This window comes from Pseudomonas marvdashtae (assembly GCF_014268655.2).
Classification (GTDB): domain Bacteria; phylum Pseudomonadota; class Gammaproteobacteria; order Pseudomonadales; family Pseudomonadaceae; genus Aquipseudomonas; species Aquipseudomonas marvdashtae.
In genome coordinates this window covers 226940-283581 of the sequence record NZ_JABWQX020000002.1, presented here as the reverse complement: position 1 = coordinate 283581, position 56642 = coordinate 226940, and the positions used below count along the sequence as shown (strand labels likewise).

Genomic DNA, 56642 nt, shown 5'->3' with positions numbered 1-56642 from the left:
CATCGGCCAAATCATCAACGCTGCGCACGGTCTTGCTCTGTTGCACGATTGCACTGAGCAAGGCCCGCAGGCTCAAGCCCGGGTCGAAACCGATTTCCATGGCGGCATCGTGGCTGCGCCGAATCTCTTGTCTCGCCCACTCATAAACACTCATGACGGTACTCCTGGAAATTTTCCAGAGCATGCCGGGGCCCCGCTGGGCCGGCCTTGACGTGAATCAAGGCTTGTCGTCGTCATTCCAGGGAGCCGACAGGTAGCGCGTGCGGTTGAAGGTCTCCAGCCATTCGGGACTGAATACCACCAGTGCGCTGATCACCATGCCGTTGATGAACGCCTCGGGAAAAATAATCAGCCAGAGGTAGCCAATGAAATCCTCCAGCCAGTAAGGCATCGCGAACAGGCCGTCGTGCCACAACAGGCCGAGCCCCACCAGCAGGCATATCAAGGCCGAAAGCGCAGCTGCGAGGAACCCCGAACAAAAGATGTACACGAACAGATTGCGCGGTTGGGCACGCTCCACCAGGATCGCGCAGCATTCGGTGATCAACACCGGCAGCAAGACCAGCAACGCGCCATTGATCCCCACCGCCGCCAAGTCCTGACGCCCCAGCAGTACCAGCGCGAGCTGGGCCAGGAGCCCGCCGAGGATCGCCAGCGGCCAGTCCAGCAGCAGGGTCACGGCGGTCATGCCGATGAAGTGATACGAAACGCCGGTGTCGAAGTCGCGGCGTACCAGCCACAACATGAACAACGCGAACACCGTGCCGAACAGCAAATGCTGGCGACGGCTGTCGGTAAACAACTCGACCCACGGCGCCCGCAGCACGGCCCAGACCAAAACCGGCAGATAAATCAGCCAGCCGGCCGCCAGGGTTTGGGACGAGAGCAATTGGGCACCGATCATCGAGCGACTCCTGTGACTTGCCCTTGCATCAAAAGACCCCGTGATAAGCCTGAGATTCAAGCCGGCAGTCTACACCCCACCCGACCGCCATTTATCGACGCAACGCTTTGGGCTTGTCGTAATTGAACGCTAAGCTAGGGCCCATGGATGATTCCGATTATTTACGCTTGCTGACCATCGCGGCTGAGCAAGCCAACGCCTTTCTCTCCAATGCCCGCAAATGGGAGCGTGAGCGTTGGGTCTGCCAGCGCCTGTTGCAAGGGCTGAACGTGCCTTATCGCGCCGATGAGTTCGCGCCCGCCGGGGAGCCACCAGACGTGTTGTTTCGCGATGCCAATTTCGAGGTGTTTTTTGTGCTCGATGAAGGCCGGCGCCTCAACGATGAATGGCGCGACGAGTTGCAACGTCGCCGCAGCGCCTTTTCCCTGAGCCAACTGGTGCGCCGTGAAGCCAAGCCCCGGCGCATCCCGGCCAACGAATTCCTGCTGAGACTGGCGCCGACCCTGCGCAAGAAAGCCCATAACTACACCGAGCGCGGCATGGACCTGGGGGAACTGGACATCATCGCCTTCGCCAGCCTCAAGCGCGAAGTGCTGGACCTCAACAGCCACTTTCCACCGCCCACCGAATATCTGCGCCAGGGCTGGCGTTCGCTGTCTTTGGTAGGGCCGACGTTTGCCCGGGTGTTGTTCGCCCATCCCGACGCGCCGGATTTCCTGCGGGGCAATCTGGGTCGCAGCATCGTCTTCGACGTCGGGATCAGCCTGTGAGCCCGCTGCAGGAGCTGATCGCCGCCGTGCCGCAACAGGGCCGCGTGCGCTGGATCGGCGTGCGCCCTGAGGGGCATGCGCCGATGATCGTCCTCGACGCTGTGGAAGCCCGCCTGGAGGCTGGGCTGACCGGCGATCATGCCCGGCCCGGCGTGCGCAATGCGCGGCAAGTGACGTTGATCCAATGGGAACACCTGGCGGTGATCAGCTCGCTGATGGGCCGCTCCGAGGAACAACCGGTGCTGCCCCATGAGCTGCGACGCAACATTGTGGTCAGTGGCATCAATCTGTTCAGCCTCAAGGGCCGGCGCTTTCGCATCGGCCAGGCCATCTTCGAAACCACCGGTTGGTGCCAGCCCTGCGCGCGCCTGGAGCGGAACCTGGGCGAAGGCACCTTCCAGGCCGTACGCGGCCATGGCGGAATCACTGCCCGGGTGATAAAAAGTGGAATCATTCGCCTGGCTGACAACCTTCTCGTCGAGCCCGTCCCAGCGAGCGGCTATGCTGCTTTCAATGCCGGATAGCCGGACGCTGTAACGTCTTCACATTTCGCAACGTCTACCTGACGAGGCCTTTATGACCAGCCGCCTGAACCCAGATGACCAGAAGCATGTCGAAGAGTACCTGCAACTGTCCCAGCACCGAGTCGAGCGCCGGCCTTTCCGGCCGTGGATGCTCCTGGTGGTGGTACTGGCCATCACGATTGGCCTGGGCCTGTTGAGCCGATTGATCAGTTACCTGACGCTATGAGTTGCTTGGCACTCGCGCAGGTAACGGCACTGAATTCCTTTAGCCTTGCGAGATATCCCCATGACTCATCGTATTGTCATCGTTGGCGGCGGCGCCGGCGGTCTGGAGTTGGCTACCCGTCTGGGTAAGACTCTGGGCAAGCGCGGTACGGCCAGCGTAATGCTGGTCGACGCGAACCTGACCCACATCTGGAAACCCCTGCTGCATGAGGTGGCCGCCGGGTCCCTGAACTCTTCCGAAGACGAACTCAACTACGTTGCCCAGGCAAAATGGAACCACTTCGAGTTCCAACTGGGGCGCATGAGCGGCCTGGATCGCGAGCGCAAGAGAATCCAGCTGGCCGCCACCTATGACGAGGCAGGCCTGGAGCTGCTGCCGGCCCGGGAGTTGGGCTACGACACACTGGTGATCGCGGTCGGCAGTACCACCAACGATTTCGGCACCGAAGGCGCGGCGCAACACTGCCTGTTCCTCGACACCCGCAAGCAGGCCGAGCGCTTCCATCAGCAATTGCTCCACCACTATCTGCGTGCCCACGCCGGGCAGACCGATATCGTCGAGCGCATCAGCGTTGCGATTGTCGGCGCGGGCGCTACTGGCGTCGAGCTGGCGGCGGAACTGCACAACGCCGCCCATGAATTGCACGCTTACGGCCTGGACCGGATCAAACCGGAAAACATGCAAATCACCCTGATCGAGGCTGGGCCACGGGTCCTGCCGGCACTGCCGGAGCGGATCGGCGGGCCGGTGCACAAGACCCTGGAAAAACTCGGGGTGAATGTCATGACCAACGCCGCCGTCAGCCAGGTGACCGCCGACAGCCTGATCACTGCGGATGGCCAGGTGATCGATGCGAGCCTGAAAGTCTGGGCCGCCGGGATCCGCGCGCCGGACTTCCTCAAGGACATCGACGGGCTGGAAACCAACCGGATCAATCAACTGCAAGTGCTGCCGACGCTCCAGACCACCCGCGACGAAAGCATCTTCGCCTTCGGCGATTGCGCCGCCTGCCCGCAACCCGACAGTGACCGCAACGTCCCGCCCCGCGCCCAGGCCGCGCATCAGCAAGCCTCGCTGCTAGCCAAATCCCTGAAGCTGCGGATCGAGGGCAAGGCCCTGCCTCACTACAAGTACACCGACTACGGCTCGCTGATCTCGCTGTCGCGGTTCTCGGCGGTCGGCAACCTGATGGGCAACCTCACTGGCAGCGTGATGCTCGAAGGCTGGCTGGCGCGGATGTTCTACGTGTCGCTGTACCGCATGCACCAGATGGCGCTATACGGCATGTTCCGCACGGCGATGCTGATGCTCGGCAGCAAGATCGGGCGCGGGACCGAGCCTCGGTTGAAGTTGCACTAAGGCCTTACTGAAGATCGTTCCCACGCTCTGCGTGGGAGCGATCATCGCGTTGCGTGGGAACACAGCCCGATCAAACCTGAAACCGTTGCACCATCGTGCGCAGCGAGTTGGCCAGTTGCGACAACTCATGGCTGGCCGCACTGGTCTGGTCCGCACCGGTGGCTGAGCGCACTGACAAATCACGAATATTGACTAGGTTGCGATCCACCTCGCGGGCCACTTGCGCCTGCTCTTCGGCGGCGCTGGCGATCACCAGGTTGCGCTCGTGGATTTCATTGACCGACGACGTGATCGTCTGCAGCGCTTCCCCCGCCCGCTCCGCCATCGCCAAGGTGCTGGCAGCGCGCGTCGAGCTCGCCTGCATGGAATCCAGCGCCTGGGTCGCGCCGCTGCGCATGCCTTGGACCATCTGCTCGATTTCCTGGGTCGATTGTTGCGTACGATAAGCCAGCGCACGAACTTCGTCAGCCACCACCGCAAACCCGCGCCCGCTCTCACCGGCACGGGCGGCTTCGATGGCCGCGTTGAGGGCCAGCAGGTTGGTTTGCTCGGCGATGGCGCGGATCACGTCCAGTACCTTGCCGATATCCTGCGACTGGTTGGCCAAAGACTGCACCAAGCCGCCGGTCACCTGCACATCGTTGGCCAAGGCGCCGATGGCATCGACCGTATCGCTGACCCGTTGTTGCCCAAGGGAAGCCGACTCGCTGGACTGACGCGTGGCATCGGAGGTGGATACCGCATTGCGCGCGACCTCTTCCACGGCAGTGGTCATCTGCGTAACCGCCGTGGCGGCCTGTTCGATTTCGTTATTCTGCTGTTGCAAGCTGTGGGTGCTGTCGACGGTCACCGCGTTGAGTTCATCGGCGGCGGTGGCCAATTGCGTCGCCGAGCCGCTGATGCCCTGCAACGTATCACGCAGGTTGCGCTGCATTGTCGCCAGCGCCTTGAGCAAGCGGCTTACTTCGTCGTTGCCCTGGGTCTCGATCGGCCGGGTCAGGTCACCTCGGGCGACGCTCTCCGCTGCACTCAACGCTTCGCTCAGGGGCTTGACGATACTGCGCGTCAGCAGCATCGCCAAGGCAACCGTGGCGAGGGCGGCCAGCACGACAAACAGGCTGACAATCAGCCGCGATTCGGCATAGTGCTCCTGGGATTTCTGGCTCTCGATGGAAACCTGCTTGGAGAAAAGCTCGGCTAGATCATTGAGTTGCTTGCCGGACCCGTCCACGACGGTCTTCATGTCCACCAGCAGCAGCTTGATCAGATCGTCCCGGCGCCCCTGCTCTGCCAGGGTGAAGGATTGCGCGATACCTGCACGGTAAGCGGCAAAAGTCTGCTTGAACTGGTCATAGAGGGCTTTGCCTTCAGGCGTCACGACGAGCTTTTCGTAGGCAGCGATTTTTTCACCCAGCTCCTTGTCGCGCGTGTCCATCTGCCCGCGATACACCGGAATGTTCTTGGGGTCCTGGTCGAGGGCCATGCGCAGGGAAATGGTACGAATGCGCAACATCCACTCGCGAATCTCGTCACCGCCGCGAATGCTCGGCAGCCATTGGGTTTCCACCGCGACCTCGCTGTCACGAATACTCGACATCTGCCCTAGCGCGAACACCCCGAGCAACGCCACCAGTACGGCGATCAAGGCAAAACCCAACGCGGCACGGGGGGCGATATTCAACTGACGAAGAACCATAGGGAGTGCCTTTTTTATTGTTGGCCTGAAGTGGGGCCATGCCCCTGTCGGTGGGTTATCGGCGGGTTGTACGACGACTTAAGTCAATCCGTTTTTTCGCAGGCAAAAAAAATCCCCGTATCTTTCGATACGAGGATTTTTAATATGGTCGGGGTAAGGGGATTCGAACTCCTGACATCCTGCTCCCAAAGCAGGCGCGCTACCGGACTGCGCTATACCCCGGTAAAAAAAAGGCGACCTTCGCAAGTCGCCTTCTTCGATCAGCGCTTTTGGCCTCTGATCTTAAGATTCGATTCCAGCGAAGCTGGTTTCAAAAATGGTGGGTCGTGTGGGATTCGAACCTACGACCAATTGGTTAAAAGCCAACTGCTCTACCAACTGAGCTAACGACCCAAATATGGTCGGGGTAAGGGGATTCGAACTCCTGACATCCTGCTCCCAAAGCAGGCGCGCTACCGGACTGCGCTATACCCCGATTGAAATGGCTCCGTGACCAGGACTCGAACCTGGGACCCAATGATTAACAGTCATTTGCTCTACCGACTGAGCTATCACGGAACTGATATTTCAAGTTACTGCATTGAAGCTAGCTTCAACCTCTTCGACCCGTCTGCATCGCTGCGTTCGTGTGTCTGAGGCGCGCTATTCTACAATCTTCAAAACCTCTGTCAACCCCTTAAATTGCTTTCAAGACAATGATTTGCAACTTATTTTGGGTTTCCTCTCAACGAGAAGTCGCCCTTGGGGGTGACGTACTGCGGGGCGCACTTTACAAGCCTTTTCCTTTGAGTTCAACGGCCTGATGAAAAAAATGGCCTCGCAAAACGAGGCCATTCCAATCACAGGCTATTGTGGCTTTCAGTTGAAAACGATTTCGTCGTTTTCCACGGTGCCGGTCACGGTTTCGCCCGGCATGAAGCGACCGGACAGGATCAACTGCGCCAGCGGGTTTTCGATCCAGCGCTGGATCGCCCGCTTCAGCGGCCGTGCGCCGTAGACCGGGTCGTAACCCACCGCAATCAGCTTGTCCAATGCCTCATCACTCAGTTGCAGCTTCAGCTCGCGCTCGGTGAGGCGGCTGCGCAGGCGACCCAACTGGATCTCGGTGATGCCGGCGATCTGATCCCGAGCCAGCGGTTCAAAGATCACCACTTCGTCGACCCGGTTGATGAACTCCGGCCGGAAGTGCGTGGAAATCGCATCCATCACCGCAGCACGTTGCGCCTCGCGATCACCGACCAGTTCCTGGATCTGCGCCGAGCCCAGGTTGGAGGTCATCACGATCACGGTGTTGCGAAAGTCCACCGTCCGCCCGTGGCTGTCCGTCAAGCGACCGTCCTCAAGCACCTGCAACAGAATGTTGAACACGTCCGGGTGAGCCTTCTCGACCTCGTCGAGCAGGATCACCGAATACGGTTTGCGCCGCACAGCCTCGGTCAGGTAGCCACCCTCTTCATAGCCGACATATCCCGGCGGAGCACCGATCAGCCGGGCCACGGAGTGTTTCTCCATGAATTCGGACATATCGATGCGCACCATGGCCTCCTCGGTATCGAAGAGGAATTCGGCCAGGGCCTTGCACAGCTCGGTCTTACCCACACCGGTCGGACCGAGGAACATGAACGAGCCGCTCGGGCGGTTAGGGTCAGACAAACCGGCGCGGGACCGGCGGACGGCGTTGGACACCGCCACCACCGCTTCCTCCTGACCAATCACGCGCTGGTGCAGCAGGCTTTCCATTTTCAGCAGCTTGTCGCGCTCGCCTTCGAGCATCTTCGAGACCGGAATGCCGGTCCACTTGGAGACCACTTCGGCGATTTCTTCCTCGGTAACCTTGCTGCGCAGCAACTGGTTTTCGCTCTTACCGTGCTGGTCGACCATTTGCAGGCTGCGCTCCAGGTCCGGGATCACCCCGTACTGCAGCTCGGCCATGCGGTTGAGATCGCCTTTGCGGCGGGCCGCTTCCAGCTCCTGGCGAGACTGCTCGATCTTCTGCTGGATCTGCGCCGAGCCCTGGACTTCGGCCTTTTCCGAATTCCAGATTTCTTCGAGATCGGAATATTCACGCTCGTGCCGAACGATTTCTTCCTGGAGTTTTTCCAGGCGCTTTTTCGCCGCTTCGTCGCTTTCTTTCTTCAGGGCCTGGGACTCGACCTTGAGTTGGATCAGGCGTCGCTCCAGGCGGTCCAGCACCTCGGGCTTGGAGTCGATCTCCATGCGGATGCGGCTGGCGGCCTCGTCGATCAAGTCGATGGCCTTGTCCGGCAATTGCCGGTCGGTGATATAGCGGTGGCTGAGCTTGGCCGCCGCGATGATCGCGCCATCGGTAATTGCCACCTTGTGGTGAACCTCGTAGCGCTCTTTAAGGCCGCGCAAGATGGCGATGGTGTCTTCTTCACTTGGCTCTTCCACCAGCACTTTCTGGAAGCGCCGCTCCAAAGCAGCGTCTTTCTCGATGTACTGGCGGTACTCGTTGAGCGTGGTCGCGCCGACGCAATGCAGCTCGCCGCGAGCCAGTGCAGGCTTGAGCATGTTGCCCGCGTCCATCGAACCTTCGCCCTTGCCGGCACCGACCATGGTGTGCAACTCGTCGATGAACAGGATGATCTGCCCTTCCTGCTTCGACAGTTCATTGAGCAGGGATTTGAGCCGTTCCTCGAATTCGCCACGGTACTTGGCACCGGCGATCAAGGCGCCCATGTCCAGGGACAACAAGCGCTTGCCCTTGAGGCCGTCCGGCACTTCGCCGTTGATGATGCGCTGGGCCAGGCCCTCGGCGATGGCGGTCTTGCCCACGCCAGGCTCGCCGATCAGCACCGGGTTGTTCTTGGTACGGCGTTGCAGGACCTGAATGGTGCGGCGAATTTCATCGTCACGGCCAATCACCGGGTCGAGCTTGCCCTCTTCGGCGCGCTTGGTCAGGTCGACGGTGTATTTGTCCAGCGCCTGGCGTGCCTCCTCGTGGTTGGGGTCATTGACCGCTCCACCGCCACGCAGGTTGTTGATGGCGTTTTCCAGGGCTTTCTTGCTGACGCCCTGGCCGAGCAACAACTTGCCGAGCTTGCTGTTCTCGTCCATCGCGGCAAGCAACACCAACTCGCTGGAGATGAACTGGTCGCCTTTCTGCTGGGCCAAGCGGTCGGCCTGGTTGAGCAGCCGCGCCAGATCCTGGGACATGTTCACGTCACCGGTCGGATTCTGGATTTTTGGCAACTGGTCGAGTTCTTTGGCCAGCTCCTTGCGCAGGCTGCTGACGTCAAAGCCCACCTGCATCAACAGGGGCTTGATGGAACCGCCTTGCTGCTCGAGCATCGCTTGCATCAAGTGCGCCGGTTCGATACCGGGATGGTCCAGGCCGACGGCCAGGGACTGGGCGTCGGAGAGGGCCAACTGTAATTTGCTGGTTAAACGATCAATACGCATGGGTCACCTTCCTTTTGAGCAGGCCGGACCTTCGAAACGTCCTGAATGAAGAAACCTGCCAGATACCGCTATAGATGTGGTCGATTCTGGAAGATTCAAGCAGCGCGCTGTTGATACAGATCAGGGAAGTCTAGCGTTCGAGCCAGATCAGGGAAGCGAAACGACCGGTACGGGCGTTACGGCGGTAGGAAAAGAAGTGTGGATCGGTCACGGTGCACAAGCCGCCACCGTACACGGCCGTTATGCCACGTACCGCCAGGCGCAGTCGTGCCAGCGCGTAGATATCCGCCAGGAACTTGCCGACGTTGTGACTGGGCGTGAAGGCTTGCTCTGCCTTGGGCAGGTGCGCGATAAAAGCTTCACGCACCTCCGGTCCGACTTCGAAGGCTTGCGGACCGATGGCCGGGCCGAGCCAGGCGAGGATTTCATCGGCGGGTACTTCAAGGCAATCAAGGGTGGCTTCCAGCACACCATTCGCCAACCCGCGCCAACCGGCATGGGCCGCCGCGACACGGGTGCCGGCGCGATTGCAGAACAATACGGGCAGGCAGTCGGCCGTCATCGAGGTGCACGCGATGCCCGGCGCGGCGGTCCAACTGGCATCGGCGGTGACGACCTGGGCCGGATCAGCCTCGACCACGTCGATGCCGTGGACTTGCTGCAACCAGGCCGGACGCATGGCGAAGCGATCAGTGAGACGGCGACGGTTTTCGGCGACAGCGGTGGGGTCGTCGCCCACGTGATCGCCCAGGTTGAGGCTGTCGAACGGCGCCAGGCTGACGCCGCCCTCGCGGGTGGTGACGCAGGCCTTGACCCAGGCCGGCGCGGGCCAGTCGGGTGTCAGCCAGTCATTCATCCGATGAACGCCTCGCGGTCCTGCTTGAGCAACGTCAGCAACCAGACGAAGTCATCCGGCAACGGCGACTCCCAGCTCATGCGCTTGCCGGTCGTCGGGTGATCCAGCTCCAGGAAACGCGCGTGCAGCGCTTGGCGCGGGAAATTCTTCAGCGATTCGACCATGGTCTGGTTGGCGGCCGGCGGAATGCGGAAACGACCGCCATAAGCCGGGTCGCCCACCAACGGGAAGTTGATGTGGGCCATGTGCACGCGGATCTGATGGGTACGACCGGTTTCCAGCTTGACCCGCACATGGGTGTGGGAACGGAAACGCTCTAGCACGCGGTAATGACTGACCGCCTGCTTGCCGCCTTCCATCACCGCCATGCGTTGGCGCTGCTGGCCGTGACGACCGATCGGGGCGTTGATCTTGCCACCCGCGGTGACGACCCCGATGACGATGCATTCATAGATGCGGCTGACACTGCGGCTCTGCAACTGTGTGACCAGCTGTGTCTGCGCCTGGATGGTCTTGGCCACCACCATCAGGCCGGTGGTGTCCTTGTCGAGGCGATGCACAATACCGGCGCGTGGCACATTGATGATGTCCGGCACGTGGTGCAGCAAGGCGTTGAGCAGGGTGCCATCGGCATGACCGGCCGCCGGATGGACCACCAGGCCGGCAGGCTTGTTGATCACCAGGATGTCATCATCTTCATAGACGATGTCCAGGGCGATGTCCTGGGCGACCCATTCTCCCTGGGCCTCCTGCTCGGCGGTGAGTTCGAGGATGGCACCGCCATGGACAATGTCTCGCGGGCGGATCACCGCGCCGTCCACCGTCAGGCGACCGTCCTTGATCCAGGCGGAAAGGCGCGAGCGCGAGTGCTCTGCGAAGAGTTGGGCGGCGACTTGATCGAGGCGTTGGCCGCCCAATTCGGACGGCACCTCTGCGCGAAGTTCTATTTTATCGGACATGCTCGGACTGGGCGTCGGCACAGCCTTTGGTTTCGGCTGCGCGCTTGTGGTTAAATACGGCGTCTTTTGCCCCGAGGCTTTCAACGGGGCGCTCATCATAACAGGACGGCCCCGCCCAAGACAGCGGCCGTCATAGGGACGCAAGCCGCCATGCAAGTGAAACACCTGCTGCTGATCGCCATCCTCGCATTGACTGCTGCTTGCTCGTCGAAGGAAGTCGTAGACGAAAACCTGAGCGAAGTCGAACTGTACCAACAGGCGCAGAACGACCTGGATAACAACAGCTATACCAGCGCCACCGCCAAGCTGAAGGCGCTGGAGTCGCGGTATCCGTTCGGTCGCTATGCCGACCAGGCCCAGCTGGAGTTGATCTACGCCAACTACAAGAACGCCGAGCCGGAAGCCGCGAAGTCCGCCGCCGAGCGCTTCATTCGTCTGCACCCGCAGCACCCCAACGTCGATTACGCTTACTACCTCAAGGGCCTGACCTCCTTCGACCAGGACGTCGGCCTGCTGGCGCGCTTCCTGCCGCTGGACATGACCAAGCGTGACCCGGGCGCCGCGCGCGACTCCTACAACGAGTTTGCCCAGCTGACCAGCCGCTTCCCCAACAGCCGTTATTCGCCAGATGCCAAGCAGCGCATGATCTACCTGCGCAACCTGCTGGCGTCCTACGAAATCCACGTGGCGGACTACTACCTGACCCGCCAGGCCTACGTCGCCGCCGCCAACCGCGGCCGCTACGTAGTGGAAAACTTCCAGGAAACCCCATCGGTGGGCGACGGCCTGGCAATCATGACCGAGGCGTACCAGCGTTTGCACCTGGATGACCTCGCGGCCACCAGCCTGGAAACCCTGAAGCTGAACTACCCGGACCACCCTTCCCTCGCCGACGGCCAGTTCACCCCGCGCGTCGACGAAGCCGACAACCGTTCGTGGCTGAGCAAGGCCACCCTGGGCCTGATCGAATCCCGTCCTCCGCTGCCGCCGGGCGAAACCCGCGCCAACCAGGACGTCCAGCGCCAGTTCCAGGATGCCAAGGAAGCCATTCCGAACGAGCTCAAGCCCAAGGACGAAAATGGCGACGTGATCGAAGAAGAAGAGCCTGAGAGCGAATCCAGCGACCGCTCCTGGTTCAGCTACATGACCTTCGGCATGTTTGACTGAGACAAGGCCTGACGAAAAAGGAGACCTGCGAGTCTCCTTTTTTGTGCCTGGGTTTTATTGCGCTGTGCGCCGTTCCAGTCCTTGGCTAAACTGCCTGATCTCTAGCCGAAAAGCCGCCTATCATGCTTCGTTTACTGTTCTGGATTGTCCTGATTGCCGCCGCGATATGGTTGTGGCGCAAATTCAAGGGGGCCACCTCCGCACCGAACTCGCACCGGGAACAGGACGCACCGCCCATGGTTCGTTGCGCTCATTGCGGCGTCCATCTGCCGCGGGACCGGGCGCTGACGCTCCAGCAACAGTGGTATTGCAGCCAGGCTCACCTTGAGCAAGGCCCGGGCACTCGTGATCGCTGAGGCTTCACGCCCTCGCGTCAAACAGGCGCAGCGCCTGCTGCGTCTTTATCACCTGTACCGCCTGAGCATCGGCATCACCCTGGTGCTGTTGATCTCCAGCAACATGGACAACCGCTTGTTGGAGTTCGCCAACGACGATCTGCTGCGCAGCGGCAGTTGGTTGTATCTGGTGCTGAATATCCTGCTGGTGGTGTTTCTTGAGAACACTCGCCGCCCGGCCCGGCTGTTCGGCCTGGCACTGACCGACGTCCTGCTGCTGTCGTGGCTGTTCTTTGTCGCAGGCGGTGCTCCCAGCGCCATCGGCAACCTGATCATTGTCTCAGTGGCAATTGGCAATACCTTGTTGCGCGGTCGGATCGGCCTGTTGCTCGCCGCCGTCGCCACGATTGGCATCGTCGGTTCAAGCTTGTTCCTCGGCCTCAGCGACTCGAGCCGCCCCAGCAGTTATTTGCAGGCCGGCACCTTGGGCGCCTTGTGCTTTGCCGCCGCGTTGCTGGTACAAGGCCTGACCCGACGCCTGGAAGTCAGCGAAAGCCTGGCCGAGCAACGAGCCAGCGAAGTACTCAGCCTCGAAGCGCTCAACGCGCTGATCCTGCAACGCATGCGCACCGGCATCCTCGTGCTGGATCGCCAGCGCAAGGTGCAACTGGCCAACGAAAGCGCCCTGAACCTGCTGGGCATGCACGACTTGATTGGCCAGCGGATCGACGACTATTCCAACGCCCTGGTCGAACGGCTGCAAGGATGGCTGAACAATCCCAGCCTGCGGCCACAAAGCCTGACCATCAGCGGCACGGGCCTGACCCTGCAACCCAGCTTCATCGTCCTGGGGCCGCAGGACCAGCAACAGATCCTGGTTTTTCTCGAAGACCTGGCCCAGATAGCCCAGCACGCCCAGCAACTGAAGCTCGCCTCCCTCGGGCGCCTCACTGCCGGTATCGCCCATGAAATCCGCAATCCCTTGGGGGCGATCAGCCACGCCGCGCAATTGCTGCGCGAATCCGAGGAACTGAACGACGCGGACCGGCGTCTGACGCAGATTATTCAAGATCACTCCCAACGAATGAATCGCGTCATTGAAAACGTCCTGCAACTGTCACGCCGCCAGCAAACCGCGCCCCAACGCCTGGATTTGCGCACATGGCTGGAGCAGTACGTCCAACAGGCTCGCGAAAGCGTGACCGAACACCAGCATCTGCACCTGAGCATCGACCCGGGCGACTACGTCACGCTGATGGACCCCGACCAACTGACCCAAGTGCTCGACAACCTGCTGCGCAATGCCTGGCGCCACAGCGCCATGGTTCACGGGCAGGCCGAGGCCTGGCTGAAACTGTTCGTCGACCCGCACAGCCAACTGGCCACGCTGGACATCATCGACAACGGCCCCGGTGTAACACCCGATCAGCAGGTGCACTTGTTCGAGCCTTTCTTCACCACCAGCAGCCAGGGCACCGGCCTTGGGCTTTATCTGTCCCGTGAGCTGTGCGAAAGCAACCAGGCCCGCCTAGACTTCAAACCACGCCAAGGCGGCGGCTGCTTTCGCATCACTTTTGCTCACGGACGGAAACAGATTTGAATACACGCTCACGGCAACGAATCCTGATCGTCGACGACGAGCCGGACATCCGCGAACTCCTGGAAATCACCCTGGGACGGATGAAACTCGACACCCGCAGCGCCAAGAACCTTGCCGAGGCCCGGTCGCTGCTGGAGGGCGAAGCCTTCGACCTGTGCCTGACCGACATGCGCCTGCCCGACGGCACCGGGCTGGAACTGGTGCAACACATCCAGCAACGCCAGCCCCAACTGCCGGTGGCGATGATCACCGCCTATGGCAGCCTGGAAGTCGCCATCGACGCCCTCAAGGCTGGTGCCTTCGACTTCCTGACCAAGCCCGTCGACCTGGCCCGCCTGCGGGAGTTGGTCGGTAGTGCCTTGCGCATGCCGCCCGTCGCTTCACCAGGAGCGACCGTCGAGCGCTGCCTGCTGGGCGACTCCCCGCCCATGCGCAATGTGCGCAAACAGATCGAAAAACTCGCCCGCAGCCAAGCGCCGGTGTACATCAGTGGCGAGTCGGGTTGCGGCAAGGAACTGGTCGCCCGTCTGATCCACCAGCAAGGCCCCCGAGCCAGCCAGCGCTTTGTGCCCGTCAACTGTGGGGCGATTCCGACAGAGCTGATGGAAAGCGAATTTTTCGGTCATAGAAAAGGCAGCTTCAGCGGCGCCATCGAGGACAAGCCCGGATTGTTCCAGGCTGCCCATGGCGGGACTCTATTTCTCGACGAAGTGGCCGACTTGCCATTGGCGATGCAGGTCAAGCTGTTGCGCGCCATCCAGGAAAAAGCCGTGCGCGCCGTGGGAGGCCAGCAGGAAGAGGTGGTGGATGTGCGCATCCTGTGCGCCACCCATAAAGACCTGGACGCGGAAGTCGCTGCCGGGCGTTTTCGCCAGGATCTGTATTACCGGCTGAACGTCATCGAACTTCGTGTCCCGCCATTACGTGAACGCCGAGAAGACATCGAACCGCTGGCGACCCACGTACTCCAGCGCCTGGCCGCCAGCACCGGCAGCCCTGCGGCCAAGCTGCACCCACGCGCGCTGGACGCCCTGCGCAATTACCGCTTCCCAGGCAACGTGCGGGAGCTGGAAAACATGCTCGAACGGGCCTATACCCTCTGCGAACACCAACAGATCGAGGCCGAAGATCTGCGGCTGGCCGAGGGCGGTAGCGCTGGCGACTCGGGCAGTCCCGATTTGATGCAGGTCGACAATCTGGACGGCTATCTCGAAGAGGTCGAGCGCAAGGTGATTCTCCAGGCACTGGAGGAAACCCGCTGGAACCGCACGGCGGCGGCGCAGCGGTTGAAGTTGTCGTTTCGGTCGATGCGGTATCGGTTGAAGAAGTTGGGGTTGGATTGAGCCACGGTTTGACGCTCGTGCCCCCGGTAGCAGCTAATACCTGTGGTGAGGGAGCTTGCCCCACCACAGGGATTGGGTTTGCTGCAGCGCCTTTACCTATCTCCCGGTCACCGGCACCTGCTCATTCAATACACGATTGGCCAGCAGTTCACTCAGTTCAATCAGTTGTTGTATCCCCAATGCGATCTGCCGTCGTGAGCCTTTCAGGTCGAAGGCCAGGTCGCTGATGGTGGCGTTGGCTGAGGCTAGGGTTTCGCTGAGGTTGGTCAGCAGGCATTCGACGTCGATGCCGTCCACGACGGTGAACAGCTGGTTCGGTGCTGGTTTCTTTTTGGTTTCAGGTTTTGGGTCGAGGTAAGAATCGATGACGCGTTTGGCGGCTTCATCGAGCCCGTTCGGGTTAGGCTCTGAAGGTGATGGAGGTTTTTCACTCATTGCGGTACTCCAAAGGAAAAAATGGATTACCAAGTTAGCGGGCCGCGACGCCCGGACGCTGAATTTGCAGCGACGGGGAAAGGTTAACGAGAGATCTTCCCACCCGGCAACCGCCAGAACTCGTCGGAAAAGTCGGCTTGGTTTAGATTGTTGTCCGAACATTCCCACAAATCTTGGTTGGGGGGTGAGGTCGACATTGTGGGGGGTGTAGATCCGTTTCTTCGGTAACGGCTGCTTAGGGTTCCGCCCTTACGGCGTCTCACTTTTGAGAAGCGCAAAAGTAAGCAAATGTATGGTCAGGGTATGACTCACCCACATGGGTTACAAATCAGTTCAAGCACATAGGTAACAGTTATTAACTGGCATGGTCGATTTCGCGAGGATCTGACCATGCCCTGGAAAGAGCTGAAACCTATGGACCTCAAAGTGATGTTCATCGCGGCGTATCTGTCTGAAGAACACAGCTTTAGCCAGCTGTGTCAGGACTATCAGATCAGCCGAAAGACTGGCTATAAGTGGGTCGAACGCTATCAGTTAGAGGGGCCCAGTGGGCTCGATGAGCGTAGTCGGCGCCGGCACAACCAGACCTATGTGGTGCCGCTGGTTGTGAGGCAGGCAATCATTGAGTTTCGCTCTACTGGCGAAACGGTTCCGGGTCCTAAAAAGATTCAGAACGATCTGATGAAACGCTTTCCTGGGCAGGATCCGCCTTCGAAAACGACCATCTACAACATCCTTAAGGCAGCGGACCTGATCACGTCTCGACCGTTGCGCCAGCGTGTCGCTGTCTATCCCAAGCCTTTGCGTAAGGCAGAATCGCCTAATCAACTCTTCAGCGCAGATTACAAAGGCCAATTTCTCACCGGAGCGGGTGTCTGGTGTTATCCGCTGACGATCATGGACCATGCCAGTCGCTTCTTGCTTGCCTGCGAGAGCATGGCTAACACCAATCTCAAGGAGACCCAGCAAACCTTCGAGCACGTCTTTCGGGAGTATGGGATGCCTGAGCGCATCCGAACCGATAATGGCGTGCCGTTTGCGAGCACAGGGCGTGCGGGGTTGTCGCAGTTATCCATCTGGTGGCTACGCCTTGGGATTATTCCTGAGCGAATTGAGCCCGGTCGACCAGATCAAAATGGACGTCATGAGCGTATGCACCGGACATTGAAGAGTACGTTTCCCAAACCGCCGGCCATTGCCTGGGAGGCTCAGCAAAAACACTTTGATCGATTTATGCAGCACTACAATCATGAACGGGGACACGAAGCACTCGGCCAGAAAACCCCGGCGTCCTGCTATACCCCCTCAACCCGAGTTTACCCGGAGAAACTACCGGAAATGGGGTATGCGAGCCATGTTGAGTGTTACCTGGCCGATGGTAGCGGAATCATTAATCGAGATGGTCTGCGGATATATGTGGGGAACCTGCTCAGGCATCAAACCATTGGAATGGAGATGATCAAAGACGGGGTATGGAATGTTATCTTCGGTCCGGTGATCCTAGGTCACGTCAATGCCCGGGACGCAAAAAACGGCTATGTTTCAATCAAAGTGTCACCTATGTGAATGCACTTTTTTGTAACCCATGTGGTTGTTCCGTACATCAGCCTACCTTTTGCTACTCAGTCACGATGAACGGTAAATCAGGCTTGCGCTAATGTATCCGGGCTCCATGTGAGCGCGGGTACGCGCTCGGCCCTTGATGAGTATTCGCTCCTGCCTGTCCTTAAAAGCGCTTCAGCTTCGAAAGCTTCTTTGCTTATCAGGTTCTCAGCCAGGATATTTGCCGTTTATCGCCATCACTTACTGACGTCGCAAAAGCCGGTGGTAAAACTGGATCACGCAGTGAAATGCCCGTTGTAGGTGCCACCTTTGGTCAACAGCGCCCAGACGATCCTGGCCATTTTATTAGCCAGAGCACAGGCAACTTTGTTGATTGGTTTTCGGGCCAAAAGGTTTCTAGCCCAGACGCCGAGCGCATCGTTTCGTTTATCGATTCGGTAAAGCAGGGTTTGGGCGCCCTGCATCAACAAGGTTCGCAAATACCGATCCCCACGCTTGCTAATACCCAGTAACGTGGTTTGCCCCCCAGTCGAGTATTGCCGCGGCACTAACCCCAGGGAGGCCGAAAAGTCTCGGGACGATTTGTACATCGAAGCATCCCCGACATCGGCCACCAACGCGCTAGCGATGAGGGGGCCGATGCCGGGGACGCTCTGTAATCTTTTGCCGGCGTCACTCCTGTTTACCTGCTGCTTGATCTCGGTATCCAGCGCTTTGATTTCGCTGGTCAATTGACGAATGTCATCAAGCATCCGATTAATAGCCTGCCTCAGGCGCAGAGGTAGATTGTGTTCTTCCATCAATGTAGGAACCCGATCCAGCGCGGCATAGCCGGCGGGAAAGATAACGCCAAACTCCAATAAGAACCCGTGCACCTGGTTGATCACGCCGGTGCGTCGACTTACCAGTGATTTACGCAATTTATGCACCGTCGACAATACCTGCTGGTCGACCGACTTGACCTGCACAGAGCGCGTTCTGGGGCGTGATGCGGCTTCGCAGATAGCTTCGGCATCAATGAAATCGTTCTTGTTGCCCGTGACGTAAGCTTTTACATGCTGTGGCGCAATCAGTTGGACCTGATGGCCGAGCTTGGTGATTTCTCTCGCCAGAAACTGTGACCCGCCACAGGATTCCATGGCGACTTTGCAGGGTGGTATTTGTGCTAGCCACGGTAGCAACTGGCTGCGATTAAGCTTCTTGCGCAGAACCATGTGGCCTTGTGCATCTTGGCCATGCAAGTGGAAGCTGTTTTTGCCAATGTCGATGCCTAGAAGCGTCACGCTGTTCATGAGAAAGCCTCCTCAGGAAAAGGGAGAACCTCAGAAGTTTAGACCTGAGGTTCTCGCCGGGCTGACCATCTCATTAACGCTTTTGCCCCACCACTCGGCACCTCGCTTAGGCTCGGTGTGCCCGCCCTCCGGCATTGCTCCGTGGGCCCGCCGCGAAGGGCCATCCATGGCCCAGCGCGGCTATCCCGGCATCCATGCCGGGATACCCACTCCACAATGCCTGCGTGCGGCCATCGTGGTTAACGGGGCGCCGAGATCAACGTCCGCCGCGAGGCGGCCTGATAGCCGACCTGGTTTTGGTTGGGATCGCGTTTCTTCTGTGAATGCGGGCTTGCTTGCGATGACGGTGGGCCAGCAGGCGTGGGGGACGAAAGTACCGTGGCGAGGGAGCTTGCTCCCGCTCGGCTGCGAAGCAGTCGTAGAAAATCACCCTGCGATTATCCAGATACACCTTGCTGAATGGTCCTGGGTCTGCTGCGCAGCCCAGCGGGAGCAAGCTCCCTCGCCACGGGGGTATCGTTTTTCTTGAGTGCCGCTGCGAGCAGGCTCGCACAGGAGAAACGCAATCCCAACCAAAACCAGGTCGGCTATCAGGCCGCCTCGCGGCGGACGTTGATCTCGGCGCCCCGTTAACCACGCTGGCTGAACTAAGGTGTTGCGCAGTGGGCAACCCGGCATGGATGCCGGGTTAGCCGCGCTGGGCCATGGATGGCCCTTCGCGGCGGGCCCACGGAGCAATGCCTTAGTTCAGGCACACCGAGCCTAGGCGAGGTGCCAAGTGGTGGGCATGTACGGAACAACCACATGGGTTACAAAAAAGTGCATTCACATAGGTGACACTTTGATTGAAACATAGCCGTTTTTTGCGTCCCGGGCATTGACGTGACCTAGGATCACCGGACCGAAGATAACATTCCATACCCCGTCTTTGATCATCTCCATTCCAATGGTTTGATGCCTGAGCAGGTTCCCCACATATATCCGCAGACCATCTCGATTAATGATTCCGCTACCATCGGCCAGGTAACACTCAACATGGCTCGCATACCCCATTTCCGGTAGTTTCTCCGGGTAAACTCGGGTTGAGGGGGTATAGCAGGACGCCGGGGTTTTCTGGCCGAGTGCTTCGTGTCCCCGTTCATGATTGTAGTGCTGCATAAATCGATCAAAGTGTTTTTGCTGAGCCTCCCAGGCAATGGCCGGCGGTTTGGGAAACGTACTCTTCAATGTCCGGTGCATACGCTCATGACGTCCATTTTGATCTGGTCGACCGGGCTCAATTCGCTCAGGAATAATCCCAAGGCGTAGCCACCAGATGGATAACTGCGACAACCCCGCACGCCCTGTGCTCGCAAACGGCACGCCATTATCGGTTCGGATGCGCTCAGGCATCCCATACTCCCGAAAGACGTGCTCGAAGGTTTGCTGGGTCTCCTTGAGATTGGTGTTAGCCATGCTCTCGCAGGCAAGCAAGAAGCGACTGGCATGGTCCATGATCGTCAGCGGATAACACCAGACACCCGCTCCGGTGAGAAATTGGCCTTTGTAATCTGCGCTGAAGAGTTGATTAGGCGATTCTGCCTTACGCAAAGGCTTGGGATAGACAGCGACACGCTGGCGCAACGGTCGAGACGTGATCAGGTCCGCTGCCTTAAGGATGTTGTAGATGGTCGTTTTCGAAGGCGGATCCTGCCCAGGAAAGCGTTTCATCAGATCGTTCTGAATCTTTTTAGGACCCGGAACCGTTTCGCCAGTAGAGCGAAACTCAATGATTGCCTGCCTCACAACCAGCGGCACCACATAGGTCTGGTTGTGCCGGCGCCGACTACGCTCATCGAGCCCACTGGGCCCCTCTAACTGATAGCGTTCGACCCACTTATAGCCAGTCTTTCGGCTGATCTGATAGTCCTGACACAGCTGGCTAAAGCTGTGTTCTTCAGACAGATACGCCGCGATGAACATCACTTTGAGGTCCATAGGTTTCAGCTCTTTCCAGGGCATGGTCAGATCCTCGCGAAATCGACCATGCCAGTTAATAACTGTTACCTATGTGCTTGAACTGATTTGTAACCCATGTGGGTGAGTCATACCGGCAAAAGCGTTTTGCTTACTTTTGCGCTTCTCAAAAGTGAGACGCCGTAAGGGCGGAACCATAAGCAGCCGTTACCGCAGCAACGGATATGTACGCGATAACAAGCTCGATACAGAGCCAAACCTTACAACCGCCCAGCAGGCGCATAAGGTCGCGGATCAATCACCGCCTCACGCCCCAACATCAGATCGACAAACAACCGACACGAAGCCGGCGCCAGCACCAGCCCATTGCGATAATGCCCGCAGTTCAACCACAAACCCTCGAACCCAGGCACCTCGCCGATAAAGGGAATACCTTCCGGCGACCCCGGCCGCAACCCGGCCCAATGCCCCACCACCTCGGCATCGGCCAGCGCCGGAACCAGCGCCACCGCCGAAGCCTTGAGACTCTCCAGCGCCGCATCGGTCGGCGTTTTGTCGAAGCCTTCACGCTCCAGCGTACTGCCAATCAGAATGTGCCCGTCACGACGGGGAATTGCGTAACGCCCCCTGGCCAGGACCATGCTCGACAGAAAATCCTCAGCGCACTTGTACAGAATCATCTGGCCCTTCACCGGCTCAACCGGCAACTTCAGCCCCAATGTCCCAAGCAACTCGCCGCTCCAGGCGCCGGCGGCCAGTACCACTTGATCACCGCGAACCTCCCCCGCTGAACTCTCAACGCCGACGACACGCCCACCGTCACGGATAAAACCGCTGACTTCGCAATGCTCGTGAAGCGTGACGTTTGGCATCGCCAGCAAGGCAGCCTTGAGGGACTTGACCAGCCGAGGATTGCGCACGTTAGCCACATCGGCCATATAGATGGCCCGGGAAAACCCCGAACCGAGCACCGGTACAGCGTCATGCACCGCGCTGATATCCACAGCCCGCAGCGGACGCCCTTCCCGCTCGGCCCAGGCCAGTGCTTCGTCTTGATCATCCAGGTCCAGCCAATACAGGCCGGTGACGTGCACTTGCGGGTCGATCCCGGTCGCGGCGAACAAACGCTCGCCCAGCTGTGGATAAAAATCCTGCGACCAATGGGCCAACGCGGTGACCGCCGGGCTATAGCGCCACGGATACAACGGCGAAACGATACCGCCACCGGCCCAGGACGACTCCTGCCCGACGCCGGAGCGATCCAGCAGCACGACGCGCTGCCCTTCCGAGGCGAGATTGAATGCGGTCAGCAGGCCGATGACTCCGCCGCCGACAATCACCACTTGCTGTTGCCTGGTCATGTTCTGTTTCGACTCTCAAGACAGAGACGCAAGACTGCGCCCCGAAAAAGAAAACTCAGCGCCCCCAGCAATCCTTGGGGGTCACGCCGGCAGCGGAGTTGGGATTGCCCCGCTTGCCCGTGTTATCAATCGTGAAATCACCACACTTGTCGGTCGCCATGGACGAGCCACTCTTGCGCACGGCCGTCAGGGTAAAGCGCTGGTCCTCCAGCGCCCTATCGATGTTATAGAAGTCGTTGCCGCCGCTCAGGCCAGTTGCATTGGTGTAGACGTTGGCCTTCGAGTAGTGACGCTCGAGGATCTGCGCCTGCTCCGACAAGAGCCCGGCAATCTCGGTACGCCGGCCTTTCTTCATGTATTCGCTCAGGCTCGGATAGCCGATGGTGATCACGATACCGACGATCGCGATCACGATCATGATTTCGATCAAGGTGAAACCCCGGTTGGATCTACGCATGCCTAACCTCTCACTGTATTTGCCGCCACATGATACGGCGACTGCCGCCCACGGATTTGCCCAACAGGTCGGTGATACCGCCGCCGGAGTCGTTCACGATCATGTTAGTGGCCCCGTTGGCATTGACGACGGCGCTCAGGGTTGGGATACCGCCCGTGAACACCACGCCGGCGGAGACCGTGTCGAGACTGTTGAGCGCGCCATCGTTGTTGGTATCGAGTACCGCATAGTTGAGCATCTTACCGTTGAACGCATCCACTTCGATGAGTTTGCCCGTACCGAAGCTGGCGCAAGGGTCGGTGGTGTCCACGGCGGCGGTGGTGAAGACAACGCGCCCGAGCACCAGGTTGGCTGGATTGATCACCCTCTCGCCGGTCAGCGCATTATTGTAGATCAGCGGCAAATACCAGCCCTTCTTCGCGGGATAAGCCACGTCGTTCTGGCTGGTGGTCACGAATTGCCCCGTGGCGCCTGAAAAAATGCCGGTGATCGATTGCGCCTGCAGGCTCGACACGGTGATTTGTCCGGCGCCGCCCGTGGCGTCCCAGATTGAATAGAACCCCTGCAAGTCCTTGTTGAGCTTGTCCACCGATTCGTTGAACTTGCCAGTGCCGAAAAACACCTGGATGCCGCCTTGGGGATTTTCCGCCAGCAGGGGCTGGGCGGTGATCGGCTGGGTTGCTCCGCCTGGGGCGGTGAACAATGGCTGACCGGCAAACGCCAGCCCCCAAGTGTTGGGAGACGCGCCGCTGAGGTCGAATTTCCACATCCGCCCTTTCAGGTCCCCGCCATAGGCCGCTTGCACCACGTTCTGCGAGTTGACCCGCAGCTTGACCGACGAGAGGCCGTTATCGGTCTCGCTGCTGTTGATGACGATCTTGCGAATCAGCGAGCCGTCGCGAATGTCCACCACGTACAACGCCGCCACGCCGGTGTTGCTGCCGTAGCCATTGGAAATGAACGCCGCCCAGCGACCGTCCGACAGCCGCGCGACTTCGGGGCGCGCGTAGGCGTAGCCGAGATCATTGAAGGCATGGGCTGTGTTGGCGACCGTCGGCGCGCTGATTTCCCACAGCGCGCGGATCGCGTTACCGGCCGATGCGTCGAACAATTGCACCGCATAAAACGCCCGGCCACCCGCCCCGGTGCCACCCAAGGCAAGGGTTTTCCAGGCGCTGCCCATTTGCGCGTCAAATACGCCGACCTGCCCGTCCACCAAGAACTTGTGGCTCACTCCGTTGATGTAGTTGGGATCGGCGATGAGCTGCAACGAGGGCAGCACGCTCGATGGCATATAGGCGTAGCGCCGGGTGCCATTCGTGCTGTTGATAACGCTGAAAAAACCGTCATTGCCATTCACCAAAAGGCTGCTGCTCATGTTCGCCGCCTTGGTGGTCAGGTACGTGCTGTAGCTGGTGTCGTTCAACAGGTCCGAGGCAGTCTGGTCGTTGGGCGAAGCCAGGGCCAGCGGCGAGTTGATGATGTCCCCGAGCAAGACGCTGCGCACCTTCAGCCCGGTCTTGTTGACGCCCTTGCTCCACTGCACCAGATCGATGCCAGTAATCCCCGTGGGCAAACCCTGGCTCAGGCTGGTTTGCTGGGCCGGTGAAAAGTTGCCGTAGGCCAGGGTCACCGGCACGTTGGTCGCGGTGTTCCAGGACTGATAGATCGGCGCCGTGGCGCCGGGCACGATGGCGGTATCGGTAGTCCATTGCAACGCCGCCGTGTTGACCGTTCCGGTCGAGGTGAAACCGAACGCCTTGATGGTGCCGCGCCAGTCCTTGGGATCGTACGTCGTCTGGTAGTAACTGGAGGTGCTGGACAGCGTGGCGCCATTGCTGGTGCCGCCGCCCCCGGAGCCGGCCTTGGAGGTGATGTCGCTGAGGGCCGATGACAGGGCTGAGTTCAGGCCTTCGCTGTCGGTCGCCGGATAATACCTGCCTGCACCGTAGCGGGCAGCGTCGGAAAGCATCTGGTTGGTGACGGCAAAACCTACGGTGTAGGTATTGAGGTACTGTCGGCGAAACTCAGCGCCGTCCCAGCTTTTCCCCGTGACGTCAGTGCCGGTGGTGCGCATGTCGATGTCGAAGGCGAACTTGGCGATGTCGTCCAGGTAAAGCGTGTCGCCCTCCGCATCGCCAACGGGACTGGCACCATCGTTGGTACTGATGCCATCCCAATTAGGCAGACGGTTTCCCCCCAGCGGGTCATTGGTGGGGAAGGTTCGGTCGAAGGTGGGCAGGCCATCGGTGATTACCACGCCGAAATTTTTCTGGCACCGGTATTGGATCGGGCTGGTGTAGGTGCTGGGTGTGCCGTTGTAGTACGGCGCCATGCCGCGAAAATAGCGGGTGACTTCGTAGTAGCTCTCGGCCAACGGCGTGTTGGCGACGGCGCCCAAGCCGTTGATGGCGTTGATCAGGGCGCTGTAGTTGGTATTGGCTTGGGTCTGGGTGACGTTGCCGCTGACCGGTGACAGGTCAGTGATGGCCCGAGCGATGTAACCACCTGGGCCGGAGTTACTGCTGTTGGGCGGGTTGAACGTGGCGAGGCCGATGCGCAGGGCGCGGTTATTGGCTACCAGGTCAGCCGAAACATCCCGAGCCACGTTGATTCGGTAATCGGTGGGGATTGAGCCGGTGGTGAAATCGCGGCTTGAGCCGTTGGCCTGGGTCATGAGATAGGATAAATATTTTGCGGTGTACCGGGTGTTCTCTCCCCCGACCGGATCGGGTAACCGCAGGCATACCTGGCCAAAGCCAGATCGGTAGAAGCCGTACCAGCCATTTGAACAGCCGCCACGGAACAGGCTCGCAAGCAAGACGTTCCCGTCGTTTGCCGCAAGCAATACCCTATTGCTGCTGCTACAGCTTCTATCGTCAGTGCATACGTAGACAGGTGGTTGCGCCGCCGCCGGATCAAACCCCGCCGCCCAGATAATGTTGTTCATACTCCCCGAATCATCAATCAGCAGCATCACGTTGGGCGTCACCGCCGCCGCGCTCAGCAACGGCGACTCCGAAGGCGTGAAGCCGTAGACCGGGGCCGCCAGGTACAGGCTGAGCAACGCCCCGCAAAACGCCTGTCGCCAACCCCGCAGTCCATTAATACTTCGCATAGATGCTCTCCACCACGCTGCGCTGGTTATTGCCCACCACCGCCACCGCGGTGATCCGGTACAGCGTCGCCGAGGTATTGACGGGTACATTGACCGCCGCCAGCGTGGTGCCAATGTTCTGCACACCATAAAACCCACCGGCGGCGGCCACCCAGAGCACTCCTGAGGATGAATTGCGCCCGGCCGCCGTCACCGTCGCCGACTCGGCCGGTGGCGCGCATTGGGCCGTGGTGTTGCACACCGGCAACGAGTAGCTCTCGGCCTGCACCGCGCTTTCACCAACCCTCAGCGCAGCCTCGGCCATCTGGAACGACTGGTTGCGCTGCATGACGCTGCTGGTCATTTTTTCCTGGAGGGTGGCGCTCTGCATCGACGACAGGCCGATCAGCGTCAGCAACAGCAAGAACACCAGGCTCACCAGCAATGCCATGCCGCGCTGGCGGTGCTTGAGACCTGCCGAAGTCATCAATCGCCTCCTCATAGCAGCCGGTTGCGCAAGGCGGCAACCACGTTGAAGGTCTGCTCGCGCACGGCGTTCTTCGGATCGAACAGGGTCAACGTCAGGCGCACGCTGCGGATCAGCGCCGGGTCGCCCGGGTTACCGGTATAGCTGGTGGCCGCGATGTCCGTCGCGCTGGCGGCCACGCCGAACATCACCTCGAACTCCCGCACGTTGTCCACCAGCACCGACAGGGTCGGCGGATTGCCGACGCCGCTGCCCAGTAGCAATTGGTTGTTGTTGAAGCTGTAGACCAGTCGACGGATCGGGAAGGCCAACTGTCCCGCCGCGGGCGCCCGCGCTTCCGAGTAGGCGGTCGCCGAGGTGCGGCAATCGGAGACGACGGTCCAGGTCGGTGCGCTACCGCCGCTCCCGATGTCCGCCGTCACCAGGGTCAATCTCCGATTCGCATTGTCCCAGCGGATCGGGGTGATCTGGCTGGCCGCGAAACTGTTATCCGTCGAGGCATCCGTAATGGTCGCCAGGCAACCGAACATGCCGACCATGCGAATTTCCTGGACCATCTTGCTCATGGCAAACCGCGCGTCCTCCTGCATCACTGCGGCGGCGCTCTGGCTGGCGTAGGTATTTTTGGCGGCGATGAATATCTGCACCACGCCCAACACGACGATCAGGCTGATCACCAGCGCGATCATCAGTTCGATCAGGCCGAAGCCCCGGCTATATCTATTCATGGCGTCGTTGTCAGTGGATCGACGGCGACGCGGCTGGTCAGCACGAAGGTGCGCCGCGCCTCGGCCGCGTCGGTCGTGTTGGCGGCCCGGGCATCGTCCCAGGCAATGGTGATGGTGTAGACCCGCTGGTTCAACGCAACAGTGCCGGTGGCCGTGGCGCCGCCGAAGGCGACGATGTTGGTCTTGAAGTCGTATAGGTCCTGGTCCCGGGTCACGCTGAGGTTGGGCGAACTGGGCGGGGTAACGGTGTAGTCGGCAGCGGAATTGGCACGGATGCGGTCCAGCATGTCGTAGGCGATGAAGCTGGCCTGGCTGGTCATGCGCGAGCTGTCGGTGTACTTGAGGGCATTGAGCTGGATCATCGCCGCGCCCAGCAGGCCCACGCCGAGAATCAGCACCGCCACCAGCACTTCGATAAGTGTCATGCCCTCCTGTGCGCTTTTACTGCAACCCTTCATCCGCAATTTCCACCCGATACGATTCGTCCATTGAGGCAAACATTGAGCGTCCTGCTCTGCGCCCCTCTTACGTAAGTGAAGCTCACCGGCGTCGCCGGTGCCGATAATCCGCCCAGGTTGTTGAAGTCGATGCTGGTCACTTCCGAGGGTAGCGTCAGAGTCGCTCCGCTGCCCATGGCTGGAACAACCCGCAATACATTGGGCGCAATGCAAGCACCGGCATATACCGCCAGTTCGCCGCTCCAGACGCTGCCCCCCGCCGTCGGGCAAATCCGTACCGTGATGCCACGGTCAATCGCCGTCATCCGGGCAAAGTTCAGTGCCCGGCGCAAGTCGCCGACCTCGGTATCGGCCTTGGTGCCCTGCATTGCCCCGGTGAATGCCGGCACCGCCATGGTGATCAGGATCAGCAGCACGCCGAGGGCCACCAACACTTCGATCAGCGTGAAACCTTTTGTACGAAGATCCATCGATGCCCTCCGTTGCCGTCGGCTATACCTGCTTCTACACGCTAGAACAAACAACCGCCGTGTGTGCAGTTGTTTCAGTTTGACGGCGCACGGACCGCGTCGTTTTTCGTACTCCAGGGAGGAGACGTCATGCGCCAACAGGGTTTCAGCCTGATCGAACTGCTCATGGGACTGGCAATCGCCGCAATTGTTCTGCCGTGGGCCGGTACAGGCTACAAAGAGCTGATCGAATCCATCGAACGCGAGGACACCGCGCAGTTGCTGCTCAGCGGGTTACGCAGCGCCCGCAGCGAAGCCATCATGCGTAACCGCCGAGTATTGATACATGGGATAGACAATGATTGGGGCAAGGGCTGGCGGATCACCCTGGACAACAAGGAGAAAACCTTGCTGAAGGAACGCAGCGCAAGCGCGCGCGTGATCGGCAACCAGACGGTGAAACGCCGGGTAAGGTTCGGTAGCCATGGGGCGGCATTACACGCCAATGGCTCTTTCCAGGCCGGCACGCTGCATGTCTGCGCCAAACGCGGGCCGGTCAGCCACCATCAAGTGATACTGGCGCCCTCCGGCCGCGTCCGCCTTGAAAGTATCAAAGCCGAGCAGGCCCTTTGCGAAAAAGGACTCAAAGCAGCGAGCGGACGCGCAACTCCTTCGGCATCGAGAACGTGATGTTTTCCTCGCGGCCGGACAACTCATCCGCCCCCGTCGCCCCCCAGGCCTGCAACTGCTGGATCACACCGCGTACCAGTACTTCCGGCGCGGAGGCACCGGCGGTAATGCCGATCCGCTCGACACCGTCGAACCAGCTGCGCTGCATGTCCTCGGCACCGTCGATCAGGTACGCCGGGGTGGCCATGCGTTCGGCCAGTTCGCGCAAGCGATTGGAGTTGGAGCTGTTCGGGCTGCCGACCACCAGGACCACATCGCACTCGTCGGCCAGTTGCTTGACCGCGTCCTGGCGGTTCTGGGTCGCGTAGCAGATGTCGTCCTTGCGCGGCCCGCCGATGGCCGGGAAACGCGTGCGCAGGGCGTCGATGACCCGGCTGGTGTCGTCCATCGATAATGTGGTCTGGGTGACAAAAGCGAGCTTTTCCGGATTGCGCACTTGCAGGGCCGCCACATCCTCCTCGTCCTCGACCAGGTAGATTGCGCCGCCGTTACTGGCGTCGTACTGGCCCATGGTGCCTTCCACTTCCGGGTGGCCTTCATGGCCGATCAGGATGCACTCTCGACCGTCGCGGCTGTAACGCGCCACTTCGATGTGCACTTTGGTCACCAGCGGACAGGTGGCATCGAACACTTTCAGGCCACGGCCGGCGGCTTCGGTCCGTACCGCCTGGGAAACCCCGTGGGCGCTGAAGATCACGATGACGTCGTCCGGCACCTGATCCAATTCCTCGACAAAAATGGCCCCGCGGCTGCGCAGGTCTTCGACGACGAACTTGTTGTGCACCACTTCATGGCGGACATAGATCGGCGGCCCGAAGACTTCCAGGGCGCGGTTGACGATTTCGATCGCCCGGTCCACGCCGGCGCAGAAGCCACGGGGGTTGGCGAGTTTGATTTGCATGCTGTGCCTCGTGTCTTGCGCGCAAGAATTGAATCAGTGAACCGGGTGGCAGCAGAACTGCCCATCAAGCGTCAAACCGCTTTGACCTCGAGAATTTCCACTTCGAAGCTCAAGGTCTTGCCCGCCAACGGGTGATTGAAATCGACGGTCACCTGGGCATCGTCAAAAGCTTTCACCACGCCCGGCAGCTCGGCGTTGGCCGCGTCATTGAAAATCACCAGCAGGCCCTCGGACAATTCCATGTCCTGGAACTGGGAGCGTGGCATGGTCTGCACGTTCTGCGGATTGGGCTGACCAAAGGCGTTTTCCGGTGGCACGGTCACGGTGCGCTTGTCGCCGGCCTTGAAGCCGAAGATCGCCGCTTCGAAGCCCGGCAGCAGGTTGCCATCGCCGACCTTGAACACCGCCGGCGCCTTGTCGAAGGTGCTATCGACGGTGTCGCCGTTTTCCAGGTGCAGGGCGAAGTGAAGCTTCACTTCGGTGTTTTGAGCGATACGCTGCTCAGTCATGGACGGCTTCTCCGGTTTTCTTGCTCTTGAACATGTCCAGGGCGAGCATCACGGCGCCCACGCTGATGGCGCTGTCGGCAAAGTTGAACGCCGGGAAATACCAGCGGTTCTGCCAATGCACGAGGATGAAATCGATCACGTGGCCCAGGGCAATCCGATCATAGAGATTGCCCAGCGCGCCACCCAGGACCAACGCCAACGCCACGGCCAGCCAGGTCTCGTCACGCCCCAGGCGCTTGAGCCAGACCACCAGCACGGCGCTGACGACGATGGCGATCAGCGCGAACAGCCAACGCTGCCAGCCCGAACTGTCGGCCAGGAAGCTGAACGCCGCACCGGTGTTGTAGGCCAACGTCCAGCTGAAGTAGTCGGGAATGACCACGATCTGCTGGTACATCGTGAGCGAGCCTTCGAAGTAGTGCTTGCTGGCCTGGTCAATGACCAGTACCAGCACACTCAACCAGAGCCAGCCTAGCCGCCCGAAGCGGCCCGCCACATTAGGCATAGTGACGAACCTCGCCAGCACCGCTGATGTTGTCCACGCAACGGCCGCAGATTTCCGGATGCTCCGGGTTCACGCCGACGTCTTCGCGGCAGTGCCAGCAACGGGCGCACTTGGTGTGGTTCGACTTGACGATCTTGAGCTTCAGGCCGCTGACTTCAGTGGTCACCGCATCGGCCGGTGCCTGCACCAACGGGGCGACACTGGCGGTTGAGGTGATCAGCACGAAGCGCAATTCGTTGCCAAGCTTGGCCAGGTCGGCACTCAACGCCTCTTCGGCGTACAAGGTCACTTCGGCTTGCAGGTTGCCACCGACGGCCTTGGCCGCGCGCTGGATTTCCATTTCCTTGTTGACCGCCGCCTTGACCGCCATCACGCGATCCCAATACGCACGGTCCAGCTCGAAGCCCTGCGGCAGTTCGGTCAGGCCTTCGTACCAGGTGTTGAGCATCACCGATTCGTTGCGCTCGCCCGGCAGGTACTCCCACAGTTCATCGGCGGTGAACGCCAGGATCGGCGCGATCCAGCGCACCAGCGCTTCGCTGATGTGGAACAGCGCGGTCTGGCACGAACGGCGCGCCTTGCTGTTGGCGCCGGTGGTGTATTGGCGGTCCTTGATGATGTCGAGGTAGAAACCACCGAGCTCCTGCACGCAGAAGTTGTGGATCTTGGAGTACACGTTCCAGAAACGATATTCGCCGTAGTGCTCCTGCAATTCGCGTTGCAGCAGCAGGGTACGGTCCACGGCCCAGCGGTCCAGCGCGAGCATCTCCTCGGCCGGCAGCAGGTCGGTGGCCGGGTTGAAGCCGGTCAGGTTCGAGAGCAGGAAGCGCGCGGTATTGCGGATCCGCCGGTAGGCGTCGGCGCTGCGCTGCAGGATCTGCTCGGAAACGGCCATCTCGCCGGAATAGTCGGTGGACGCCACCCACAGGCGCATGATGTCGGCGCCCAAGGTGTCGTTGACTTTCTGCGGCGCAATCACGTTGCCCAGGGACTTGGACATCTTGCGGCCGGACTCGTCGACGGTGAAGCCGTGGGTCAGCAGTTCGCGGTACGGCGCGTGGTTGTCGATGGCGCAACCGGTCAGCAAGGACGAGTGGAACCAGCCGCGATGCTGGTCCGAACCTTCCAGGTACAAGTCGGCGCGCGGGCCGCTCTCGTGGCCCATCGGGTGCGAGCCGCGCAGCACGTGCCAGTGGGTAGTGCCGGAATCGAACCAGACGTCCAGGGTGTCGCTGATCTTGTCGTACAGCGGCGCTTCGTCGCCCAACAGCTCGGCGGCGTCCATCTTGAACCAGGCTTCGATGCCTTCGACTTCGACGCGCTTGGCAACGTCTTCCATCAGTTCGACGGTGCGCGGGTGCAGTTCGCCGCTTTCCTTGTTCAGGAAGAACGGGATCGGCACGCCCCAGTTGCGCTGGCGGGAGATGCACCAGTCTGGACGGTTGGCAATCATCGAATGCAGGCGCGCCTGGCCCCAGGCCGGCACGAACTGGGTTTCTTCAATGGCCTTGAGCGAACGCTGGCGCAGGGTGTCGCCGCTGGTGGGCTGCTTGTCCATGCCGATGAACCACTGCGCGGTGGCGCGGTAGATCAGCGGAGTCTTGTGACGCCAGCAGTGCATGTAGCTGTGTTCGATGACGGTGGTGTGCAGCAGCGCGCCGACTTCGGTCAACTTGTCGACGATGGCCGGGTTGGCTTTCCAGATGAACTGGCCGCCAAAGAACTCCAGCGATGGCACGTACACGCCGTTGCTCTGCACCGGATTGAGGATGTCGTCGTTGACCATGCCGTATTTCTTGCAGGTCACGAAGTCGTCGACGCCATAGGCCGGCGCGGAGTGAACCACGCCAGTGCCCGCGCCCAGCTCCACGTAGTCGGCCAGGTACACCGGCGACAGGCGATCATAGAAAGGATGACGGAAGTTGATCAGTTCCAGCGCCGAACCCGGGGCGGTGGCGATCACCGAACCTTCGAGGTTGTAGCGGGCCAGGCAGGATTCGACCAATTCTTCGGCCAATACCAGCAGCTTGTCGCCGACATCGACCAGGGCGTAGTTGAATTCCGGGTGAACGTTCAGCGCCTGGTTGGCCGGGATGGTCCACGGCGTGGTGGTCCAGATCACGATCGAGGCGGGCTTGGCGAGCTTGCCCAGGCCGAAAGCGGTGGCGAGCTTGTCTTCATCGGCGATCGGGAACGCGACGTCGATGGTCGAGGACTTCTTGTTCTCGTATTCGACTTCCGCCTCGGCCAGGGCCGAACCGCAATCGAAGCACCAGTTCACTGGCTTGAGGCCCTTGAACACGAAGCCGCCCTCGACGATTTTCGCCAAGGCACGGATTTCGCCGGCTTCGTTCGCAAAGTCCATGGTCTTGTACGGGTTGGCGAAGTCGCCCAGCACGCCGAGACGGATGAATTCGGATTTCTGCCCTTCGATCTGCTCGGTGGCGTAGGCACGGCACAGCTCGCGGGTCTTGTCGGCGCCCAGGTTCTTGCCGTGGGTCACTTCGACCTTGTGTTCGATCGGCAGGCCGTGGCAGTCCCAGCCCGGCACATACGGCGCGTCAAAACCCGACAGGGTCTTGGAGCGGATGATCATGTCCTTGAGAATCTTGTTCAGCGCGTGACCGATGTGGATGGTGCCGTTGGCGTACGGAGGGCCGTCGTGCAGGACGAACTTCGGACGATCCTTGCCAATTTCGCGCAACTTTCCGTACAGGCCAATGCTGTCCCAACGCTGCAGAATCTGTGGTTCGCGCTGAGGCAGGCCGGCCTTCATTGGGAAGGCGGTGTCCGGAAGGTTTAGCGTGGCTTTATAGTCGGTCATTTAAGGCTCTTCATTAGCGATTGGCGCTGGTTGCGACAAGGGCACGGGCGGCGGCGATATCTGCATGGATCGCCGTCTTGAGCGCCTCCAGAGAGGCAAAACGCTGCTCTTCACGCAGCTTCTGGTGGAAAACCACCGTCAAACGCCGGTCATACAGATCGCCGGCAAAATCCAGAATGTGTACCTCGAGATGGGCCTTGCCATCTCCTTGCACCGTGGGCCGTACGCCGATATTGGCGACGCCGGGCCAGGTCTTGCCGTCAATCTCGACACTCACCAGGAACACCCCGGTCAGCGGCACGCGACGGCGCTTGAGTTGCACGTTGGCCGTCGGCGTGCCCAATTGGCGCGCCAGTTTCTGCCCGTGCAGGATCCGTCCGGCAATCCGGTATGGCCGGCCAAGCAAGCGCTCGGCCAGTTCGAAGTCGCCAGCGGCCAAGGCATTGCGAACCTGCGTGCTACTGACGCGCAGGCCGTCCATTTCGACGGTCTGGGCGGCTTCGACGGTGAAGCCTTGGGCGATGCCAGCCTGTTGCAGGTAATCGAAATCACCTGCCCGGTCGCAACCGAAACGAAAATCATCGCCGACTTCCAAATGCTTCACGTCGAGACCGCCCACCAGGATGGTATCGACGAATTCGGCGGCACTGAGCTTGCTCAGGCGCTGGTTGAAGGCCAGGCAGAGGACCCGATCGACGCCCTCGGCGGCCAGCAGTTGCAGCTTGTCGCGCAACCGGGCCAGACGGGCCGGAGCGGTGTCCGGGGCGAAAAACTCCCGGGGCTGCGGCTCGAAGATCACCACGCAGCTGGGCAGGCCCAACTCCAACGCACGCTCGCGCAGCCGCGCCAGGATAGCCTGGTGGCCACGGTGAACACCGTCAAAGTTGCCAATAGTGGCGACACAGCCCCGATGCCGGGGACGCAGGTTGTGGAGGCCTCGAACCAGCTGCATAACGCGCTTCTTGCTCATAAAGTGGCCGATTATAACCACACCCGGCGGTCGGTGACAGGCAACACCGTAACCCAAAGTGATCGAACCGACAAAACCGCAGCCCGCCCCGCGATTATCGAAGGCTAACGCTCAGCTCAAGGCCTTGCGATTGAAGTCGCGCAGACGGAACCCCATCAGCAGCAGCATGCCGAAATAAGCCACCACGCCCGCCACGACCAGCACACCCAGACGCAGGAAACGCTCGAGCATCTGCCCCTCGCCCCAGGCCGGCATGAAATGCATCCCGGCCAGCAACACCGCCGACATCACCGCCACGGCGACCAACAGCTTGAGACCGAACCTGGCCCAGCCAGGCTGCGGTTGATACATCTTTTGTTTGCGCAACTGGTAGAACAGCAGCCCGGCGTTGAGGCAAGCGCCGGCGCTGATTGCCAAGGCCAGGCCCGCATGGGCCAAAGGCCCGATGAGCAGCAGGTTGAACAGCTGAGTCATCACCAAAGTGAAAATGGCGATCTTCACAGGGGTGCGAATGTTTTGCTGCGCGTAGAAGCCCGGTGCCAGCACCTTGATCACGATGATCCCGAGCAGGCCGACCGAATAGGCAATCAATGCCCGCTGGGTCATCAAGGCATCGAAGGCACTGAACTGACCATACTGGAACAGCGAGACGGTCAGCGGCTCGGCGAGGATCCCCAGCGCCAGGGAACACGGCAACACCAGCACGAAGCACAGGCGCAGGCCCCAATCGAGGATCCGTGAATATTCATGGCGGTCCTGACTGGCGTAGGTCTTGGCCAGTGTCGGCAGCAGAATCGTGCCCAACGCCACGCCCAGCACCCCGGACGGCAACTCCATCAGGCGGTCGGCGTAGTACATCCACGACACCGAACCGGCCACCAGGAACGAGGCGAAAATGGTGTTGATGATCAGCGAAATCTGGCTCACCGACACCCCAAGGATGGCCGGCAGCATTTGCTTCATGACTCGCCACACGCCGCTGTCGCGCAGGTTCAGTCGCGGCAGCACCAGCATGCCGATCTTCTTCAGATGCGGCAGCTGATACAGCAACTGCGCCAGGCCGCCCACCAGCACCGCCCAGCCAAGGGCCATTACCGGAGGATCGAAGTAAGGCGTCAGGAACAGCGCAAAGACGATCATGCTGACGTTGAGCAGCGTCGGCACGAAGGCTGGCACCGAGAAGCGGTTCCAGGTATTAAGGATCGCTCCGGCCAGCGATGACAGGGAAATCAGCAATATATAAGGAAAGGTCACCCGCAAGAGGTCAGAGGTGAGCTGGAATTTTTCCGGCGTATCAGTGAAGCCCGGCGCCGTGGCCCAGATCACCCAGGGCGCGGCGAGCATGCCAGCGGCCGTGACCAGCGCCAGCACCAAGGTCAGCAGGCCGGTGACGTAGGCAATGAATGTGCGGGTCGCCTCGTCGCCCTTCTGGCTCTTATATTCCGCCAGGATCGGTACGAAGGCTTGGGAAAATGCCCCTTCGGCGAAGATTCGCCGCAGCAGATTGGGCAGCTTGAAGGCGATGAAGAAGGCGTCGGTGGCCATCCCGGCGCCGAATATCCGTGCGATCAACGTATCGCGAACGAACCCCAGGATGCGGGAAAGCATCGTGATAGAGCTGACGGCGGCCAACGATTTGAGCAGATTCATGGAAAGAGTTTTTGCCTGTCGATAAACAGCAGGCGAACAACGCGCCCACTTGTGCGATACTTCGCGCCGCTAAACAGCACAGCGCCAAAGCCCGCGAGTTTACAGGTCGCACGCCGGAAAGAAATCATCCGGTGCGCCGCACCTGCCATTCAGCGGAACGTGTCACCCGCCCTTGACAAGACCTCAACTCATCGGCATGATTCGCGGCCTATTTTGTTTGCTATTTCCTAAAAAGTCTTTCGAGGAGCTCGACGGTGGCCAACACACCTTCCGCCAAAAAACGTGCAAAACAGGCTGAGAAGCGTCGCAGCCACAACGCCAGCCTGCGTTCCATGGTCCGTACCTACATCAAAAACGTAGTCAAGGCCATCGACGCAAAAGACGCTGAAAAAGCACAAGCTGCTTACGTTCTGGCTGTGCCAGTTATCGACCGCATGGCCGATAAAGGCATCATCCACAAGAACAAGGCTGCTCGCCATAAGAGCCGCCTGAATGGCCACGTAAAGGCCCTGAACGTTGCCGCTGCTGCCTAAGCGACGCGCTCATTAAAAAACCGACCTCAGGGTCGGTTTTTTATTGCCTGCGATTCATGCACCGCAACCATGAAGGCGAGCAGGCCCGCCTGCACTTTTTACTGAGCGCTCGGCCACGGCAGAATCGGAATGGCCGTCACCGCATTCTGCGGGCTACCCTCGATCACCCGATCGCTATAGACCAGGTACACCAGCGTATTGCGCTTCTTGTCGAGGAAACGCACCACCTGCATGGTCTTGAACACCAGCGAAGTGCGCTCCCTGAAAACCTCGTCCCCATCCTTGAGCTCGCCCTTGAAGCTGATCGGCCCCACCTGACGACAGGCGATGGATGCCTCGGCGCGATCCTCGGCCAACCCCAGGCCACCCTTCACGCCACCCGTCTTGGCGCGCGACAGGTAGCAGGTCACCCCGTCCACCTTGGGGTCGTCGAACGCTTCGACGACGATCCGGTCGTTCGGCCCGACAAACTTGAACACGGTCGATACCTGACCGATTTCCTCGGCCGAAGCCAGCAGCGGTAACGCCACCAGCAAGCCGATCAATCCTTTTGCCAAACTCATGATTTTTCCTTATACGAGGATCAGGTTGTCACGGTGCACCAATTCAGGTTCAGCCATATAACCCAACAGACCGACAATCGCATCAGACGATTGACCGATGATCTTTTGCGCCTCCAGCGCGCTGTAATTGGCCAGGCCCCGGGCGATCTCGCGACCGTCTGGCGCCACGCACACCACCATTTCACCCCGGCGGAAACTGCCCTGGACCAACTTCACGCCCACCGGCAGCAGGCTCTTGTTGCCCTGGGACAGGGCCGACACAGCGCCGGCGTCCAGCACCAGCGTGCCACGAGTTTGCAGATGCCCGGCCAGCCATTGCTTGCGCGCCGCGAGCATGCCGCGCTCGGGCGACAGCAAGGTGCCGATGCGCTCGCCGGCCTTCAGGCGATCCAGCACTCGCTCCAACCGACCACCGACGATGATGGTATGAGCCCCGGAACGAGCCGCCAGACGCGCCGCGCGCAGCTTGGTCTGCATGCCGCCGCGACCCAGCGCTCCGCCAGTACCACCGGCAACCGCATCCAGCGCCGGGTCATCGGCGCGCGCCTCGTAGATAAGCTTGGCGTCAGGGTTGTTGCGCGGATCGGCATCGAACATGCCGTCGCGATCCGTGAGAATGACCAGCAGGTCCGCCTCCACGAGGTTCGCCACCAACGCCGCAAGGGTGTCGTTGTCGCCGAAACGGATCTCGTCAGTAACCACCGTGTCGTTCTCGTTGATCACCGGGATGACCTTGAGCTCCACCAACGCTCGCAATGTACTGCGGGCGTTGAGGTAGCGCTTGCGATCGGACAGGTCGTCGTGGGTCAGCAGGATCTGCGCCGTATGGCGATCGTGCTCGGCAAAGCTTGATTCCCAGGCTTGCACCAGGCCCATCTGGCCGATGGCGGCGGCGGCCTGAAGCTCATGCATCGCGCTGGGTCGCGACGTCCAGCCCAGGCGACTCATACCGGCAGCCACGGCCCCGGAAGAAACCAATACCAGCTCGACGCCGGCTTCATGCAAGGCCACCATTTGCTCGACCCACACCGCCATCGCCGTGCGATCCAGACCCTTGCCATCCGCTGTCAGCAATGCGCTGCCGATCTTCACGACCCAGCGCTGCGCACCCGTCACCTTGCTCCGCATGTTCTTCAACCTTTGCCAGCGAACGGCGCGACCCAGCGCCGCCCATGGGATTATTCGTATTTGCGTTTTACAGATACCAAAACGCCGCTCAAATGAGCGGCGCCTTGGAAACCGGCTGGCTGCGATGATAACACCGCGCCCGACCACTTAAACCTGCGGGAGCGGGATCAGCAACGATCAGTCGCGCACGTAGATGATTTCCGGACCGTCTTCGTCATCCACGTCTTCTTCATCCCAATCGTCGTCACCGATGTCATGGACCGACTTGACGCCGCTGCGGCGCAACGCACGCTGGTCGTCCAGCGCCTGCAATTGGGCGCGCGCCTCGTCTTCGATGCGCTGGTCGAGTTCGGCCAGTTCTTCCTTGTAGGCCGGGTCGTTGGCCAAGCGGTCGGCACGATCTTCCAGGTAACGCATGATGTCATGGCAAAGACGCTCGGTGCCTTCTTTGGCAATGGCCGAGATCACATAGACCGGACCTTCCCACTCCAGGCGATCGACGATCTCCTTGACCCGCTCCTCATGCTCTTCCTCGAGAATCTGGTCGCATTTGTTCAGCACCAGCCAGCGGTCACGCTCGGCCAAGGCCGGGCTGAACTTGGTCAGCTCGTTGACGATGACTTCGGCGGCATCGGCAGCACTGGTTTCATCCAGCGGCGCCATATCGACGAGGTGCAGCAACAGGCGGGTACGGGACAAGTGCTTGAGGAAGCGAATCCCCAGGCCAGCCCCTTCGGAAGCGCCTTCGATCAACCCCGGGATGTCGGCGATGACGAAGCTCTTCCAGCGGTCGACACTGACCACACCCAGGTTCGGCACCAAGGTGGTGAACGGGTAGTCGGCCACTTTCGGCTTGGCTGCCGACACCGAGCGAATGAAGGTACTTTTACCGGCGTTCGGCAAGCCCAGCAGGCCCACGTCGGCCAGCACTTTCATTTCCAGCTTCAGGTCGCGCTGCTCGCCTGGCTTGCCTGGCGTGGTCTGGCGCGGCGCACGATTGGTACTCGACTTGAAACGGGTGTTACCCAGGCCGTGCCAACCGCCATGGGCGACCAGCAGACGCTGGCCAGCCTTGGTCAGGTCGCCAATGACTTCCTGGGTGGCCGAATCGATCACCGTGGTGCCAACCGGCACGCGCAGGATCAGGTCTTCGCCCTTCTTGCCGGTGCAGTCGGTGCTGCCGCCGTTGGAGCCACGCTCGGCATCGAAGTGCCGGGTGTAACGGTAGTCCACCAGGGTGTTGAGGTTTTCGTCGGCGAGCATGTAGATCGAGCCGCCGTCGCCACCATCACCACCGTTCGGACCGCCGTTTTCAATGAACTTTTCCCGACGGAAACTCATGCAGCCATTGCCGCCGTCGCCAGCTTTTACTCGAATCGATACTTCATCAACAAACTTCATGACACACGCCTCTCGCCATACGGACGAGCCAAAAAAACAAGACATAAGACTCTTGCAAAAATGAGCGCAGCGACCTGAATACGCACCCCAACCGCAGCGCCGACAGCCCATACAAACAGTTTTGCAAGAGACTCACCCCACAAACGAAAAAGCCCCGTCGCAAGACAGGGCTTTTCCAGCGATCTCGCAATTAAGCTGCGACAACGCTCACGTAACGGCGGTTGAACGCGCCCTTTACTTCGAACTTGATCACGCCTTCGATTTTCGCGAAGAGGGTGTGATCCTTACCCATGCCAACACCGTAACCGGCGTGGAATTGGGTGCCGCGCTGACGCACGATGATGTTGCCCGGAATAATTTTCTGGCCGCCATACATCTTCACGCCAAGGCGTTTGGCTTCTGAGTCGCGACCGTTACGGGTACTACCACCAGCTTTTTTGTGTGCCATGAGTTCAATTCTCCTAGTGAGGAATTAGGCTGAAAATTAAGCCTGAATACCGGTGATTTTGATCTCGGTGTACCACTGGCGGTGGCCCATACGCTTCATGTGGTGCTTACGACGACGGAACTTGATGATGCGGACTTTATCGTGACGACCTTGGGAGATCACTTCAGCCACAACAGTAGCGCCAGCAACGACTGGAGCGCCGATATTCACGTCATCGCCATTGGCGACCAACAGAACGCGATCAAAAGTCACGGATTCGCCGGTAGCGATTTCCAGTTTTTCGATCTTCAGGTATTCACCTGGGGCGACCTTGTATTGCTTGCCACCAGTAACAATTACTGCGTACGACATGGTATTTCTCCGATAATCCTGCTCACCCAGCGCTTTATAAGAAGAGGTATTGGCTGGCATGGCTGCATGGGCTGGAAGGCCCGGATGCAATTGCGTAAGGCAGGTGCTGCCCAGGAAGTTCAGGGTGCGCGATTGTACGCAAGCCCGTCGAGCCTTGCAAGTAGCCGCTCGCACTGTAAGAGCATGCGCCTTGACACCTGCGGACGTGGGTCCTAGCATGCCGCGCAACCCTTCTGGAGCGCCTGTCGCTGATGCAACCCCAAGCTTTCTACCGCGCTGTGGCGGACGATTTTAGCGCCGTCGACGGTATCATCAAGAAGCAGCTGACTTCCCGAGTGCCGCTGGTGTCGAAAATCGGCGACTACATCACTTCGGCCGGGGGCAAGCGCCTGCGTCCTTTATTGGTGCTTTTGTGCGGCAAGGCCCTGGGTCGCGAAGGCGACGATATGCGCCTGCTGGCCGCCACCATCGAATTCCTGCACACCGCGACGCTGCTGCACGACGACGTGGTCGACATGTCCGGTATGCGCCGGGGCCGCTCGACCGCCAATGCAATGTGGGGCAATGCCCCGAGCGTGCTGGTGGGTGACTTCCTGTATTCGCGCTCGTTCGAGATGATGGTCGAGCTGGGCTCGATGCCGGTGATGAAGATCCTGTCCCAGGCCACTCGCATCATCGCCGAAGGCGAAGTGTTGCAACTGTCCAAGGTCCGCGACGCCAGCACCACCGAAGAAACCTACATGGAAGTCATCCGCGGCAAGACCGCGATGCTCTTCGAAGCCTCGACCCACAGTGCCGCCGCCCTGGCTGGCGCATCCGCCGAGCAGAGCGAAGCGCTGCGCACCTTCGGCGACCACCTGGGCGTGGCCTTCCAGTTGGTGGACGACCTGTTGGACTACAAGGGCGACGCAGAGACCCTGGGCAAGAACGTCGGTGACGACCTCGCCGAAGGCAAGCCGACCCTGCCGTTGATCTACACCATGCGCGAAGGCACGCCTGAACAGGCCGCCCTGGTGCGCCAGGCGATCCAGAAAGGCGGAATCGAAGACTTGGAAAGCATCCGCGCCGCCGTCGAAGCTTCCGGCTCGCTGGAATACACCGCAAACCTGGCCCGGGATTATGTGGCTCGGGCAATCAAATGCCTCGACGCCCTGCCGGCCAGCGAATACCGCGACGCGCTGGTGGAATTGAGCGAGTTTGCGGTGGCGCGTACGCATTGATCCAAAAGCAGCTTTTTTGTGGCGAGGGGATTTATCCCCGCTGGGCTGCGTAGCAGCCCTAAAAGCCATATCCCGGTGCTCCAAGTAGATTGGGTTCAGCTCTCTTGGGGCTGCTGCGCAGCCCAGCGGGGATAAATCCCCTCGCCACAGAATCTCCAAACGCAGCCCCCCCTCTTTCGCAACAAAACCCTATACAATGTGCGCCCTTTTGACCTCCTGATACTCAAGGAACCCTAGTGAGCACGTTGCCTCCCTGCCCTGCCTGCAATTCCGAATACACCTACGAAGACGGTACTCAACTGGTCTGCCCGGAGTGCGCCCACGAATGGTCCGCCAGCGGCGAAGCTGAAGCGGCGCCCGATGACAACGTGAAGAAAGATTCGGTCGGCAATGTCCTGCAGGACGGCGATACCATCACCGTGATCAAGGACCTCAAGGTCAAGGGCACGTCGTTGGTAGTCAAGGTCGGAACCAAGGTCAAGAACATCCGCCTGTGCGATGGCGATCATGACATCGACTGCAAGATCGACGGCATCGGACCGATGAAGCTCAAATCCGAGTTCGTCAGAAAAGTCTGAAAAAGCCGTATGCCCATCCCGCGCCTTGCGTGGGATGGCGCTTAACCATCCCTCCACGCGCTCCATTCCATACGCCCCGCCTTTTGCCAGCCGCATCGAGCTGATGCAACCCATCGTCAGAAAAACAATCGGCACGCCAATAGAGACTTGCTATTTAGCGAATAAGAATTATTCTCATCGAACCCCATCAAGGAGATGAGACCCATGACTTATTTGATCGATGCCTGGCTGGACCGCCCACATCCCTACCTGAGGATCCTGCATCGGGAAACCGGCGAAGTCTGCGCGGTGCTTGAAGAGGAAGCGTTGAACGAGCTACAGGACCAGGGAGATCTGGACCTTAACAGCCTCAACTCCAGCGAACCGCTGGTACTCAAGGAGCTGGTGCGAAACCTGTTCCTGTTCTGCTACGCCCGGGCGTTGCGCCCCACTGGCGATTTCAATGGCAGGTTCCATGGATAACGACGTACAGACTTTGTGAGAGCGAGCAACCTCGCTCCCACAAAAGCCTGCTCAAGCGTTGATGCGTTACAGGACGTCCAACAGCTCGACGTCAAACACCAGCACGCTGTGCGGCGGGATGCTGCCAACGCCTTGAGCGCCGTAGGCCAGCTCGCTCGGCACGTACAGGCGCCATTTGCTGCCGGCGTTCATCAGTTGCAGCGCTTCGGTCCAACCTGGGATTACACCGCCCACCGGGAATTCGGCTGGCTGGCCACGATCGTAGGAGCTGTCGAATACAGTGCCGTCGATCAGCGTGCCGTGGTAATGAGTGCGCACCTGGTCTTCACGGCTCGGCTTGGCGCCTTCGCCTTGAGTCAGCACTTCGAACTGCAGGCCGGAGGCCAGAGTAGTAATGCCTTCGCGCTTGGCGTTTTCAGCCAGGAATGCACGGCCTTCGCCAGCAGCGGCCTCAGCCTTCGCGGCAGCTTCGGCTTGCATGATTTCACGGATGACTTTGAAGCTGGCGGACATCTCGTCCTGGCCCACACGGCTCGGCTTGCCGGCGAAGGCGTCGGTCAGGCCGGCCAGGATCGCGTCAAGACTCACGCCCGGTGGCGGGTTGTCGCGCAGTTGGTCGCCCAACTGACGGCCAATGCCGTAGCTGACGCGGGTTTCGTCGGTGGACAGGTTAACTTCGGACATGATGCTGCTCCGCTGTGCGGACGGCTCGAGAAATGCCGTGCGTGACACAGCGCCTCCCGGAGCGCCCGGAACCAAAAGGGCGAGCAGACTAGCACAGATGCCGTGGCGGGTGACGAGCCACGTATCCGCGCGCCTTGCCAGAAGCGACAACGCCCGACTGACTCTCGGCAGACGGGCGCTGCATCGCCACGATGAACGGGGCTCAGTGCTTGGTCAGTTTATCCAGGTACCCCATGGCGAATGCCGACACCACAAAGGTCATGTGGATGATCACGTACCACATCAGGTGTTCGGGATCGACGTTCTTGGCGTCCATGAAGATGCGCAGCAAGTGGATCGACGAGATCGCAACGATCGACGCTGCGACTTTCATCTTCAGCGACGAGGAATCCATGGTGCCCAGCCAGTTGAGCTTTTCCTTGTCGGAATCGATATCCAATTGCGAAACGAAGTTCTCGTAGCCGGAAATCATCACCATCACCAGCAAGCCGCCCACCAGCGCCATGTCGATCAGCGAGAGCAGCACCAGGATCAGTTCGGATTCGGCCATGGCAAACACGTTGGGAATGATGTGAAAAACTTCCTGGAAGAATTTCAACGCCAAGGCCAGTAAGCCCAGGGACAGCCCGAAGTAGATCGGCGCCAGCAGCCAACGGGAGGCGTACATTGCATTTTCGATAAAGCGTTCCATTGAGTCTCACACCAGGGCTGTAAAAACGCGGCGAGTATATCAGTAGCGGCCCGCCCCACAAACGCCGGCCCCGTCCTGGGCGCCGGCCGTTGTGTCAAAACCCTACTTGCGGAGCACGCTCGACGCTGGCTCAGTGAAGCGGGCGAAACTCGAAGCCGCCGATGTTGCGACAGCGGCCACCGTTGATCTCTCGCAGTTGCGCCTGCATGTGCAAGGACCAGATCTGCGGATCGTCGGCCAGCTCATAGCCATGGGATGTCAGGTTCTGGACGATGGTGTCAAGAATGGTTTCAGCGGCGGTCGGGCCGGGAAATGGCCCTTGGGCCTTGATGGCCGAAGGTTGTTCGCCGGCCATTCCGGCGGCGAACAGCACGGTCCACATGCCAGTATCTCCGGCCAGGGGACGGACGGCGCATTCGATACGGGTCACAAGGCCTAGGCAATGACGAGTAAGACAAAGGTTGCGCGACATGGCGGCGCCCCTCGGTAGATCCGGTATTCAGCTCCAGGAAGGGGCTGTTTCGATCCAATGATGGCTCTCGTTATCCTTGAGCAGAGGATAGGAGAAAAGTTCCGGCGCCGAAGGATTTCAGAACCAGAATACGCCGAGCGGTCATAGTGTGAATATTGACGCCAGATCTGTGACTCTTTTGTGGCTCAGTGGCGAGGGAATTTGCTCCCTCGCCACGACAGCTCAAGCGGGCTTGGCCTCCACCAATGCCTGCTGCGCCATTTCCTTTTCCGCTTCCTTGATGTCTTCGTCGCTGATCATTTCCGCGATGACCCGCAGCCGCTCCACTACGCGAGCGTTGACGCTGCCCTCCGGAAACTCGCCGTTTTCGTCCGGCTCGCCAGCAGGTTCACCTACCAGCAGGCTCAGCGCCTCATCGGCCTGGCGCACGGCATAGACATGGAATTGTCCCGCGCGCACGGCAGTCAGCACCTTTTCATCGAGCATCAGGGTCGCAACGTTTGCCTGGGGAATGATCGCCCCTTGCTCCCCGGTCAGCCCACGCGCTTCGCAGAGGCGGAAGAAGCCTTCGATCTTCTCGTTGACCCCGCCTACCGCCTGCACTTCGCCAAACTGGTTGATCGAGCCGGTGATGGCGAAGCATTGTTTCAACGGTGTTTTCGACAGGGCCGAGATCAGCGTGCAAGCCTCTCCGAGGGACGCACTGTCCCCATCCACGTAACCGTAGGATTGCTCCAGGGCGATGCTGGCCGAGATCGCCAGCGGGAATTCCTGGGCATAACGGCTGCCCAGGTAACCGGTAAGGATCATCACGCCCTTGGAGTGGATCGGCTGGCCGAGGTTAACCTCGCGCTCGATGTCGACGATGCCGCTGCCGCCCGGATACACCGTGGCGGAGATTCGCGCCGGCACGCCAAACGCCGAATCGCCGACTTCCAGCACCGTCAACCCGTTGCACTTGCCTACGGCCGCGCCGTCGGTGTCGATCAGGATGATCCCCGCCAGCATGTCATCGAGAATCCGCGCCGAGACACGCCCGGTGCGAGTGGCCTTGGCCTTGAGGGCACGCTCGATGTGGCCGGCGTCGGTCATCTCATCGCCGGCCAACTGACGAATGAAATCCGCCTCGCTGACCAGTTGGAACAGGTCGCCAATACGGGCCGACAAGCGCCCCTGATGTTCGGCCAGGCGCGCACTGTAGGTCGCCAGGCGCGCCACTGCATCGGCGGTCAGCGGCGCCATGCCCTCCTCCGAAGTGCGGGTCTTGAGCAACTGGGCAAACTGCTCCAGGCTCTCGTCCCCCATCGGGATGTCTTCGTCGAAGTCCACCAGCACGCGAAACATTTCCTGGAAATCCGAATCCAGGTCCTGCAAGGCGTAGTAGAGCTGGCGCGCGCCGATGATCACCACTTTCACCTGCAACGGGATGTGCTGCGGCGTCAGGGTCACCGTCGCCAGCCGGCCCAGCTCACCCAACGGCGACTCCATTTTCAGCTTGCGCGATTGCAAGGCGCGCTTGAGGGCGTCCCACACGAACGGCTCACTGAGCATTTTTTCCGCTTCGAGAATCAGGAAGCCGCCATTGGCCCGGTGCAGGGCGCCCGGTCGCAATTGCCGATACGTGGTGTAGAGCGCGCCCTGGTCGGTGCTGTACTCGATGCGCCCGAACAGGTTGTCGTAGGTCGGGTGCGGTTCGAACACCACCGGCGCACCACCGCTCGCCGGATGCCCGACCACCAGGCTCGGGGCGTATTGTTCTTCCAACAGTTTGCGCGCGACGGCGTCGGTCTTGCTGTCGTCGACCAATTGCTCGACCACAGTCTTGAGCAGGTAGACCTGCATGGCCTGCAGATAACCGCAGACGGCAGCGTTCTCGGCGTATTTTTCCGAGAGCGGCGCGAGCAAGGGCTGCAACGCCAGGGTGATGGTTTCTTCGTTGAGCTGGCGCAGCTGGTTGTTGGACTCGCGCTTCCACTGCGGCAGGCTGGCGAGTTCTTCGTTCAGACGCTCTTCGAGACTGGAAATGTCCTCATGGAAGCGCTCGCGGTCGGCTTCCGGCAACTGGGCAAACTCCGCCTCATCCAAGGCCTTGCCTTCGCTCATCGGCGTGAAGGCAATGTTGCTGCTGTCGCGGTACAGCGCGACATCCTTTTCCAGCGCCAGGCGCTCGATCACATCGAGGGCGCGGTCGTAGCGCTGGTTGAAGGCGCGGTCGATGGCGCTTTTTTTCTGTTGGTAGGACGGATGCTCGAATACCGCCGGAAACGTCGCCAGCAGGTTGTCGATCAGGCCGTTGATGTCGCCGATGAAAGCACCCGCCGTGCCTGACGGCAGTTCCAAGGCGCGGGGTTCGCGGGGCTCATCGAAATTGTTGACGTAGACCCAGTCCGCCGGGGTCTGCATGCGCTTGCCCTCGGCCTTGAGGTAGCGTTTGACGAACGAAAACCGGCCAGTGCCGGGCTCACCCATGACGAATACGTTGTAACCGGGGCGTGGCATCGCCACACCAAACTGCAAGGCTTCGACCGCACGCTCCTGGCCAAGCACACCGCGGAAAGGCTCCAGATCATTGGTGGTAGAGAAGCTGAACTGTTCAGCGGAAAACGGACGGGTCAGCGCTTCAGGCGCTAGACGCAAGCTGGCAGCAACAGGATCAGGCATCGGGCTTCCTTACATCAGGCGGGGCAGATAGCGGCATTCTGGCGCTGCCTACACCTGACTGGCAAGGAGCGCCTTGAGCCAAAGCATAGTCGATGAAAAAACCACGGAAGGAAGCCCGTAAACAGGTGATTTCAATTAATGTTTTTGCAAAATGTCACGGAACCCTCGGATCGTGCCTAAACTCCAAACTGCGCGGCTGGAACAATAACCGGCCCACTGGCGCCAGTAGGGGCCAGACCCTGTCCATTGGTATGCACATAAAGAGAACATAGCTATGAAACGGATTCTTCTCGGTACTCTCTTCACCGCTGTATCCATTAACGCCATGGCTCAGGCCCCGGGCGGTCCGGATTGCGGTTGGGGCAACATGCTGTTCGAAGGTCAGCGTGGCACTCCGGCTCACTTCCTGGCATCCACCACCAACGGCACTTCCGGCAACGCCACCTTTGGCATGACCTCCGGCACCAACGGTTGCTCGACCAACGCGGCACTGACCTACGGTGGCAAGTCGTGGCTGGCCATGAATGGCATGATGAACGAGCTGTCCGAAGACATGGCCAAGGGTCAGGGCGAAGCACTGACGACTTATGCCGTGGTACTGGGCGTTGCGCCGGAAGATCGCGCGCATTTCTCCGCCGTCACCCACGAGCACTTCCAGCAGATCTTCAGCAAAGCTGACGTGACCGCAGAGGACGTGCATACCAATACCCTGTCGGTACTGAAAAACGATCCACGTCTGGCCAAGTACGCAACTCAAGCTTAAGCTCGACACCACTCGCTCCTCTCGGGGAGCGGGTTTTCTTTTCTGGGCCCCTGTTGGTCTTTTTTTTCGACTTCAAAAGTAGCCGACTATGCTCAAACGCCTTGCCTGGCTGGCGCTCTGTGTGTGCGCCCCGCTGTCCGCCGCACCCCATGTCGACACCCAACGTTTGCAGCAATTGTCCAACGACCGCTTCTGGATTTCCCTGGGGCACTACGAAACCGCCAAGCTCGGCGGCTGGCGCAGCTACATCAGCGACAAGAAATTCTTCCTCGCCCCGGACGGTAACGAACACCCCGACCGCGAGTTGAGCGCCACGCTGCAAGCGCTCTATGGTCCGGCCAGCGCCGGCCAGCAACATGCCCAATGCGTCTACCCGGCGCGAACCCGCTGGCTGAAGGCGCAGCTCAATCTCACCGATCTGCCAGCCGTTGATTGCAGCGAATTCACCCAATGGTTCAAGGACGTATCGCCCCACAGCGCGGTAATGATTTTCCCCGCCGCGTACCTGAACAGCCCGTCATCGATGTTCGGTCATACCTTGCTGCGCATCGACCAGGCCGACGTACAAAGCGACAAGACCGCCCTGCTCAGCTACGCGATTAACTTTGGTGCCTACATCGAAGGTTCGGACAACAGCATTCTCTATGCCTGGAAGGGCTTGATGGGCGGCTATCCGGGCCTGTTCGCCCTGGTGCCGTACCAGGAAAAACTCTCCGAGTACCGTAGCCTGGAGAACCGCGACCTGTGGGAATACCGCCTCAACCTCAGCCAGGCGGAAACCGAGCGCATGGTCGAGCACGTCTGGGAGCTCAAACAGATCCAGTTTGATTATTTCTTCTTCGATGAAAACTGCTCCTATCGATTACTCGAACTGCTGCAAGTCGCTCGCCCCAGTCTGCGGCTGACCGAACAATTCCCTCTGACGGCAATTCCCACCGACACCGTCAAGGCCGTGAAGGAAGCCGGACTGGTGGAAAGCATCCAGTATCGGCCGTCCCGTGAGCGGGAGTTGCTAAGCCGCGCCGACCCCCTCAGCGATGACGAACAACAATGGGTACTGAAGGTCAGCGCCGATCAGCAACAGCTTCAAGCCCCCGCTTTCAAGGCGCTGCCGCGCGAACGCCAGGCGCTGATCATCGACGCTGCCTATCGACTGGAGCGCTACCGCGCCAACGGTCAGGAGCGTGATCCGAAACGCTCCCAGCGCAGCTTCGAATTGCTGCGGGCAATCAACCAGAACCCTGCGCCGGAACTGGATATCCCGCAGCCGGGCCTGCCCGAAGATGGCCACGAATCGCGCACCTGGCAGGCCGGCCTTGGCACACGCGGCGACCGGGCGTTCGGTGAATACGGCCTGCGCATGGCCTACCACGACCTCAATGACAACGCCGAGAGCTTCCCGCTGGGTGCGCAGATTGAAATCCTGCAATTGAAATTGCGCCAATACGAAGGCAATGACTGGCAGCTACAGCAACTGGATCTGGCGACGATTCGCTCGCTGACCCCGCGCAACGAGCTGCTGCAACCGCTGTCCTGGCAGGTGACGGGCGGCCTGGAACGGGTGCCGGGCAAGCACGACGATGAAACCCTGGTCAGTCACGTCAACGGCGGCGCTGGCGGCACCTGGGCGTTGGGCGAGGATGTGCTGGGCTTTGCCCTGGGCACGGTGCGCGTCGAGCACAACAACGACTTCGCCCAATTCATCGCCCCGGCCGCCGGCTTCAACAGCGGCGTGCTGTGGAAAAACCCGCTGGGCAACCTGAGCCTGGAAGCCAAGGGTGATTACTTCGTCAACGGCGAAGTGCGCCGTAGCCTGAGTCTGAATCAGCAGTGGGAATTGTCCCGTAACCTCGGGTTGCGCCTGAGCGCCCAGCGGGAGTTCAGCCAACTGGCCTCGCCGGAGAACGAGGTGATGCTCGAAGTGAAGTGGTATCACTACTGAACGGATTGATCACCGCGCTTTCACGTCCTTCTGACGAATCCGCTTCTAGACTTCTGATATGAGTGGATCCGGCAGGACGGCAGGAAAAGGATCGGGACGCCGCTCGGGCTTACCGCTCGCAATGAGTCGCGTACAGATATTCGTCGAAACCAAATCCCTGCGACCATGGCCCAAACTCCAATAAGAGGAGAACACCATGAGCCGCGCTTTCGTCAACGAAGACAACGCCGCTGCCCAGGCCGATCAGCCGGTCGAACGCCAAGTCAGCGCGCAACCCAATTACGTCACGCCCACCGGATTTGCCCAGCTCCAGGCCCAGGTCGCCGAATTGCAGGCCTTGCACGGCCAACAGGCAGCCCGAGGAGATCTGGTGGACCAACAGCGGGTCGCCGATCTTGAACGGGACTTGCGCTATTTCAACCAGCGACTGCAAAGCGCGCAGGTGGTTACGCCCAGTGATTCGGACCAGGTGCGGATCGGGCATTGGGCGACTTTTGCCGATGAGCATGATCACGAACAGCGAGTGCAACTGGTCGGTGAAGACCAGGCCGATGCCGCCAGCGGATTGATCAACTGGGGATCGCCGTTGGGGCGGGCTCTGCTGGGCACCAGGATTGGCGATGAGGCGACTTGGAAGCGACCGATGGGAGATATGGTCATTGAGGTGGTGGCGATTGACTTGACGCCAGACTGAGACACCGTGGGGAGGGAGTTTGCACGGTACTCGCCTTGATAAGGTTTACCCCATAAAAAACGGAGCCCGAGGGCTCCGTTTTTTATGCAACCGACCTTATCAGGCCAGTTTCTTGTGGCGTACACGATGCGGCTGGGCGGCCGCTTCGCCGAGGCGCTTCTTGCGATCGGCTTCATACTCGGTGTAGTTACCTTCGAAGAACACCGCTTGCGAGTCGTCTTCGTACGCCAGGATGTGGGTCGCCACGCGGTCGAGGAACCACCGATCGTGGGAGATCACAATGGCGGCGCCTGGGAAGTCCAGCAGCGCTTCTTCCAAGGAACGCAGGGTTTCGACGTCGAGGTCGTTGGACGGTTCGTCGAGCAGCAGGACGTTGCCGCCCTCTTTCAAGGTCAACGCCAGGTGCAAGCGACCGCGCTCACCACCGGAGAGGTCCTTGACGAACTTCTGCTGGTCACCGCCCTTGAAGTTGAAGCGGCCCACATAAGTGCGCGACGGGATTTCATAGTTGCCGATGCGGATCTGGTCGGAACCATCGGATATCTGCTGAAACACGGTCTTGCTGCCGTCCAGGTCCTCGCGGCTCTGGTCGACGCAGGCCAGTTGCACGGTTTCACCGATCTCGATGGTGCCCGAATCCGGAGTTTCCTTGCCCATCAGCATGCGGAACAGCGTGGATTTACCCGCGCCGTTACCACCGATCACGCCGACGATGGCGCCTTTGGGCATGGAGAACGACAGGTTGTCGATCAGCACGCGGTCGCCATAGCCCTTGCTGACGTTCTTGAACTCGATGACCTTGTCACCCAGGCGCGGACCGGCCGGGATGTAGATTTCGTTGGTTTCGCTGCGCTTCTGGAATTCCTGGGACTGCATTTCCTCGAAGCGTTGCAGGCGAGCCTTGGATTTCGACTGGCGGGCCTTGGCGCCTTTGCGCACCCACTCCAGTTCTTCCTTCATGGCTTTTTCATGGGCCGACTGCTGCTTGGACTCCTGGGCCAGACGATCGGACTTGGCTTCCAGCCAACCCGAGTAGTTGCCCTCGTACGGAATGCCCGCGCCGCGGTCGAGTTCCAGGATCCAGCCGGCGACGTTGTCCAGGAAGTACCGGTCGTGCGTGATCGCAACCACGGTGCCTGGGAAGTCGTGCAGGAAATGTTCGAGCCAGGCGACAGAATCGGCGTCCAGGTGGTTGGTCGGTTCGTCGAGCAGCAGCATGTCCGGGGCCGACAGCAACAGGCGGCACAAGGCCACGCGGCGCTTCTCACCACCGGAGAGGTGCTCGACCTTGGCGTCCCAGGCCGGCAGGCGCAGCGCATCGGCGGCGACTTCCAGCTGGCGATCGAGGTTGTGGCCGTCGCTGGCCTGCAGGATCGCTTCGAGCTTGGCCTGTTCGGCGGCCAGCTTGTCGAAGTCGGCATCCGGGTCGGCGTAGGCGGCGTAGACCTCGTCGAGACGCGCCTGGGCGTCCTTGATCACGCTGACCGCTTCCTCGACCACTTCACGGACGGTCTTGGTTGGGTCCAACTGCGGCTCTTGCGGCAAGTAGCCAATGTTCAGGTCCGGCATCGGACGGGCTTCGCCGTCGAATTCGTTATCGACGCCGGCCATGATTTTCAACAGCGTGGACTTACCCGAACCGTTGAGGCCCAGCACGCCGATCTTGGCGCCAGGAAAGAAGGACAGAGAAATGTTTTTCAGGATTTCCCGCTTCGGCGGAACAACTTTGCTCAGCCGATGCATGGTGAATACGTATTGAGCCATGGTGAACCTAGCGTCAGTGACAGGTGAAAAGAACGTGCCAGGCCATGCGCGGCGCGGGCTCTTGACGAACATCAATGCCTGCGGACGGATAGAGCCTGGGAATCTGGAGCTGGAACGCTCTTGTTTGACCGGCAAAGCTACCTCAACCGTCGGTCAAGGTCCAGCCGCCCAGGACTGGCACTTTGCCACAAGTCAAGGCATGCTAGCCGCCCTTCGGGCGTCCGGCTTATAGTGCACGTCGCGCCAGTCCAGCAAACCGCAGGATTACAGCTTGTCCAATGTCACGCCGCCCTCGTCCCCACGTGCACCGACTGCTGTGCCTGGCCTGCCCCTGCGCGGGACATTGAAGGGCGGGCTGGCCTCGCTGGTGCTGTTGCTACTGGGCCTGCTTTTCTGGCAGTTGCTCGATCAACTGCGCGAAACCCAGCAGCAGCAGCGCCAATACACCATTGACTACACCGCCGACCTGGCCGCGCAAGTCAGCCTGAACATGGCCCTGAATGCGCAAATCGCCCTCAATCTGTTACCAATCGTCGAACAACCGCAAAGCGTCGACGAACAGCATTCGCTGTTGCGCAAGCTTCAGCAATCGCTGCCCGAGTTGCGCAGCCTCGCCTTGCTGAGCCCCTCCGGCAGGGTACTCAGTGACAGCGACGCCAACAGCCACGACGCCGAGTACCTGAGCGAACTCGTACGGCGCAGCCGCGCCCAGGCGCACTATTTCAGCAACGCCGAAGACGGCTCCGTCGTGCATCTGTTGTTGCACCAGGCCAGCGGCAGCACTCGTGGCTATTGGGCGTTGCGCCTGACCCCAAGCTTCTTTTCGACCTTGACCAAGCAGGCCGATACGGGCCTGCGTCCGTTGTGGCTGGTGGAGAACCGTCTCAATCAGCAAATCATCAGCCGCGACGAAAGCCTGCCGACGTCCAGCCGCGCCCAGTTGACCACGCAGGACCTCAGCAACACCGTGTTGACCGTACCGCTGAGCAGCAGCGACTGGCAGTTGCGCGGGCTGTTCGATCGAAGCCAGGTGCTGGAGCAACTGTTGCCCGCCTTTATCGGTAAATGCTTGCTGGGCCTGGCGTTTTCGATGCTGCCGGTGATTGCGCTGCTGAACATGCGTCGGCGCCAGCGTCAATTGCATGAAGGACGTCGCCGCTACCAGGACATCTTCGAGGGCACCGGCGTGGCCCTCTGCGTGCTTGACCTGTCCGGACTCAAGGCGTTCTTCGCCAAGGCCGGCCTGCACGATGGGGAGCAACTGCGGGCCTGGCTGCAGATTCCGCAACAGCTCGAACAGCTGCAACAGCAAGTGCACGTCACCGAAGTCAACCAGATGGCCTTGAAGCTGCTCAATGTCGACTCGTGTGAACAGGCCTGGCAATTGCTGGTGGGCAACGCGGCGAAGGACAACAACCCGGTCGGCTCGACACTGCTCGAAGCGTTGCTTGACCAGCACAAGCAACTGGAACTGGAAATCAGGCTCCAGGACGCCCATGGGCGGGATCAGCACTTGTGGCTGGTGCTGCGCCTGCCCGAAACACAGGACGACTACAACGCCGTCATCCTGAGCATCAGCGATATCACCAGCCGCAAGCTGATCGAGCTGTCTCTGCTTGAGCGCGAGGGTTTCTGGTCCGACGTGGTACGCACCGTCCCGGATCATCTTTATGTGCAGGACGTCATCAGCCAGCGGATGATCTTCAGCAACCATCACCTGGGCCAGACGCTCGGTTACGACCGTACCGAACTGCACCAGATGGGCGAATATTTCTGGGAAATCCTGCTGCACAGCGACGATGCCGATCACTACCACAACCTGCGGCAGGAGCAGCGACGGGGTGGATATACGCAACTGCTTCAATGCCAGTTGCGCTTTCGTCATCGCGACGGCAAATGGCGATGCTTCGAAGTGCGCGAACAGGCCCTCGCGCGTGACCGCTACGATCAGGTAACCCGGATCATCGGCGTGGCCAAGGACATCACCGAGCAGATCGAGGCCAGCGAATCGCTGCGCGACAGCGAGCAACGCTACCGGATGCTCGCCGAAAGCATCAGCGACGTGATTTTCTCCACCGACAGCAAGCTGTCGCTCAACTACGTCAGTCCGTCGGTCCAGGCGGTGCTGGGCTATACCGCCGATTGGATCTTCCAGAGCGGCTGGCAATCGACCATCGCCAATCCGGCCCAACTGACCGGCATCCATTCCCTCATGGACCGGGTCAGCAAGGCCCTCGACAAGCCCGAACAACTGGCCGAGCTGCGCAATCAGATGCAGACCCAGTTGTTCCTGTTCGACTGCCTGCGTGCCGACGGGCGCAAGATTCCCATCGAGCTGCGGCTGGTGCTGGTCTGGGATGACAATGGCGCGTTCGAAGGCGTGCTGGGCGTAGGCCGGGACATCAGCCAGCAGCGTCGCGCCGAAAAGGACCTGCGCATGGCCGCGACGGTATTCGAGCACTCGACCTCGGCCATCCTCATCACCGATCCGGCCGGCTACATTGTCCAGGCCAACGAAGCGTTCAGCCGCGTCAGCGGTTATGCGGTATCGCAAGTGCTGGACCAGTTGCCCAACATGCTGACCGTGGATGACCAACAGGAAGCTCACCTGCGTTACGTGCTCAAGCAATTGCAACAGCACAGCACTTGGGAAGGCGAAGTCTGGCTCAAGCGCCGCAATGGCGAGCACTACCCGGCCTGGGTCGGCATCACTGCGGTGCTCGACGACGAAGGCGACCTGGCCAGCTACGTGTGTTTCTTCAGCGACATCAGCGAACGCAAGGCCAGCGAACAGCGCATCCACCGCCTGGCCTACTACGACGCCCTGACCCATCTGCCCAACCGCACGCTGTTCCAGGACCGCCTGCACACTGCACTGCAATCGGCCGAGCGGCAGAAAACCTGGGTCGTGCTGATGTTCCTCGACCTCGACCGTTTCAAGCCTATCAACGACTCCCTGGGCCACGCCGCCGGCGATCGGATGCTCAAGGAAATGGCCACGCGCCTGCTCGGCTGCGTGGCTGACGACGACACCGTGGCGCGCATGGGCGGCGACGAATTCACCTTGCTGCTGCAACCACGAGCCAGTCGGGAAATGGCGCTGAACCGGGCGATTACCGTGGCCGAACAGATTCTTGCCAGCCTGGTCCGGCCATTCGTGCTCGAAGGCCGGGAGTTTTTCGTTACCGCCAGTATCGGCATCGCCCTGAGCCCCCAGGACGGCAACGAACTGAGCCAATTGATGAAAAACGCCGACACGGCCATGTATCACGCCAAAGAGCGCGGCAAGAACAATTTCCAGTTCTACCAGGCCGACATGAACGCCAGCGCCCTGGAGCGCCTGGAGCTGGAGAGCGACCTGCGCCATGCGCTGGAGCAAAACGAATTCGTGTTGTATTACCAGCCCCAGTTCAGCGGCGACGGTAAGCGCCTGACCGGTGCCGAAGCCTTGCTGCGCTGGCGTCATCCACGTCGCGGACTGGTGCCGCCGGGGGATTTCATCCCGGTGCTCGAAGAGCTTGGGCTGGTGGTGGACGTCGGCGACTGGGTGATCAGCGAGGCCTGTCGCCAGCTCAAGACCTGGCACCAGACCAAGGTCAGGGTGCCGAAAGTCTCGGTCAATATCTCGGCCAGGCAGTTCTCCGATGGCCAACTGGGCACGCGCATCGCCAATATCCTGCGCAGCACCGGCCTGCCGCCGGCATGCCTGGAACTGGAGCTGACGGAAAGCATCCTGATGCGTGAGGTCAGCGAAGCGATGCAGATCCTGGCCGGTTTGAAAAACCTGGGGCTGAGCATCGCGGTGGATGACTTCGGCACCGGTTATTCATCGCTCAACTACCTCAAGCAATTCCCCATCGACGTGCTGAAGATCGACCGTACCTTCGTCGATGGCCTGCCGTCCGGCGAACAGGACGCGCAGATCGCCCGGGCAATCATCGCCATGGCCCACAGCCTCAACCTGGCGGTGATCGCCGAGGGCGTCGAGACCCACGAGCAATTGGAATTCCTGCGTGAGCATGGCTGCGACGAAGTCCAGGGCTACCTGTTCGGTCGGCCGATGCCGGCCAATCGGTTTGAAGCGCAGTTCAGCAACGATGCGTTGTTCATGCTTGATTGAGGCTGCCGGGACACGGCTCGATTGTGCGTGAAACCCATTCGTCCGCGACATGACGTCCTTTCATATGCCTTCCAAAACCGGTTGGGTTAGAATGCCCCCCTTTTCTGCCCCGATCCTTGAGGACCGCCATGTTCAGCCGTGATTTGACTATTGCCAAGTACGACGCCGATCTCTTTGCCGCCATGGAGCAAGAAGCTCAGCGCCAGGAAGAGCACATTGAGCTGATCGCTTCGGAAAACTACACCAGCCCCGCGGTGATGGAAGCTCAAGGCTCGGTACTGACCAACAAGTACGCCGAAGGCTACCCGGGCAAGCGCTACTACGGTGGTTGCGAGTACGTCGACGTGGTCGAGCAACTGGCCATCGACCGCGCCAAGGAGCTGTTCGGCGCCGATTACGCCAACGTCCAGCCGCACGCAGGCTCCCAAGCCAACGCCGCCGTATACCTGGCGCTGCTGTCGGCCGGTGACACCATCCTGGGCATGAGCCTGGCCCACGGCGGTCACCTGACCCACGGCGCCAGCGTTTCCTCCTCGGGCAAGCTGTACAACGCGATCCAGTACGGCATCGACGGCAACGGCCTGATCGACTACGACGAAGTCGAGCGCCTGGCCCTCGAGCACAAGCCGAAAATGATCGTGGCCGGCTTCTCCGCCTACTCGCAGATCCTCGA

General features: G+C 60.4%; 51 protein-coding genes, 4 tRNA genes and 1 pseudogene (2 of these 56 running past the window's edge). 19 read left to right on the top strand and 37 right to left on the bottom strand.

The genetic code is table 11. The features are described 5' to 3' along the window. Positions 1-154, bottom strand: partial view of a hypothetical protein gene (locus tag HU742_RS21050; RefSeq protein ID WP_030140257.1) — the 5' portion only. It extends 62 nt beyond the left edge of the window; the window shows 154 of its 216 coding nt (coding positions 1-154); it begins with the start codon at positions 152-154; the stop codon falls past the left edge of the window. A 63-nt stretch (positions 155-217) separates the two neighbouring features. Then, a complete protein-coding gene (locus HU742_RS21045) occupies positions 218-904 on the bottom strand; it encodes an energy-coupling factor ABC transporter permease (protein ID WP_186645160.1) in 687 nt (228 codons plus the stop codon). 143 nt (positions 905-1047) lie between these two features. On the opposite strand from HU742_RS21045, the gene HU742_RS21040 reads away from it, so the two are divergent. Genes HU742_RS21040 through HU742_RS21025 form a run of 4 tightly spaced genes read left to right on the top strand, consistent with a single transcriptional unit; the run spans position 1048 to position 3783 of the window. Continuing rightward, positions 1048-1674 carry a DUF1780 domain-containing protein gene (locus tag HU742_RS21040; protein WP_003185538.1) on the top strand — a complete coding sequence of 209 codons (627 nt, stop codon included), beginning with the start codon at positions 1048-1050 and terminating at the stop codon, positions 1672-1674. After that, on the top strand, positions 1671-2198 hold the full coding sequence (locus HU742_RS21035) for an MOSC domain-containing protein (RefSeq protein ID WP_186641556.1): 528 nt from the start codon (positions 1671-1673) through the stop codon (positions 2196-2198). Before HU742_RS21040 ends, HU742_RS21035 begins: the two co-directional genes overlap by 4 nt. A gap of 52 nt (positions 2199-2250) precedes the next feature. Continuing rightward, a complete protein-coding gene (locus HU742_RS21030; protein WP_039593877.1) occupies positions 2251-2424 on the top strand; it encodes a DUF3094 family protein in 174 nt (57 codons plus the stop codon). Positions 2425-2484: 60 nt separating this feature from the next. Next, entirely contained in the window at positions 2485-3783 is a 1299-nt protein-coding gene (locus HU742_RS21025) for an NAD(P)/FAD-dependent oxidoreductase (protein WP_186641558.1), read from the top strand. 70 nt (positions 3784-3853) lie between these two features. On the opposite strand, the gene HU742_RS27135 is transcribed toward HU742_RS21025, so the two are convergent. The 9 genes and pseudogenes from HU742_RS27135 to rluD form a co-directional block, all read right to left on the bottom strand. Beyond that, complete coding sequence (locus tag HU742_RS27135; RefSeq protein ID WP_437179906.1) at positions 3854-4717, bottom strand: methyl-accepting chemotaxis protein; 864 nt, start codon at positions 4715-4717, stop codon at positions 3854-3856. Continuing rightward, positions 4709-5479, bottom strand: a pseudogene (locus HU742_RS27130) (MCP four helix bundle domain-containing protein); the annotation flags it as partial. The gene HU742_RS27135 and the pseudogene HU742_RS27130, both read right to left, overlap by 9 nt. A 145-nt stretch (positions 5480-5624) precedes the next feature. Further along, positions 5625-5701: transfer RNA gene (locus HU742_RS21015), tRNA-Pro, on the bottom strand. Positions 5702-5796: 95 nt separating this feature from the next. Beyond that, a tRNA-Lys gene (locus HU742_RS21010) sits at positions 5797-5872 on the bottom strand. A 5-nt stretch (positions 5873-5877) separates the two neighbouring features. Continuing rightward, positions 5878-5954 (bottom strand) — tRNA-Pro (locus tag HU742_RS21005). Between the two features lie 7 nt (positions 5955-5961). Further along, positions 5962-6037 (bottom strand) — tRNA-Asn (locus tag HU742_RS21000). Between the two features lie 300 nt (positions 6038-6337). Beyond that, positions 6338-8902 (bottom strand): ATP-dependent chaperone ClpB, encoded by a 2565-nt coding sequence (gene clpB, locus HU742_RS20995; protein ID WP_186641860.1) that lies wholly within the window; start codon positions 8900-8902, stop codon positions 6338-6340. A gap of 130 nt (positions 8903-9032) precedes the next feature. Next, positions 9033-9758 (bottom strand): peptidoglycan editing factor PgeF, encoded by a 726-nt coding sequence (pgeF, locus tag HU742_RS20990; protein ID WP_186645162.1) that lies wholly within the window; start codon positions 9756-9758, stop codon positions 9033-9035. Continuing rightward, the gene (gene rluD / locus HU742_RS20985; protein ID WP_186613075.1) at positions 9755-10717 is read right to left on the bottom strand and encodes a 23S rRNA pseudouridine(1911/1915/1917) synthase RluD; all 963 of its coding nucleotides are present in this window, start codon (positions 10715-10717) and stop codon (positions 9755-9757) included. The genes pgeF and rluD overlap by 4 nt, the downstream gene beginning before the upstream one ends. A 150-nt stretch (positions 10718-10867) precedes the next feature. Here rluD and HU742_RS20980 point away from each other — a divergent pair, with 150 nt between their 5' ends. The 4 genes from HU742_RS20980 (at position 10868) to HU742_RS20965 (ending at position 15162) form a co-directional block, all read left to right on the top strand. Next, the gene (locus HU742_RS20980) at positions 10868-11884 is read left to right on the top strand and encodes an outer membrane protein assembly factor BamD (protein ID WP_186641858.1); all 1017 of its coding nucleotides are present in this window, start codon (positions 10868-10870) and stop codon (positions 11882-11884) included. Positions 11885-12006: 122 nt separating this feature from the next. Further along, on the top strand, positions 12007-12240 hold the full coding sequence (locus HU742_RS20975; protein WP_186613071.1) for a PP0621 family protein: 234 nt from the start codon (positions 12007-12009) through the stop codon (positions 12238-12240). Next, a complete protein-coding gene (locus tag HU742_RS20970; RefSeq protein WP_186641857.1) occupies positions 12230-13819 on the top strand; it encodes an ATP-binding protein in 1590 nt (529 codons plus the stop codon). The genes HU742_RS20975 and HU742_RS20970 overlap by 11 nt, the downstream gene beginning before the upstream one ends. Beyond that, entirely contained in the window at positions 13816-15162 is a 1347-nt protein-coding gene (locus HU742_RS20965) for a sigma-54-dependent transcriptional regulator (RefSeq protein WP_186645164.1), read from the top strand. The genes HU742_RS20970 and HU742_RS20965 overlap by 4 nt, the downstream gene beginning before the upstream one ends. Positions 15163-15258: 96 nt before the next feature. On the opposite strand, the gene HU742_RS20960 is transcribed toward HU742_RS20965, so the two are convergent. Beyond that, positions 15259-15597 (bottom strand): DUF6124 family protein, encoded by a 339-nt coding sequence (locus tag HU742_RS20960; RefSeq protein WP_186641852.1) that lies wholly within the window; start codon positions 15595-15597, stop codon positions 15259-15261. Positions 15598-15987: 390 nt separating this feature from the next. Here HU742_RS20960 and HU742_RS20955 point away from each other — a divergent pair, with 390 nt between their 5' ends. Then, complete coding sequence (locus HU742_RS20955) at positions 15988-17163, top strand: integrase core domain-containing protein (RefSeq protein WP_186641867.1); 1176 nt, start codon at positions 15988-15990, stop codon at positions 17161-17163. A 272-nt stretch (positions 17164-17435) separates the two neighbouring features. Here the strand turns inward: HU742_RS20955 and HU742_RS20950 are convergent, their stop codons facing one another. The 9 genes from HU742_RS20950 to HU742_RS20910 all read right to left on the bottom strand — a co-directional run bounded on the left by HU742_RS20950 (position 17436) and on the right by HU742_RS20910 (position 27466). Further along, positions 17436-18452, bottom strand: coding sequence for an IS110 family RNA-guided transposase (locus HU742_RS20950; RefSeq protein ID WP_186645355.1), 1017 nt, complete (start codon positions 18450-18452; stop codon positions 17436-17438). An 825-nt stretch (positions 18453-19277) separates the two neighbouring features. Beyond that, entirely contained in the window at positions 19278-20453 is a 1176-nt protein-coding gene (locus HU742_RS20945) for an integrase core domain-containing protein (protein WP_186641867.1), read from the bottom strand. Between the two features lie 215 nt (positions 20454-20668). After that, complete coding sequence (gene thiO / locus HU742_RS20940; protein ID WP_186645282.1) at positions 20669-21769, bottom strand: glycine oxidase ThiO; 1101 nt, start codon at positions 21767-21769, stop codon at positions 20669-20671. 55 nt (positions 21770-21824) lie between these two features. Beyond that, positions 21825-22226 (bottom strand): type IV pilin protein, encoded by a 402-nt coding sequence (locus HU742_RS20935; protein WP_186641779.1) that lies wholly within the window; start codon positions 22224-22226, stop codon positions 21825-21827. 10 nt (positions 22227-22236) lie between these two features. Beyond that, positions 22237-25344, bottom strand: a complete 3108-nt coding sequence (locus HU742_RS20930) for a pilus assembly protein (protein ID WP_186645280.1) — start codon at positions 25342-25344, stop codon at positions 22237-22239. Beyond that, on the bottom strand, positions 25331-25825 hold the full coding sequence (locus HU742_RS20925; RefSeq protein WP_186645278.1) for a pilus assembly PilX family protein: 495 nt from the start codon (positions 25823-25825) through the stop codon (positions 25331-25333). Before HU742_RS20925 ends, HU742_RS20930 begins: the two co-directional genes overlap by 14 nt. Then, positions 25822-26538 carry a PilW family protein gene (locus tag HU742_RS20920; protein WP_186645276.1) on the bottom strand — a complete coding sequence of 239 codons (717 nt, stop codon included), beginning with the start codon at positions 26536-26538 and terminating at the stop codon, positions 25822-25824. The genes HU742_RS20925 and HU742_RS20920 overlap by 4 nt, the downstream gene beginning before the upstream one ends. Beyond that, entirely contained in the window at positions 26535-26996 is a 462-nt protein-coding gene (gene pilV / locus HU742_RS20915; RefSeq protein ID WP_186641774.1) for a type IV pilus modification protein PilV, read from the bottom strand. Before pilV ends, HU742_RS20920 begins: the two co-directional genes overlap by 4 nt. Beyond that, positions 26993-27466, bottom strand: a complete 474-nt coding sequence (locus HU742_RS20910) for a GspH/FimT family pseudopilin (protein ID WP_186641773.1) — start codon at positions 27464-27466, stop codon at positions 26993-26995. The genes pilV and HU742_RS20910 overlap by 4 nt, the downstream gene beginning before the upstream one ends. 129 nt (positions 27467-27595) lie before the next feature. Here HU742_RS20910 and HU742_RS20905 point away from each other — a divergent pair, with 129 nt between their 5' ends. Next, positions 27596-28135 (top strand): GspH/FimT family pseudopilin, encoded by a 540-nt coding sequence (locus HU742_RS20905; RefSeq protein ID WP_186645273.1) that lies wholly within the window; start codon positions 27596-27598, stop codon positions 28133-28135. Here HU742_RS20905 and ispH read toward each other — a convergent pair. From ispH to murJ, 6 genes are all read right to left on the bottom strand, one after another. Next, complete coding sequence (gene ispH / locus HU742_RS20900) at positions 28089-29036, bottom strand: 4-hydroxy-3-methylbut-2-enyl diphosphate reductase (RefSeq protein WP_186645271.1); 948 nt, start codon at positions 29034-29036, stop codon at positions 28089-28091. The two genes, HU742_RS20905 and ispH, sit on opposite strands and share 47 nt — an antisense overlap. A 71-nt stretch (positions 29037-29107) precedes the next feature. Further along, positions 29108-29545, bottom strand: a complete 438-nt coding sequence (fkpB, locus tag HU742_RS20895; protein ID WP_186641771.1) for an FKBP-type peptidyl-prolyl cis-trans isomerase — start codon at positions 29543-29545, stop codon at positions 29108-29110. After that, positions 29538-30050 carry a signal peptidase II gene (gene lspA / locus HU742_RS20890; protein WP_186613043.1) on the bottom strand — a complete coding sequence of 171 codons (513 nt, stop codon included), beginning with the start codon at positions 30048-30050 and terminating at the stop codon, positions 29538-29540. Before lspA ends, fkpB begins: the two co-directional genes overlap by 8 nt. Beyond that, a complete protein-coding gene (gene ileS / locus HU742_RS20885) occupies positions 30043-32874 on the bottom strand; it encodes an isoleucine--tRNA ligase (RefSeq protein ID WP_186641770.1) in 2832 nt (943 codons plus the stop codon). Before ileS ends, lspA begins: the two co-directional genes overlap by 8 nt. A gap of 13 nt (positions 32875-32887) precedes the next feature. Next, positions 32888-33826 (bottom strand): bifunctional riboflavin kinase/FAD synthetase, encoded by a 939-nt coding sequence (ribF, locus tag HU742_RS20880; RefSeq protein ID WP_186641769.1) that lies wholly within the window; start codon positions 33824-33826, stop codon positions 32888-32890. A gap of 129 nt (positions 33827-33955) precedes the next feature. Next, on the bottom strand, positions 33956-35494 hold the full coding sequence (gene murJ / locus HU742_RS20875) for a murein biosynthesis integral membrane protein MurJ (protein WP_186641767.1): 1539 nt from the start codon (positions 35492-35494) through the stop codon (positions 33956-33958). 254 nt (positions 35495-35748) lie between these two features. Here murJ and rpsT point away from each other — a divergent pair, with 254 nt between their 5' ends. After that, positions 35749-36027, top strand: a complete 279-nt coding sequence (gene rpsT / locus HU742_RS20870) for a 30S ribosomal protein S20 (protein ID WP_003185593.1) — start codon at positions 35749-35751, stop codon at positions 36025-36027. Positions 36028-36125: 98 nt separating this feature from the next. Here rpsT and HU742_RS20865 read toward each other — a convergent pair whose 3' ends face one another. The 5 genes from HU742_RS20865 to rplU all read right to left on the bottom strand — a co-directional run bounded on the left by HU742_RS20865 (position 36126) and on the right by rplU (position 39918). Continuing rightward, a complete protein-coding gene (locus HU742_RS20865) occupies positions 36126-36590 on the bottom strand; it encodes a CreA family protein (protein ID WP_186641765.1) in 465 nt (154 codons plus the stop codon). A 9-nt stretch (positions 36591-36599) separates the two neighbouring features. Beyond that, complete coding sequence (gene proB, locus HU742_RS20860; RefSeq protein WP_186641763.1) at positions 36600-37718, bottom strand: glutamate 5-kinase; 1119 nt, start codon at positions 37716-37718, stop codon at positions 36600-36602. A 177-nt stretch (positions 37719-37895) separates the two neighbouring features. Continuing rightward, positions 37896-39119: an Obg family GTPase CgtA gene (gene cgtA, locus HU742_RS20855; protein WP_003205736.1), complete on the bottom strand. Its 1224-nt coding sequence runs from the start codon at positions 39117-39119 to the stop codon at positions 37896-37898. Positions 39120-39309: 190 nt separating this feature from the next. Beyond that, a complete protein-coding gene (rpmA, locus tag HU742_RS20850) occupies positions 39310-39567 on the bottom strand; it encodes a 50S ribosomal protein L27 (protein WP_003176049.1) in 258 nt (85 codons plus the stop codon). Between the two features lie 36 nt (positions 39568-39603). Beyond that, positions 39604-39918 carry a 50S ribosomal protein L21 gene (rplU, locus tag HU742_RS20845; protein ID WP_003176051.1) on the bottom strand — a complete coding sequence of 105 codons (315 nt, stop codon included), beginning with the start codon at positions 39916-39918 and terminating at the stop codon, positions 39604-39606. 251 nt (positions 39919-40169) lie between these two features. On the opposite strand from rplU, the gene HU742_RS20840 reads away from it, so the two are divergent. From HU742_RS20840 to HU742_RS20830, 3 genes are all read left to right on the top strand, one after another. Then, a complete protein-coding gene (locus HU742_RS20840; RefSeq protein WP_186613031.1) occupies positions 40170-41138 on the top strand; it encodes a polyprenyl synthetase family protein in 969 nt (322 codons plus the stop codon). 236 nt (positions 41139-41374) lie between these two features. Next, on the top strand, positions 41375-41716 hold the full coding sequence (locus HU742_RS20835) for a zinc ribbon domain-containing protein YjdM (RefSeq protein WP_186641759.1): 342 nt from the start codon (positions 41375-41377) through the stop codon (positions 41714-41716). A 204-nt stretch (positions 41717-41920) separates the two neighbouring features. Further along, on the top strand, positions 41921-42178 hold the full coding sequence (locus HU742_RS20830; RefSeq protein ID WP_186613028.1) for a PA4570 family protein: 258 nt from the start codon (positions 41921-41923) through the stop codon (positions 42176-42178). A 66-nt stretch (positions 42179-42244) separates the two neighbouring features. On the opposite strand, the gene bamJ is transcribed toward HU742_RS20830, so the two are convergent. From bamJ to HU742_RS20810, 4 genes are all read right to left on the bottom strand, one after another. After that, positions 42245-42862, bottom strand: coding sequence for a BamJ family beta-barrel-assembly machinery protein (bamJ, locus tag HU742_RS20825; protein ID WP_025215564.1), 618 nt, complete (start codon positions 42860-42862; stop codon positions 42245-42247). A 202-nt stretch (positions 42863-43064) separates the two neighbouring features. Beyond that, on the bottom strand, positions 43065-43553 hold the full coding sequence (locus tag HU742_RS20820; RefSeq protein ID WP_047230159.1) for a TIGR00645 family protein: 489 nt from the start codon (positions 43551-43553) through the stop codon (positions 43065-43067). 130 nt (positions 43554-43683) lie between these two features. Next, entirely contained in the window at positions 43684-44025 is a 342-nt protein-coding gene (locus tag HU742_RS20815; RefSeq protein WP_186641757.1) for a PA4575 family protein, read from the bottom strand. Positions 44026-44247: 222 nt separating this feature from the next. After that, positions 44248-46686, bottom strand: a complete 2439-nt coding sequence (locus HU742_RS20810; protein ID WP_186641755.1) for a Lon protease family protein — start codon at positions 46684-46686, stop codon at positions 44248-44250. 274 nt (positions 46687-46960) lie between these two features. Between HU742_RS20810 and HU742_RS20805 the strand changes: the two genes are divergently transcribed. From HU742_RS20805 to HU742_RS20795, 3 genes are all read left to right on the top strand, one after another. Continuing rightward, positions 46961-47449 (top strand): DUF3015 domain-containing protein, encoded by a 489-nt coding sequence (locus HU742_RS20805; protein WP_186613019.1) that lies wholly within the window; start codon positions 46961-46963, stop codon positions 47447-47449. Positions 47450-47537: 88 nt separating this feature from the next. Beyond that, on the top strand, positions 47538-49391 hold the full coding sequence (locus tag HU742_RS20800) for an Lnb N-terminal periplasmic domain-containing protein (protein ID WP_186641753.1): 1854 nt from the start codon (positions 47538-47540) through the stop codon (positions 49389-49391). A gap of 196 nt (positions 49392-49587) precedes the next feature. Further along, on the top strand, positions 49588-50085 hold the full coding sequence (locus HU742_RS20795; RefSeq protein ID WP_186645269.1) for a GreA/GreB family elongation factor: 498 nt from the start codon (positions 49588-49590) through the stop codon (positions 50083-50085). 99 nt (positions 50086-50184) lie between these two features. Here the strand turns inward: HU742_RS20795 and ettA are convergent, their stop codons facing one another. After that, on the bottom strand, positions 50185-51849 hold the full coding sequence (gene ettA / locus HU742_RS20790; protein WP_181290000.1) for an energy-dependent translational throttle protein EttA: 1665 nt from the start codon (positions 51847-51849) through the stop codon (positions 50185-50187). A gap of 271 nt (positions 51850-52120) precedes the next feature. Here ettA and HU742_RS20785 point away from each other — a divergent pair, with 271 nt between their 5' ends. Together HU742_RS20785 and glyA are read left to right on the top strand one after the other, a co-directional pair. Continuing rightward, positions 52121-55969, top strand: coding sequence for a sensor domain-containing protein (locus tag HU742_RS20785; protein ID WP_186641749.1), 3849 nt, complete (start codon positions 52121-52123; stop codon positions 55967-55969). 128 nt (positions 55970-56097) lie between these two features. Further along, a protein-coding gene (gene glyA, locus HU742_RS20780) for a serine hydroxymethyltransferase (RefSeq protein ID WP_186645267.1) crosses the window boundary here: on the top strand, positions 56098-56642 show its start. 709 nt of this gene lie beyond the right edge of the window; only the first 545 of its 1254 coding nucleotides appear in the window; it begins with the start codon at positions 56098-56100; its stop codon lies beyond the right edge, outside the window.

Coding starts and splice junctions, on each gene's coding strand:
- fkpB (WP_186641771.1), bottom strand. CDS start 29,545: ATGACTGAGCAGCGTATCGCTCAAAACACCGAAGTGAAGCTTCACTTC.
- ispH (WP_186645271.1), bottom strand. CDS start 29,036: ATGCAAATCAAACTCGCCAACCCCCGTGGCTTCTGCGCCGGCGTGGAC.
- rpmA (WP_003176049.1), bottom strand. CDS start 39,567: ATGGCACACAAAAAAGCTGGTGGTAGTACCCGTAACGGTCGCGACTCA.
- HU742_RS20980 (WP_186641858.1), top strand. CDS start 10,868: ATGCAAGTGAAACACCTGCTGCTGATCGCCATCCTCGCATTGACTGCT.
- murJ (WP_186641767.1), bottom strand. CDS start 35,494: ATGAATCTGCTCAAATCGTTGGCCGCCGTCAGCTCTATCACGATGCTT.
- HU742_RS20905 (WP_186645273.1), top strand. CDS start 27,596: ATGCGCCAACAGGGTTTCAGCCTGATCGAACTGCTCATGGGACTGGCA.
- HU742_RS20840 (WP_186613031.1), top strand. CDS start 40,170: ATGCAACCCCAAGCTTTCTACCGCGCTGTGGCGGACGATTTTAGCGCC.
- HU742_RS20950 (WP_186645355.1), bottom strand. CDS start 18,452: ATGAACAGCGTGACGCTTCTAGGCATCGACATTGGCAAAAACAGCTTC.
- HU742_RS20935 (WP_186641779.1), bottom strand. CDS start 22,226: ATGCGTAGATCCAACCGGGGTTTCACCTTGATCGAAATCATGATCGTG.
- HU742_RS20955 (WP_186641867.1), top strand. CDS start 15,988: ATGCCCTGGAAAGAGCTGAAACCTATGGACCTCAAAGTGATGTTCATC.
- HU742_RS20865 (WP_186641765.1), bottom strand. CDS start 36,590: ATGAGTTTGGCAAAAGGATTGATCGGCTTGCTGGTGGCGTTACCGCTG.
- rluD (WP_186613075.1), bottom strand. CDS start 10,717: ATGTCCGATAAAATAGAACTTCGCGCAGAGGTGCCGTCCGAATTGGGC.
- HU742_RS20910 (WP_186641773.1), bottom strand. CDS start 27,466: ATGGATCTTCGTACAAAAGGTTTCACGCTGATCGAAGTGTTGGTGGCC.
- HU742_RS20830 (WP_186613028.1), top strand. CDS start 41,921: ATGACTTATTTGATCGATGCCTGGCTGGACCGCCCACATCCCTACCTG.
- HU742_RS20920 (WP_186645276.1), bottom strand. CDS start 26,538: ATGAATAGATATAGCCGGGGCTTCGGCCTGATCGAACTGATGATCGCG.
- HU742_RS20975 (WP_186613071.1), top strand. CDS start 12,007: ATGCTTCGTTTACTGTTCTGGATTGTCCTGATTGCCGCCGCGATATGG.
- pgeF (WP_186645162.1), bottom strand. CDS start 9,758: ATGAATGACTGGCTGACACCCGACTGGCCCGCGCCGGCCTGGGTCAAG.
- HU742_RS20805 (WP_186613019.1), top strand. CDS start 46,961: ATGAAACGGATTCTTCTCGGTACTCTCTTCACCGCTGTATCCATTAAC.
- HU742_RS20960 (WP_186641852.1), bottom strand. CDS start 15,597: ATGAGTGAAAAACCTCCATCACCTTCAGAGCCTAACCCGAACGGGCTC.
- HU742_RS21025 (WP_186641558.1), top strand. CDS start 2,485: ATGACTCATCGTATTGTCATCGTTGGCGGCGGCGCCGGCGGTCTGGAG.
- HU742_RS21030 (WP_039593877.1), top strand. CDS start 2,251: ATGACCAGCCGCCTGAACCCAGATGACCAGAAGCATGTCGAAGAGTAC.
- HU742_RS20810 (WP_186641755.1), bottom strand. CDS start 46,686: ATGCCTGATCCTGTTGCTGCCAGCTTGCGTCTAGCGCCTGAAGCGCTG.
- HU742_RS20925 (WP_186645278.1), bottom strand. CDS start 25,825: ATGAGGAGGCGATTGATGACTTCGGCAGGTCTCAAGCACCGCCAGCGC.
- ileS (WP_186641770.1), bottom strand. CDS start 32,874: ATGACCGACTATAAAGCCACGCTAAACCTTCCGGACACCGCCTTCCCA.
- pilV (WP_186641774.1), bottom strand. CDS start 26,996: ATGAAGGGTTGCAGTAAAAGCGCACAGGAGGGCATGACACTTATCGAA.
- ribF (WP_186641769.1), bottom strand. CDS start 33,826: ATGCAGCTGGTTCGAGGCCTCCACAACCTGCGTCCCCGGCATCGGGGC.
- thiO (WP_186645282.1), bottom strand. CDS start 21,769: ATGACCAGGCAACAGCAAGTGGTGATTGTCGGCGGCGGAGTCATCGGC.
- lspA (WP_186613043.1), bottom strand. CDS start 30,050: ATGCCTAATGTGGCGGGCCGCTTCGGGCGGCTAGGCTGGCTCTGGTTG.
- HU742_RS21040 (WP_003185538.1), top strand. CDS start 1,048: ATGGATGATTCCGATTATTTACGCTTGCTGACCATCGCGGCTGAGCAA.
- rplU (WP_003176051.1), bottom strand. CDS start 39,918: ATGTCGTACGCAGTAATTGTTACTGGTGGCAAGCAATACAAGGTCGCC.
- proB (WP_186641763.1), bottom strand. CDS start 37,718: ATGCGGAGCAAGGTGACGGGTGCGCAGCGCTGGGTCGTGAAGATCGGC.
- bamJ (WP_025215564.1), bottom strand. CDS start 42,862: ATGTCCGAAGTTAACCTGTCCACCGACGAAACCCGCGTCAGCTACGGC.
- HU742_RS20945 (WP_186641867.1), bottom strand. CDS start 20,453: ATGCCCTGGAAAGAGCTGAAACCTATGGACCTCAAAGTGATGTTCATC.
- HU742_RS21045 (WP_186645160.1), bottom strand. CDS start 904: ATGATCGGTGCCCAATTGCTCTCGTCCCAAACCCTGGCGGCCGGCTGG.
- clpB (WP_186641860.1), bottom strand. CDS start 8,902: ATGCGTATTGATCGTTTAACCAGCAAATTACAGTTGGCCCTCTCCGAC.
- HU742_RS20800 (WP_186641753.1), top strand. CDS start 47,538: ATGCTCAAACGCCTTGCCTGGCTGGCGCTCTGTGTGTGCGCCCCGCTG.
- ettA (WP_181290000.1), bottom strand. CDS start 51,849: ATGGCTCAATACGTATTCACCATGCATCGGCTGAGCAAAGTTGTTCCG.
- HU742_RS20820 (WP_047230159.1), bottom strand. CDS start 43,553: ATGGAACGCTTTATCGAAAATGCAATGTACGCCTCCCGTTGGCTGCTG.
- HU742_RS20795 (WP_186645269.1), top strand. CDS start 49,588: ATGAGCCGCGCTTTCGTCAACGAAGACAACGCCGCTGCCCAGGCCGAT.
- HU742_RS20815 (WP_186641757.1), bottom strand. CDS start 44,025: ATGTCGCGCAACCTTTGTCTTACTCGTCATTGCCTAGGCCTTGTGACC.
- HU742_RS27135 (WP_437179906.1), bottom strand. CDS start 4,717: ATGCAGCGCAACCTGCGTGATACGTTGCAGGGCATCAGCGGCTCGGCG.
- cgtA (WP_003205736.1), bottom strand. CDS start 39,119: ATGAAGTTTGTTGATGAAGTATCGATTCGAGTAAAAGCTGGCGACGGC.
- HU742_RS20930 (WP_186645280.1), bottom strand. CDS start 25,344: ATGCGAAGTATTAATGGACTGCGGGGTTGGCGACAGGCGTTTTGCGGG.